The following is a 55031-nucleotide window of genomic DNA, read 5'->3' on the forward strand; positions in this document are numbered from 1 at the left end:
CCGACTGGACCATCGGCCACGTGCACTCCGGCGCGCTGGGCTGGGTGGGCTTCGTCTCGATGGGCTCGCTGTACTACCTGATCCCGCGCATGTTCGGCCGCAAGGCCATGTACAGCACCAAGGCGATCGAGGTGCACTTCTGGATCGCGACGCTGGGCGTGGTGCTCTACATCGCCGCGATGTGGATCGCCGGCGTGATGCAGGGCCTGATGTGGCGCGCGCTGAACCCCGACGGCACGCTGGTGTACAGCTTCGTCGAGAGCGTGAAGGCCACCTTCCCGTTCTACGTGGTGCGCCTGCTCGGTGGCCTGCTGTACCTGAGCGGCATGGGCGTGATGGCCTGGAACGTGGTGATGACGATGCGCGTGGGTTCGCCCAAGCCGGCCGCCATCCCGCTCGCCGCCGCACACGCCTAACGGAGAATCGACATGGCCAACCATGCACATGCCACTGGTCACGAGCGCATCGAGACCAGCAACTTCCTGATGATCGTGCTGATCCTCGTCACGGTCGCCATCGGCGGCCTGGTGGAGATCGTGCCGCTGTTCTTCCAGCGCTCGACGACGCAGCCGGTCCCGGGCCTGAAGCCCTACGAGCCGCTGCAGCTGGCCGGGCGCGACATCTACATCCGCGAGGGTTGCTACAACTGCCACTCGCAGATGATCCGCCCGCTGCAGGCCGAGACGCTGCGCTACGGCCACTACTCGGTGGCTGGCGAGTTCGTCTACGACCATCCGTTCCAGTGGGGCAGCAAGCGCACCGGCCCCGACCTGCAGCGCGTCGGCGGCAAGTACAGCGACGAATGGCACCGCGTGCACCTGAACAACCCGCGCGATGTGGTGCCCGAATCGAACATGCCGTCCTACCCGTGGCTCGCCAAGAACGCGGTCGACGCCGATGTGATGCCCGCCAAGCTCACCGCGCTGCGCCGCCTGGGCGTGCCGTACACCGAGGCGGACATCAGCGGCGCGGCCGCTGCCGTGAAGGACAAGACCGAGCTCGACGCGCTGGTGGCCTACCTGCAGGTGCTGGGCACCCACGTCAAGTGAATCCCGAGAACAGGACGCATCATGGACATCAATGATCTGCGCAGTGCCGTGACACTGGTCTCGCTGCTGCTGTTTGCCGGCATCGCCGCGTGGGCCTGGCGCCCGCGCAACCAGGCCGCCTTCGAGGACGCCGCCCGTCTGCCCTTCTCCGACGAGCAGGGGGGGCAGTCATGAGCGACTTCGTCAGCAGTGGCTGGTCGCTCTACGTCGCGATCGTCACGATCCTGGGCCTGCTGGCCTGCCTGGCGCTGCTGGTCATCGCCGCGCGCCGCAAGGTGATGGCCGGTGACAACACCACCGGCCACGTGTGGGACGAAGACCTGCGCGAGATGAACAACCCGCTGCCGCGCTGGTGGATGGGGCTGTTCGTCCTGACGGTGGTCTTCGCCTTCGGCTACCTGTACCTCTATCCCGGCCTGGGCAGCGCCAGCGGCTCGCTGGGCTGGAGCAGCACCGGCGCCCATGCGGCCGAGGTGCAGAAGGCGCGTGAAGCGACGGCTCCGCTGTACGCCCGCTTCGCCTCGCTGCCGGCCGACCAGCTCGCGGCCGACCCGCAGGCGATGGCGATCGGCGAGCGCCTGTTCGTCAACAACTGCGCGGCCTGCCACGGCTCGGATGCGCGTGGCAGCAAGGGCTTCCCCGACCTGACCGACAACGACTGGCTGCACGGCGGCACGCCCGAGAAGATCGAGGAGACGATCACCAAGGGCCGCGTCGGGCAGATGCCGCCGATGGTCGCGGCGGTGGGCAGCACGCAGGATGTGCACAATGTGGCCAACTATGTGCTCAGCCTCTCCGGCAGCCCGCACGACAACATCGCCGCCCAGCTGGGCAAGGCGAAGTTCGTGGCCTGCGCCGCCTGCCACGGCATGGACGGGAAGGGCAACCAGGCGCTGGGCGCACCGAACCTCACCGACAAGATCTGGCTGCACGGCTGGGGCGAGGAGGCCATCACGGCCATGGTGAACAACGGCAAGACCAACGTCATGCCCGCCCACGCCGACCGCCTGGCGCCCGAGCAGATCCACGTGCTCGCCGCCTACGTGTGGCACCTGTCGCAACCCCGTGGCGGCGCGCCTGGCGCCACAGCACAGGCCGCCGCGGCCTCGACCGCCAAGCCGTGAAACCCGTGATCCCCATCGTGCCGGTGCCCCCGGCACCGGCCGGTGCCGGTGCCGGCGCGGCCGGCGAGACCAGCGAGCAGCTGGTCTCGCTGTATGCCAAGCAGCAGAAGATCCACCCGCGCGCGGTCCATGGCTGGTTCGCCACCTGGCGCTGGGCGCTGGTGTGGTTCACGCAGCTGCTGTTCTACGGCCTGGCCTGGCTGCCCTGGAACGGGCGCCAGGCCCTGCTGTTCGACCTGGCCTCGCGGCGCTTCTACATCTTCGACCTGGTCCTGTATCCGCAGGACTTCATCTACCTGACCGGCCTGCTGGTCGTCAGCGCGTTCTCGCTGTTCTTCTTCACCGCGCTGGCCGGGCGGCTGTGGTGCGGCTATGCCTGCCCGCAGACGGTGTACACCGAGATCTTCCTGTGGGTGGAGCATCGCATCGAAGGCGACCGCATGCAGCGGCTGAAGCTCGATGCCGCCCCCTGGACCTTCAACAAGCTCTGGCGCAAGGGCGCCAAGCAGGCGGTGTGGCTGGCCATCGCGCTGTGGACCGGCTTCACCTTCGTCGGCTACTTCACGCCGATCCGCACGCTGGCCAGCGAGGCGCTGAGCCTCAGCTTCGGCCCGTGGGAATGGTTCTGGGTGCTGTTCTACGGCCTGGCCACCTATGGCAACGCCGGCTTCCTGCGCGAGCAGGTGTGCAAGTACATGTGCCCGTACGCGCGCTTCCAGGGCGCGATGGTGGACCGCGACACGATGGTCATCACCTACGACGCCGGCCGCGGCGACCCGCGCGGCACGCGGGCGCGCAGTGCCGACCTGAAGCAGCTCGGCCTGGGTGAATGCATCGACTGCGGCCTGTGCGTGCAGGTCTGCCCCACCGGCATCGACATCCGCAACGGCCAGCAGTACGAATGCATCGGCTGTGCCGCGTGCATCGACGTCTGCAACGGCGTGATGGACAAGATGCGCTACCCGCGCGGGCTGATCCGCTACGACACCGAGAACGGCGTCGACCAGAAGCTCACGCGCGCCCAGCAGCTGCGCCGGGTGATCCGGCCGCGCACGCTGGTGTATGCCTCGGTGCTGCTGGTGGTCACCACCGCGCTGGGCATCAGCCTCGCGCTGCGCGCGCCGTTCAAGGTGGACGTGGTGCGCGATCGCGCGTCGCTGGCCCGGGTGGTCGGCGAGGGCGAGATCGAGAACGTCTACCGCCTGCAGCTGATGAACGCCACCGAGCAGCCGCAGCGCTACCGCGTCGAGCCCAGCGGCCTGCCGGGCCTGCAGGTCAGCGGTGCCAGCGAGGTCGAGGTCGGACCGGCCGAATCACGCTGGTTCCCGGTGGCGCTGCGCATCCCGTATGCATCGGCCCGTCAGGCCGGCAGCGGCGTGCACAAGATCCACTTCCACATCGAACGCCTCGCGGCCGGGGCCGATCAGCCCAGCCAGCAGGTGAACGAGAAATCCACGTTCGTCGTGCCGCGCTGAAGCGCCATGACCAAGGAGACTGCCCCATGAACGACCGCAACGAGAACGCCAGGGCGCCGGCCGCCGAGCCATGGTGGCGCATCAAGATGGTGTGGCTGGTGATCGCCGGTCCGCTGATCGTGGTGGTGGCCGGCATCGCGACCAGCGTGGTCGCGATCCGCGGCGGTGACAAGGTGGTCGGCGCCGATGCCGAAGCAACCCCGGCGATGCAGGCGCGCAACCACGCCGCCTCGCCACGTCCTTGAGCCCGGGGTCCGGGATGTCGGCCCTGCCGCTGCAAGCGCCGCCCGAGCCACCGGTGCCGCCGCAACCGCCGGCCCCGGTGCACGAGGTGCCATTCGCCAGCCGCGTGCTGGCGGTGCTGTGGCCCGCCTTCGTGCTGGCGGGCGTGCAGGAGGCGCTGGTGTTCGTGGTGGTCGACCCGCATGCGCTGGAGTGGTTCGGCAGCACGCCGATCGACTGGAGCGTGCAGGCGATCTACACCGTCACCTTCCTGATCTTCTGGGTCACCACGGCCACCGCCGGCGCGCTCACGCAGCTGCTGCTGGCGCCGGAGAAGCCGCCCCGTCGCGGTCCGCGCGAGCTGCGGCCGCGCTGGCCGGCCTGACCGACCCGGCCCGCCCGGGCCGTTCAACAGCCCGCGCCGCTCAGCAGCCCGGGCCGTTCAGCAGCGCCTGCAGCGCATCGGCATCGAGGATGCGGATCTCGCGCTGCCGCACTTCCAGCATGCCGTCTTCCTGGAACTTCGAAAAGGTGCGGCTCACCGTCTCGAGCTTCAGGCCGAGGTAGCTGCCGATCTCTTCACGCGTCATGCGCAGCAGCAGCGCGCGCGGCGAGAAGCCCCGTGCCTGCAGGCGCTTGGCCAGGTTCAGCAGGAAGGCGGCCAGGCGCTGCTCGGCCCGCATGCTGCCCAGCAGCAGCATCACGCCATGGTCGCGCACGATCTCGCGGCTCATGATCTTGTGGAACTGGTGCTGCAGGCCGGTGAACTCGCGCGACAGCGATTCGAGCTGGGCATACGGAATCACGCACACCTGCGAGTCCTCCAGCGCCACCGCATCGCAGCTGTGGCGGTCGGAACTGATGCCGTCCAGGCCCAGCAGCTCGCCGGCCATCTGGAAGCCGGTGACCTGGTCGCGCCCGTCTTCGGAGCCCACCCGCGTCTTGAAGAAGCCGGTGCGCACCGCGTACAGCGACTGGAAGGCATCGCCCGAATGGAACAGGGTCTGCCCGCGCGGCACGGTGCGGCGCGCGCCCACCAGGGTGTCCAGCCGGTTCAGTTCGGGCTCGGACAAGCCGACCGGCAGGCACAGCTCGCGCAGGTTGCAGCTGGAGCAGGCCACGCGCAAGGCATGCGCGCCGGCAGGCTCGTCGGCACGCGGCGAGGTGCTGGCCGAAGCGGGATCGATCGGGTGGGATGTGAGCATGACGGACCTCAAGACTGCCGACATTCTTCGACAGGCCAAGGCCCGTGCAATTGAGGCAGGTCAAGCCGCGGGTTCCCTCGCCGCGCCACAGTGGCGCATGGACATCGCTCTTCCGGACCCGGTTCGCGACGAAGCGCCGCTGCTGACGCCCGACATGCTGCAGCAGCTGGACACCAGCGGGCCGCGCTACACCTCCTATCCCACCGCCGACCGGTTCGTCGAGGCCTTCGGGCCGGACGACTACCGCCAGGCGCTGCGCGCCCGCGCCGAAGGCGCCGGCATCGGTGGCCGGCCGCCCCTATCGGTGTACGTGCACATCCCGTTCTGCGAATCGGTGTGCTACTACTGCGCCTGCAACAAGGTCGTCACGCGCCACCACGAACGCGCGCTGGACTACCTGGCCGCGCTGGAACACGAGATGGCGCTGCACCACCAGGTGCTGGGCGCCAAGGAAGTGGTGTCGCAGTTGCACCTGGGCGGCGGCACGCCCACCTTCCTGAGCGACGACGAGCTGACGCGCCTGATGGCCGGGCTGCGCCAGCACTTCGCGTTGATGCCGGGCGCCGAACTGTCGATCGAGGTCGACCCGCGCACCGCGACGCCCGAGCGCCTGGCGCACCTGGCCGCACTGGGCTTCAACCGCCTGAGCTTCGGCGTGCAGGACATCGACCCCGCGGTGCAGAAAGCGGTGCACCGCGTGCAGCCCTTCGAGCAGATCCAGGCGCTCACCGCCAGCGCCCGCGCCCTGGGCTTCCAGTCGATCAACGTCGACCTGATCTACGGCCTGCCGAAGCAGACCGCCGAATCCTTCGTCCACACGATCCGCGAGATCAGCGGCCTGCGGCCCGACCGCATCGCGCTGTATGCCTATGCGCACCTGCCGCAGCGCTTCAAGCCGCAGCGGCGCATCGTCTCGGCCGACCTGCCGGCCGGCACCGAGCGCGTGCAGATGCTGGGCTCGGCCATCGCCGGCTTCCTCAGCCATGGCTACAGCTACATCGGCATGGACCACTTCGCGCTGGCCAACGATTCGCTGGCCATTGCCAAGCGCCAGGGCCGGCTGCACCGCAACTTCCAGGGCTACACCACGCAGCCGGACAACGACCTGGTGGCGCTGGGCGTCTCGGCCATCGGCCGCGTGGGCGCCACCTACAGCCAGAACGCCAAGACGCTGGACGCCTACTACGACGCGTTGCGCCAGGGCGAATTCCCCACCGTGCGCGGGCTGGCACTGAGCCGCGACGACCTGCTGCGCCGCGCGGTGATCATGGCGCTGATGTGCCAGGGCCGCGTCGAGTTCGAGTCGATCGAGCTGGCCCACCTGATCGACTTCGAGGACTACTTCCGCAGCGAGCTGCGCCAGCTGGCCCCGATGGTCGGCATGGGCCTGGTGACGCTGGAGCCTCAGGCCATCCAGCTCACCGCCCGCGGCTGGTACTTCGTGCGGGCGGTGGCCATGGTCTTCGACCGTTATCTGCAGGCCGACGAGAACCGCGGGCGCTTCTCGCGCATCCTGTAGGCCGGGGCGAGTTCAGGATGTCTTCGCGGCATCCTGCACCAGCTCGCGCGCCTTCAGCGTGCTCATCAGCGCGAGCAGCGTGCCGAAGGCATTGCCCTCTGCGCCACTGCCCAGCTGCACCTGCGGCACCAGCGGTACCCTGGCGGTCTCGAAGGCCTCGGCCAGGCGCAGCATCACGGTTTGCGTCAGCTGCTTGTCGGCGCCCTCGCCTTTCAAGGCCTCCGACTTGGCTTCGATCGCCGCGGCCTCGGCCTCGCCGATGGCCTTGATCGCCGCGGCACGGCCAGCGCCTTCGTTCTCCTGCTTGAAGCGCTCGGCCTGCGCCAGCAAGGCCACTTCCTCGCGCCGGCGTTCGGCGGACTTCACCGCGGCCGCGCCCTGGTTGTCCTTGATCGACACGTCCACCAGCGAGGCGGTGAGCTCGCTCTGCTTCTCGGCGCGCTTCTGCGCCTCGTTCAGTTCGCGCTGCTTGTCGGCCGCGATCTGCTTCTGCGCATAGGTCTCGACCTGCTCGCGCGCGATCTGCCGGTCGCGCAGCTGCGACATGATGTTCTCGATCTGCGTGTCGCCGGCCTGCGGCTTGGGCGTGCCGATCAGCACCTCCTGGAATTCGAGCGAGTACGCGAGGAAGCGCTCGCGCATGTCGATCGAGGCGTTGGCCTGCAGCTCGCTGCGCGACTGGATCAGCTCGATGAAAGTGTGCGTCTGCGACACGTTCTTGAAGTACGAGGACACCATCGGGTCCAGCGTCTGCTCCACCAGCTGGCGTACGTTGCCGAAGCGCTGCACCACCAGCGGCGCCTTCTTGTAGTCGATGTGCACCACCACGCTCAGCGGCAGCAGCGGCTCGAAGGCGTCCTTGGTGATCAGCGTGATCTCGCGCAGGTTCGAATCGAAGTTCGAGCCGCTGGCGCCTGACTGCCACATCAGCACGAAGTTGGTAGTGGGCACCAGCTCGATCTTGCCGGCGTAGGTGTTGAACGCGTACTTGCCCGGCATCAGCGGGTCGCGCCAGACGCCGCGGCAGCCGGTTTCCACCAGCTCGCCATGGGTGTAGTCCTGGCCCGAGACATCGGTGCCCTTGCCACCCGTGTACGACACCACCACGCCGACGAAGCCGACCGGGATCACCGTCTTGCGGATCAGCTCCACCGTGGCGAACAGGCGATTGATGAAGTAGGTGCCCTCCACCAGCACCCGCTCCTGCCGCCCGCGCAGGCCGCCGGCAGCGAGGAAGGCCTCGGGCTCCTGGAACGAATGCGGGTCGCCGACGTCGGGCGCCAGCAGCTCGTTGCGCGGCAGCGCGGGGCCGTCGTGCACGGTCACCACCGCCAGCAGGTCGGTGTCGCTGGCGTCGGCGCCACCGCGGATCACCACCGGCGTGAAGCCATGGCGCTGGTCCAGCAGCTCGCGCATCTTGTCGTAGTAGCCGCGCTCGTGCTCGTCGAGTTCCAGCGAATAGGTCGCCTCTTCCGTCATCACGACGAACAGCGCCGGGTTGATCACGTGCGTGCCTTCGCGCAGCACCTTGCGCTGCGGGCCCTTCTGGCCGCCGCCGGCAAGGAAGCCGCGGCAGTCCAGGAAGTCGGCGATGCGTGCGTTGTCGGCCAGGGTCTGGCCCGCCGGCAGGTCGCGCCCGTCACGGGCGAACACGTAGCCGATCTTGCCCTGCGTCACCGACACCATGCTGCGGATGTGCACGCGGTACTGGAAGGGTCGGAAGAAGTGGAAGCCGCCGCGCAGCAAGTCGGGCTGGAAGCCGGCCTCGCCATTCAGCGCGAGCAGGCCGCCGCGCACCGAGCCGCTGGAGCTCCACAGCTTCTCGACCACGCCGATGCGGTCGTTCGGGATGTAGCGCACCGCGCCGGAGCCGAAGGCCAGCAGCACCAGCGCGAACAGCAGCAGCAGGCTGCCGAACAGGAAACCAACACTGGGCAGCGCCCAGAGATCTGCAAGCATGATGAATCCTTGTCACGCCGACGCGTGCAGCACGAGCCGTGCTAACACGCAAAAGGCGCGTATTTGGGAACGAAGGCCCACGGCTGCGCGAACCGGCGCGCCGATGGGGTCAGAACAACAGGGAAAGGCAGGTTGCGGCCGCAGCCGTCAGGGCAGGCGCCGCCGTCGCGGCAGGCGCAGCATGGCAGGTGCCACGCGGAGGGCAGGCCGTTGCCGGCGGCCGGAGAAACTGGCGTTGGCGGCGCGGGTGGCGCCACCTTCACGAGCGATGTTCACGAAGGTCTCACTGGTCTGCGACCCACCAGGGGTGCGACGGGCGAGATCCTGCGCCTGCGTTGCTGGCGCGTCAAGGCGGGTCCTAACGACTTCCTGATGCGGCTTTGGCGCAGGCGTGGCGGTGTCTATCATCGTCGCCTCCCGTCTCTGCACTGCGTCGATGCTGATCTTCCACAACCCCGAGCATTCATTGCATGCCGGCCGGCACGAGATGTTCCGCGGCCGGCTGGTGCCCTGCCATGAAACACCGGCACGGCTGGACCATGTGCTGAACGAACTGCAGCGCCGCCCGCTCGGTGACCTGCGCACGCCGGGCGCGCCGGACCGCGCGCTGCTCGAACGCATCCACACGCCGCGCTACCTCGACTTCCTGGCCCGCGCGTGGCAGGACTGGATCGCGCTCGATCCGGCGCATGCGGAGCTCGACATCCTGCCCTCGGTGTGGCCCAACCCGGCGCTGCGGCACGACGTGGCGCCACTGAACTTCTCGGCCCAGGTGGGCCTGTTCACCTTCGACGCCGGCAGCCCCATCACCGCCGGCACCTGGTCCGCGGCGCAGGCCGGCGCGGCCTGTGCCATCGACGCGGCCCGCGCGGTGGCCGCAGGCAGCGGCAGCCCGCGCGCCGCGATGGCCCTGACGCGCCCGCCCGGCCACCATGCCGGCGCCGACTTCTACGGCGGCTACTGCTTCCTGAACAACAGCGCGCTGGCCGCGCAGGCGCTGCGCGACGCGGGCGCGGCGCGGGTGGCGGTGGTCGATGTCGACTACCACCACGGCAACGGCACGCAGAGCATCTTCTACGAACGCGCCGATGTGTTCACCACCTCGATCCACGGCGACCCGCGCACCGAATACCCGTTCTACCTGGGCTATGCCGACGAGCGCGGCCACGGCGCCGGCGAAGGCGGCAACCTGAACCTGCCGCTGCCGGCCGGCACCGGCTTCGACACCTGGTCCGCCGCGCTGCAGCAGGCGCTGGCAGCAGTGCAACGCCATGGCGCGCAGGCGCTGGTGGTGGCGCTCGGCGTCGACACCTTCGAAGGCGATCCGATCTCGCGCTTCACGCTGGGCAGCCCGGACTACCTGCGCATCGGCGCCGCGCTGGCCGCGCTGCGACTGCCCACCGTGTTCGTGATGGAAGGCGGCTATGCGGTGGCCGAGGTGGGCGTCAACGTGGCCAACGTGCTGCAGGGCTTTCTGGAGGCGGCATGACGACGGCGCTGCTGGCGGTGTGGACGACCGTGGCCACGCGCGAAGCGGCGCAGCGCGTCGCCGAGGCCTGCGTGCGCGAGAAGCTGGCCGCCTGCGTGCAGCTGTCGACCATCGACAGCGTGTACGAGTGGCAAGGCGCGCTGCAGCAGGAGGCCGAAGTGCGGCTGGTGTTGAAGACCACGGCCGAGCGCTACCCGGCGCTGGCCACGCGGCTGCGCGAATTGCACCCGTACGATCTGCCGGCGATCTTTGCGCTGCCGGTGGCCGAGGCCAGCGCGGACTACATCGCCTGGGTCGAGGCGCAGACGCGCGCTGCGCCTTGAGCGGCCGCCATGCCGCTTCAAGGGCCGCGCCGCTTGTGGAACACTCTCGTGGCCGCCAGGCAAGGGGTTGCCATGCAGACGTTCGAAGAGTTCGAGGCCGAGTTCCGCACCCAGGGTTTCGACCAGGTGATCGCGCGCGACTGGGCGCCCGACCAGGTGGTGGCCGAACACACCCACCCGTTTGCCGTGCAGGCGCTGGTGGTGCGCGGCGAGATGTGGCTCACGGTGGCCGGCGACACCCGCTACCTGCGCCCGGGCGACCGGTTTACCCTCGCCCGCGAAGCCCCGCATGCCGAGCGCTACGGTCCGGAAGGCGCCACCTACTGGGTCGCACGCAGGAATTGACATGACATCCCCCGTAGCGCCCTCGACGCCAGGGACCACCGAGATGGTGATGCCCCGACTGTCCCGACGCCGCTGGCTGGCGCTGCTGCTGGCTGTGGCGGCAGCGCCCGCACTGGCGGCCGAAGTCGACGACGAGGTGCAGCACATCCTCGCCGCGCAGGTGGCCGCCTGGAATGCCGGCGATGCGAAGGCGCTGGCGCAGGACTTCGCGCGCGATGGCGAGATGGTCAACCTGCTGGGCACGCATTTCCAGGGCAAGGACGACATCGAGCGCCGCCATGCCCAGCTGTTTGCCACGCTGTTCAAGGGCAGCCGGCTGGAGCTGCTGAAGTCCCATCTGCGTTCAGCCAGCCACGCCAGCGTGGTCGTCGAGACCGAACACCTGCTGATCGGCTTCAAGAGCCTGCCCGCGGACTTTCCGCCCGTCGATGCCCGGGACGGCCTGCGCACGACGCTGAAGTACGTGTTCATTCGCGAGCACGAGCACTGGAAGGTGATCTCCGCGCGCTTCACCTCGGCCAACGGCGTGGCGCTGCCGAACTGACGCACGCACACCGGCGGGACACACCCGCGCAACACGGCGGTGCCTAAGCTTGCTCCACGACCGGCGCCGCTGGCCGCCGCGCCTTTGCCGAGGGCCCCCACGATGCTGAACCGCCGCCTGCTGCTCACCGGCACCGCCGCCGCGGCGCTGGCCCTGCACCGCCTGCCGGTGCACGCCGCGCGCCACGACAGCCCGCTCAGCGCCGAAGCGCGCGCCGCGCACCTGCTGAACCGCCTGGGCTACGGCCCGCGGCCCGGCGACATCGCCACCGTCGCGCAGGACCCCGAGGCCTGGATCGCGCAGCAGCTGCAGCCCACGCGGCTGCCGCTGCCCGAGGCGCTGGCGCAGAAGCTGCGCGACGAGCCGATGCTGGCCGGGGGCGACCCGATCGCCGCGCTGCGCGACTACCTGGTGCTGCTGCAACGCAACCGCCAGGAAGCGCGAGCCGCGGCCAGCCCGGCGGCCATGGCCGCGTCCGCCACGGTGCCCGAGCCCGAGCGCGGCCCGATCGTCGAGTTGCTGCGCAACCACCAGGGACCGGCGCTTGCCTCGCGGCTGTACCGCGCGCTCGAAAGCCCGCGCCAGCTCGAAGAGGTGATGGTCGACTTCTGGTTCAACCACTTCAACGTCTACCAGAACAAGAACTGGATGCGTGTGCTGGTCGGCGCCTACGAGCACCAGGCCATCCGCCCGCACGCGCTGGGGCGCTTCCGCGACCTGCTGGGCGCCACCGCGCACCACCCGGCGATGCTGTACTACCTGGACAACTGGCAGAGCGCGGGCGGCCGCGCCGCCGGTGCCCGCGGCCTGAACGAGAACTACGCCCGCGAGCTGATGGAGCTGCACACGCTGGGCGTCGATGGCGGCTACACGCAGCAGGACGTGACACAGCTGGCACGCATGCTGACCGGCTGGACGATCGTGCCGCCGCGCGTGCGCGACGGCCTGGTCGAGCCGGGCGCCGCCAGCGGCACTGCGCCCGGCCGGGGCGACGCGATGCCCGGCTTCTGGTTCAATGCCCGCCTGCACGACCGCGGCGACAAGCTGTGGCTGGGCCGCAGCGTCAGCGGGGCCGGCCAGGCCGAAGGCGAACAGGCGCTGGATGTGCTGGCAGCGCACCCGGCCACCGCGCGCCACATCGCCACCAGGCTGGCCACCTACTTCGTCAGCGACCAGCCGCCGCCGGCGCTGGTGAATCAGCTCGCCCGCGTGTTCCAGGCCGAAGACGGGCAGATCGTGCCGGTGCTGCGCACGCTGTTCGCGAGCGACGCGTTCTGGTCCGCCGACGCGGTGGGCGCCAAGTTCAAGACGCCCTACCACTACGCGCTGTCGGCGCTGCGTGCCGGTGGCTACACGCTGACCGCGCTGCGCCCGCTGGCCGGCACGCTGGCCGCGCAGGGCATGCCGCTGTACGGCTGCCAGACGCCCGACGGCTACAAGAACACCGAGAGCGCGTGGCTCAACCCCGATGGCATGAGCAAGCGCATCAACTTCGCGACGCAGCTGGCGATGGGCCGGCTGGCCAACGAAACGCTGGGCGGCGGGCTCGAGGCGGAAGCGCTGCTGCAGCACCTCGGCCCGCTGGTGACACCGGCCACGCGCACGCTGGCCGATCGCCACCAGCAGGATCCGGTGCTGGCCGCGGCCCTCGTGCTCGCCGGCCCCGGCATGATGCGCCGCTGACCAGGCCGCGCTTTTCATAGGTTAGGAGATCGACGATGGACTCCCTGCTGCTCACCCGTCGTCGCCTGCTGGCCGGCGCTGGCGCGCTGCTGAACATCGGTGGCATCCAGATCGCCTGGGCGCAATCACCGGCCAAGGCGCCGCCGGCGCGGCTGGTGGTGGTGATGCTGCGCGGCGCGGTCGACGGGCTGTCGCTGCTGGCACCCCATGGCGAAGCCGCCTACTACGAGGCGCGCCCGACGATCGCGATCGGGCGACCCGGCGAGGCCGACGGGCTGCTGAAGCTCGACAGCCTGTGGGGCCTGCACCCGGCGCTGGCCCCGATGCTGCGGTACTGGCAGCGCGGGCAGCTGGGCTTCGTGCATGCCAGCGGCTCACCCGACGCCACACGCTCGCACTTCGACGCGCAGGACTACATGGAATCCGGCACGCCCGGCCGCAAGACCACGCCCGACGGCTGGCTCAACCGCCTGGCTGGCGTGCTGGTGGGCGACCATGCCACGCCGGCCGCGCAGCGCCTGCAGGCGCTGAACCTCGGCCCGGTGATGCCGCGCATCTTCAGCGGCGACGCCACCGTCGCGTCGCTGGCCAGCGGCCAGGCCGCGGTGACCAGGGGCGTGCTCGACCGGCCGCGCTTTGCCGGCGCCTTCGCCGAGCTGTACAGCGGCGATGACCGCATCAGCCAGGCGGTGCGCGAGGCCAGCGCCACGCGCGCCGAGATCATGGACCGGCTGGCCAGCGACGACCCGAAAGCCGACCAGGGCGCGCTCTCGCTGAACGGCCTGCCGCGCGACACCGCGCGCCTGGGCCAGCTGATGGCGCGCGACGCCCGCGTGCGCCTGGCCTTCGTGCCGGTGGGCGGCTGGGACACGCATGCCAACCAGGGCAACGGCCGCGGCCAGCTGGCCAACCGCCTGGCGCTGCTGGCGCAATCACTCGACGCGCTGGCGCAGGGCCTGGGCGACAGGCTGGACGAGACCAGCATCCTGGTGCTGTCCGAGTTCGGCCGCACGCTGAAGCAGAACGGCACCGGCGGCACCGACCATGGCCATGGCAACGTGGCCTGGCTGATGGGGGGCGGCGTTCGCGGCGGCCGGGTGCATGGCCGCTGGCCGGGCCTGGACGCGGCAGCGCTGTACGAGGGCCGCGACCTGGCCATCACGACCGACTTCCGCGACGTGGTGGCCGATGTGCTGGAGCAGCGCTTCCGCCTCGCCGATGCCGCGCTGGCGCGGGTGCTGCCCGGGATGGACCGGCGCCAGCCGGTGGGCCTGTTCGCCGAGCGATCGGCGGCCTGAAGCGCCGCGCCGATAGATCAGACCGACCCGGTCGCCCTGCTCGTCTCGATCCGCTACGCGCCGGCGGCCGCACGTACCTGCGCGGGGTCCACGCCCAGCGCGGCCGCCGCGGCCAGGATCTCCTGCCAGGTGGTGGCATCGACCGGCACGCCATCGGCCGCTCGCTTGGCGCGATAGGCGCGTTCCGGATCGCCCGCCACGCACACCGGGCCGAAGCCCTCGCGCGGCGGCGAGGCCTGGACCCAGTCCAGGAAGGCCAGCGCCTCCTGCTCGAAGGCGCCCCGCTCGGCCACCGCGGCCGGGTCGAGCAGCACGCTGAACATGCCGTTGAGCACGCGGCGCTTGCTGCTGTCGTGGTCGCGCTGCGTCATCCCGGCGGCCAGCGCGCCGCCGAGCAGCTCGCACATCAGCGCCATGCCATAGCCCTTGTGCGCGCCGAAGGTCAGCAGCGCGCCCCAGGGCGGGATCACGGTGTAGCGCGGGTTCGTGCTCGCGCGGCCCTGGTCGTCGATCAGGCAATCGGGCGGCACCGCCTCGCCCTTGTTGTGCGCGACGCGGGTCTTGCCCTGCGCGATCATGCTGGTGGCGAAGTCCAGGATCACCGGCTCGCGCCCGGGCAAGGGCACGCCGACGCAGAACGGGTTGGTGCCGAAGCGCGCGTCCGACCCGCCATGCGGCGCGACGATGGCACGCGAGATCACGTTGACGAAGTGGATCGAGATCAGCCCGGCCGCCGCCGCCTGCTCGGCCCAGGCGCCGATGCGGCCCAGGTGGTGCGCATTGCCCAGCGCGACGATGCAGCTGCCCTGGGCGCGCGCGCGCGCGATGCCCAGCGCCATCGCTTCCTGCCCGATCACCTGGCCGAAGCCGGCGTTGCCGTCCAGCCGCAGCAGCGCACCGCCGTCCATCACGGTGCTGACATGCGCGTTGGGCTTCAGCCCGCCTTCGCGGAAGGCATCGGCATAGCGCGGCAGCATGCCGATGCCATGCGAATCGTGGCCGCGCAGATTGGCTTCCAGCAGGTTGTCGACGACGGCGTCGACCTCCTCGGGCCGGCTGCCGAAGCCGCGCACGACGAGCTGCATGGCCTGGCGCAGCGAGGCCAGCGGGATCGTCAGGGTATCGACCTGGCTCATAGCTTCGGGATCCGGATGCGGCTGATCATCAAAGAGCCCGACAGTGCGAACAGCAGCACCAGCGGGTGCAGCGTGTAGCCGGCGAGCATCATGCTGCCCAGCCACAGGTTGGCGCCCAGCGCGTCCTGCGCCGCGGCGGCCGACATCAGCGCCACCAGCAGGATCGAGGTCGGGATCGGCGTGCCTTCGAAGAACTTGACCTTGCCGGTGCCTTCGCTCAGCGCCTCGGCGGTGACGTTGAAGCGCGCCAGGCGCGACACGCCGCAGGCCACGAAGTAGCCCAGCACGATGCGGTCGTACAGGCCCTGCATGCCGCAGCCGTAGGCGATCATCGCCGGCGCCACGCCGAAGGAGATCACGTCGGCCAGCGAGTCGAGCTCGCGGCCCAGCGCCGAGCTGGCCTGGCGCCAGCGCGCGATGCGGCCGTCCAGCACGTCGAACACCAGCGCGGCCAGCACCAGCGCGCAGGCGAAGTGGATGTGGTGCGGCGCCAGCGTCTGCAGGTAGGTCATCACCGAGAAGATGGCTCCGGTGCCGCAGATCGCATTGCCCAGCGTGAACCAGTCCGCGAGGTGGAACTCGCGGATCATCTGAAACGGCTTGCGCGTGGAGGACATCGCCGGAGTGTACGGTCCCCCTCGAAGCTCAATCCGGAGCGACCGGGTGATGCGCCATCAGCTCCAGCGCCTTCACCAGCGCCGAATGGTCGAGCTGGTCCCAACCCTGCGCGGCCGCAGCCTGCATCAGCTGCGCGGCACCGGCCGTCTGCGGCAGCGCCACGCCGATGGCCCTGGCCCCGGCCAGTGCCAGGCTCAGGTCCTTCTGGTGCAGCGCGATGCGGAAGCCCGGGTTGAACGTGCGCTTGATCATGCGCTCGCCATGCACCTCGAGGATGCGGCTGGCCGCGAAGCCGCCCATCAGCGCCTGGCGCACCTTGGCCGGGTCGGCCCCGGCCTTGCTGGCGAACAGCAGCGCCTCACCGACGGCCGCGATGTTGAGGGCCACGATGATCTGGTTCGCGACCTTGGTGGTCTGTCCGTCGCCATTGCCGCCGACCAGCGTGATGTTCTTGCCCATCTTCTCGAACAGGGGCTTCACGCGCTCGAACGCGGCCTCGGGCCCGCCGACCATGATCGTCAGGCTTGCGGCCTTGGCGCCCACTTCGCCACCCGACACCGGCGCGTCGAGGTAGTCGCAGCCGGCGGCCTTCACCGCCTGCGCGAAGCGCTTGGTCTCGATCGGCGAGATCGAGCTCATGTCGACCACCACCTTGCCGGCGCTGAGGCCCGCGACCACGCCGTTCTCGCCCAGCAGCACCTGTTCGACATCGGGCGTGTCCGGCAGCATCAGGATGATGATCTCGGCTGCCTGCGCCACCGCGGTGTTGTCGGCCACCACGGTGGCCGAGGCCAGCGCCTCGGGCAGCTTCTTGCGCCGCGGCACGATCAGTTCGTGGCCGGCGGCGAGCAGGTGGCCCGCCATCGGCGCGCCCATGATGCCCAGGCCGATGAAGCCGATCTTCATGTCCGATTCTCCAGGTTCTTCAAGCGTTAGCGATTCAATACGAGGACGCAGCTGCCGGCGGCGGCATCCCGGCCTTCATGCGCGAGACCACCTGCTGCGCGCCGGCGGCCATCAGCCGCGCGTCGGAACCGATGGTGGTGAACTGGAAGCCCTTGGCGATGCGCTTCAGGGCCGCCTCGGGGCTGCCGTTGTGGATGCCGGCCACCACGCCATGCGCCTTGGCCCGCGCCAGGATGTGGTCCACCGCCTGCGCGGCCGGCGGGTCGAGGTCGTCGAAGGTCGGCGTGCAGCCGAGCGCCAGGCTCAGGTCCGACGGGCCGATGTAGATCGCGTCCAGCCCTTCGACAGACAGGATGTCGTCGAGGTTGTCCAGTGCCTGCGCCGTCTCGATCATCGCGAAGGTCACGATCGTCTTGTTGGCATGCTGCGGATAGTCGGCGCCGCCGTACAGCAGCGCGCGGATCGGCCCGAAGCTGCGCGTGCCCTGCGGCGCGTAGTGGGTGTAGGCCACCAGCTTCTGCGCGTCTTCGCGCGTGTTGATCATCGGGCAGATCACCGCGTAGGCGCCGGCGTCCAGCGTCTTCATCAGGATGCCCGGTTCCAGCCAGGGCACGCGCACCACCGGCACGGTGGGCGTGGTGGAGATGGCCTGCAGCATGCCGACCATGGCCTGGTAGTCGATCAGGCCATGCTGCATGTCGATGGTCAGCGTGTCCCAGCCCTGGTGGGCCATGGTCTCGGCCGAGAAGGCATTCGGAATCGCCAGCCAGCCGTTGACGGCGGCGCCGCCGGCCTGCCACAGGGTGCGCAGCTTGTTCTCTCTCACGAGGGTCTCCTTGGGAAGGTGAACGGTCAACGGTCGAGCGCCGGCCGCTTGGGGTTGAAGGTCCAGCCGGGGATCAGGTACTGCATCGCCACCGCATCATCGCGCGCTCCCAGGCCATGCTGCCGGTACAGCTGGTGCGCCTTCTCGACCTCGACCATGTCCAGCTCGATGCCGAGACCCGGCGCGGCCGGCACCCGCACATGGCCGTCGACGATCTGCAGCGGCTCCTTCGTCAGGCGCTGGCCGTCCTGCCAGATCCAGTGCGTGTCGATCGCCGTCACGCGGCCCGGCGCCGCCGCGCCGACGTGCGTGAACATCGCCAGCGAGACGTCGAAGTGGTTGTTCGAATGCGAGCCCCAGGTCAGGCCCCAGTCGCGGCAGGTCTGCGCCACGCGCACCGAGCCTTCCAGCGTCCAGAAATGCGGGTCGGCCAGCGGAATGTCGACCGACTGCAGCGACAGCGCATGCTGCAGCTGGCGCCAGTCCGTCGCGATCATGTTGGTGGCCGTGGGCAGCCCGGTGGCGCGGCGGAACTCGGCCATCACCTCGCGGCCCGAGAAGCCCTCTTCGGCGCCGCAGGGGTCTTCGGCATAGGCCACCACGCCGTGCATGTCGCGCATCAGGCGGATCGCGTCCTTCAGCCGCCAGCCGCCGTTGGGGTCCAGCGTGACGCGCGCCTGCGGGAAGCGCTCGTGCAGCGCGCGGATGGCCTCGACCTCGGCCTCGCCGCGCAGCACGCCGCCCTTGAGCTTGAAGTCGTTGAAGCCGTAGCGGGCCTGCGCCGCCTCCGCCAGTCGGACGATGCTTTCGGGCGTTAGTGCCTGCTCGTGGCGCAGGCGGAACCAGTCGGCCTCGTGGGCGCGCGGGTCCTGTTGGGGCGTGAGGTACGGCAGGTCGGTGCGGCCGCGGTCGCCGATGAAGAAGAGGTAGCCCAGCATCTCCACCGCGTCGCGCTGCTGGCCTTCGCCGAGCAGAGCCGCCACCGGCACGCCCAGGTGCTGGCCCAGCAGGTCGAGCATGGCCGATTCGATCGCCGCCTGCGCATGGATGGTGGTGCGCAGGTCGAAGGTCTGCAGGCCGCGGCCGCCGGCATCGCGGTCGCCGAAGCGCTGCTGCACCTGCTGCAGCACCCGCTTGTAGCCGCCCACCGGCTGGCCGACGACCAGCGCGCGCGCGTCGTCCAGCGTCTGGCGGATCTTCTCGCCGCCCGGCACCTCGCCGACACCGGTGTGGCCGGCGCTGTCACGCAGCAGGAGCAGGTTGCGCGTGAAGAACGGACCGTGCGCGCCGCTCAGGTTCAGCAGCATGCTGTCGCGCCCGGCGACGGGAATCACCTGCAATTCGGTGATGCACGGGGTGTCGTGCGAGGCCATCGTGCGTGCCCTCTCAATCCGCGGTGATCTTGCCGACTTCGATCACCTTTTTCCAGCGGGCGAACTCCTGCTGCTGGAACGCGGCGAACTGCTCCGGCGTGTTGGCGACGATCTCGAAGCCCTGCTCCACCAGCTTGGGCTTGAGCTGCGGGTCGTTCAGCGCAGCCACCAGCGCGGCATGCAGCTTGGCCTTGATGTCGGCGGGCAGCCCGCGCGGCGCGGCCACGGCCTGCCACGAGTAGACGTCGGCGCCCTTGACGCCTGCTTCGGCCAAGGTGGGCACGCCGGGCAGCAGGCTCGAGCGCTTGTCGCCGGTGACGGCCAGCGCGCGCAGCTTGCCGGCCAGAATGTGCGGCACCACCGCGTTGATGTTCTGGAACGAGGCATCGACCACGCCGCCCAGCAGGTCGGTGATGGCCGGCGCACCGCCCTTGTACGGCACGTGCAGGCCGCTGGTGCCGGTCTGCTGCCAGAAGAGTTCGGCCGTCAGGTGGTCGGACGAGCCGTTGCCGGAAGACGCGAAGCTCAGCTTGCCCGGCGTCTTCTTCAGCGCCGCCAGCACGTCGGCCACGCTCTTGTGCGCCGAGCCGGCCGGCACCACCAGCACGTTGGGCGCCTGCACGGCCACGGTGAGCAGGTCGAAGTCCTTCAGCGCGTCGTACTGGACGTTCTTGATCAGGTGCGGCGCGATCACGAACGGCCCGAGCGAGGAAACGAACAGCGTGGTGCCATCGGCCGGCGCGCGCTTGACCGCCGCGGCGCCGATGGTGCCGGTGGCGCCGGGCTTGTTGTCGACGAGGAAGGTGCCGCCCAGCCGTTGCTGCAGCTGGGGTGCCAGCGCGCGAGCGATGGTGTCGGTGGAACCGCCGGGCGGGAACGGCACCACCAGGGTGACGGGCTTGTCGGGCCAGGCCTGGGCAGGCAGCGCGAACAGCGCGCTCAGGCCCAGGGCGAACGCGGGTAGCAGGGACTTCAACACGTCGTGTCTCCGGTCGAGGTTGATCTGGTGTGGGTCGCAATGGTAGCGCTACCGTATCGAAGGCGCCAAGCATCTCCTTGGCTCGAGGTGGGAATTGCGTGGCCCGGCCAACGCGCCGGGCGCCGCGTTCAGGCGCTGTCGCGCTCGACGATCGAAAAACCGATGTCGACGATGCGCTGCTTCACCGGCCGGCCTTCGGCGCGGTCGACGATGAACTGCGCCGCCTGGCGGCCGATGGCGTCGCCGTCGATGTGCACGCTGGTGAGCGCCGGGTGCAGGTCGGCGGCGAAGTCGAGGTCGCCGAAGCCGACCACCGCCAGCCGGCGCGGCACCGCCAGTCCGCGCGACTGCGCCTCGGTCAGCACGCCCAGCGCCAGCAGGTCGGAGCTGCAGAACACGGCATCGGTCTGCGGCGCGCCGCTCAGCAGCTCGGCCAGCGCGCGGCGACCCGACGCCAGCGTGGTCGGCGCCGGCACCTGGATCAGCACCGGCCGCGGCAGGCCCAGGCGTTCGACCTCGGCGACGAAGGCCTGCATGCGGCGGCTGGCACGCTCGTCGTCGCCGGACACGGCCGCCAGGCGGCTGCGGCCGCGGCCGTGCAGGTAGGCGGCCACCGCGCGGCCGACATCGGCATGCGAGAAGCCCACCAGCATGTCCAGCGGCGTCGGTGTCAGGTCCCAGGTCTCGACCACCGGAATGCCGGCCGCCAGCAGGCGGCGCCGGCCCTGGTCGGAATGCAGGATGCCGGTCAGCACGATGCCGTCGGGCCGCCGGCCGATGATGGCTTCCAGCAGCGCGTCCTCGCGCTCCAGCGCGTAGCCGGACTGGCCCAGCATCAGCTGGTAGCCGCGCTCGGCCAGTGCCGCGGTGAGCGCCTGCACCGTCTGCAGGAACACCGGGCCGGAGATCGTCGGCACCACCGCGGCCACCAGGCGGCTGCGCAAGGAAGCCAGACCGCCGGCCAGCCGGTTCGGCACGTAGCCGGTGCGGCTGACCGCCTCGGTCACCCGCTGCAGCACGTCCGGCGACACCTGCGTGGGCGTGTTCAGCGCGCGCGACGCGGTGATGGGCGCCACGCCGGCCAGCCGCGCCACATCGTGCAGGGTGACGGCGCCGCTGCCACGGCGACGGCGCGCGGGGCGGGTGTCGGACGGATCCATCGGCAGGATTCTAGGGCTCACGGGAGCTGGACATGACAGCGCTACCGTTCGCCATACCATGGCCCAAAGCCCCGCTCGCGGCGACAAGCCGCGATGCCGGCCGACAATGTCGCATGGCCTTCAGCTACACCTTCGCGCAGCCCGAACCCACCCGCGCCGAGATCGACGCCCTGCCCGGCCCAGTGCTGCTGGAATTCGGCACCGACTGGTGCGGCCACTGCCGTGCCGCACAGGCGCCCCTGGCCGAGGTGCTGGCCGCCCATGGCGAGCTGCGCCACATCAAGGTGGAAGACGGCAGCGGCCGACGCCTGGGCCGCAGCTTCGGCGTGAAGCTGTGGCCGACGCTGATCTTCCTGCGCGACGGCCAGGAGCAGGCCCGCGTGGTGCGCCCGCGCGAGGCCGCCCCGATCGCGCAGGCGCTCGCGACGATCGCCCCGCCGGCCTGATCAGACCGGCGTTGGCGCCGGCGGCGGTGGCGAGTTCTTGCGGACCAGCGCCACCACCAGGCTCAGCAGCGCGGCAAAGCCCAGCAGCAGCACCGCGCCGACGGCCCACACCACCCACACCAGCACCGGCGCGGCGCCGCCAAGCCAGCCCAGCAGCGACTGCATCAGGTCCAGTGCCAGGCGGATCGCGTCCTGCCAGCCCGGCACCCAGCGCTCGATCCAGACCGAGAACGGAATGCGCTCCAGCAGGGGCTTCAGGTCACCGACCCATTGCACGCCGCCCAGCAGCAGCGCATGCAGGCCCCAGCCGGCCAGCGACCACAGCGCCAGCAGCAGCAACGCGACGATCCAGATGGCGACGATCATGGTGCCGCCATCGTGCCACAGGGCACCGCGCGCGGGCTAGCGTGCACCGCCGCTCGGCCCGGTGCCCTGGTTCTGGCAGCTCGGCAGGATCGGCGGCTGCACCACGCCACGTTCGCAGGACCAGCCCACCGAGCCCACCGTGGGGTACATCGTGTCGCGGTGGACGATGCTGGTGCCCGAGGCGATCGTGGTCTCTTCGCCCGGGTCGGGCGTGCAGGTGTTGCCGCCCACGGTCCACGAGGTCGGCGCCTGGCAGGTGATGGGCTGGATCACGGTCGCCCCGCTGGCGTCGGTGGTGACGACAATGTTGTCGAGCACCTGGTCGTACCCGGTGCCGTCGGCCCGGAACGGCATGCCCAGCGGGTCGAAGGTGGACGGGTTCAGGCCGGCATTGACGATCAGCTCGTGCAGCGTGCCGTCGTTGCGGATCGCGTTGATCGACGCGGCTATCGCGTTCGGGTTGGCCGCCACCATCTGCGGCGTCAGGCTGGCCGCGCCCGGGAAGCCGGCGGCGTTGGCCACGTCGGAGGCGATCTTGTCGGTCAGGCCGGTGACGGCCATGAATATGTAGGCGTTGGGCTTGGGCGACAGCGTGGTCAGCGACCGCCGTACCTTGCCATCGGGCCGGGTGACCGTGATGACCATCGGCGACACGAAGCCGGTGAGCTTGACGCGGAAGTAGCCGATGCTGTTGGTGGTGGCGCTCACCGACTTGCCGTTCATGTCGGTGATCTGCACCAGCGCATTGGCGATCGGCGCGCCGTCGCCCGCGGTGCCGTCGCCGCTGGCGCTGCCGTCGGCCCCGCCGCCGTCACCGCCGAAGCTGTCCTGCACATGCGGAATGCCCAGGCACTGGGCCGATCCCGGCACCAGCACCAGGCCGCCACCGGTGCAGGAGAAGGTGGCAACGCCCGTGGGCACGCCCTGCGAATCGAGGAAGTTGAAGGTGCCGCCGCCGTTGATCTGCGCCGGCACCTCGTCGGCCACGCAGGTGTTGCCGTCCATGGTCCAGGAGACGGTGGTGGGCTTGCAGACCACCGGTGCCGGCAGGTCGCACACCGGCACCGCGGTGGTGGTCAGCGCGCCATCGTTGCAGGCATAGCTGATCGAGCCCACCCTGTCCCCCGAGGCCAGGAAGGTATGCACGCTGCCCGAGGCCAGCTGGGTCGGCTCGCCCGGGTTCGCGACGCAGCTGTTGCTGGCCACCGTCCAGCGCAGGTTGCTGGTGTCGCAGGCCAGGGGCGCGCGCTTGTCGCAGATGGCCGCGCCCTTGGGGCTCAGCGTGCCGTCGCTGCAGCTGTAGGTGGCGCTGCCGCGGGTGTCACCGACGGAGTCGACGAAGGTGAAGCTGCCGCCCGAGGGAATCTGCGCGGTCTGGTCGGGGTTCGGCGTGCAGGTGTTGCCGCTGGCGGCCCAGCTGGCGACCGGGTCGCAGGGCTTGGGCGCGGGTCCGCAGCTCTCCGGGAACACCAGGCACGCGAACGCGCTGATCTCGCCCACGTAGAGCAGGCTGCCGTCGCTGATCGGTCCCTGCACATAGACCTTGGTCCCGTCGACGGCCGTGTGATTCTGCGTCTCCGGGTAGTAGCGGTAGGTGTAGGGCGTGAGCGTGCGGTTGGCCTGGTGCGACGGAAAGTACTGCGGGTAGGCCTTCTCGGCCCAGTCGAACAGTTCGGTCACCGTGGGGAGGCGCGGGGTCAGCGCGGCCGCCTGGACGCGGCGGCGCAGGTCGGCCGTCACCAGCTGCTTGTCGAAGCCGGTGAAGCTGCGCAGGCACTCGCCATCGACCATGCGGTGCGTCACCAGGCTGGGCTGGTTGCTGGTGCCCAGCTGGCAGGCCGTGACCGGGACCACCGCGGTGCGCGGTGCCTGCAGCGTCTGGCGCGGCGCGGCCCCCGGCGCGGGCGTGCCGGCATCGCGGCCGCCACCGCAGGACGCCAGCAACACCGCCGAGAGGGCCAGCAGTCGAACGAGTTGTCGTGCAAACATCGAAATCCCCACTCCGCGAGCTTCGGGTCGCCCGCCATCCATCACCGCACTGTGCCCAGCCCCTGCGCCGGCAGCGCCGTAACCGATGTAAAGGCTGGTGCGTCCGGGCCGCACGGTGCACACCCTACACTGTCTCCCAGCCCGGCCCGGCACGGCGATGCCTTTAGTCATCCGGCCCCCTTCCCTTGTTGATGCAGCTCGATCACCTCCGCCAACGCCTGCGCGCCCTGGGCGCCAAGCCCGCCCACGAGCAGCGCGTGCTGCGCCTGTGGTGCCAGGCACTGCCCCAGGACAGCGGCCGCCGCAAGCCGGAGGACACGCTGCCCGCCCGCCTGCGCGACGGCCTGCCCGCGCTGATGGCCGAGCTGGACGCGCTGGCCGTGGTGCATTCCCAGCACCCGGGCGAAGACGGCTCGGCGCGGCTGCTGGTGCGCCTGGCCGACGGCCAGACGGTGGAAAGCGTGCTGCTGCCGCGCGAGGGGCTGTGCGTCTCGTCGCAGGTGGGCTGCGCGGTCGGCTGCGTGTTCTGCATGACCGGGCGCGAAGGCCTGCTGCGCCAGCTGGGCAGTGCCGAGATCGTGGCCCAGGTGGTGCTCGCGCGGCGCCAGCGGCCGGTGAAGAAGGTGGTGTTCATGGGCATGGGCGAGCCGGCCCACAACCTGGACAACGTGCTCGAGGCCATCGCGCTGCTGGGCACGCTGGGCAACATCGGCCACAAGAACCTGGTGTTCTCGACCGTCGGTGACCTGCGGGTGTTCGAACGCCTGCCGCAGGGGCCGGTCAAGCCGGCGCTGGCGCTGTCGCTGCACAGCACGCGCGCGGCCCTGCGCGAGCAATTGCTGCCCCGCGCCCCGCGCATTGCGCCGGACGAGCTGGTGGCCCGGGCCGAGGACTACGCGCGCAGCACCGGCTATCCCATCCAGTACCAGTGGACCTTGCTCGAAGGCATCAACGACGGTGCCGAGGAACTCGACGGCATCGTCCGCCTGCTGGCCGGCAAGTACGCGGTGCTGAACATGATCCCGTACAACAGCGTCGAAGGGCTGGATTTCCGCCGCCCGAGCTGGGACCGCGCGGCCGAGCTGGCGCGCCACCTGCACCGCCGTGGCGTGCTGACCAAGCTGCGCCATTCGGCCGGGCAGGACGTGGAGGGCGGCTGCGGCCAGCTGCGCGCCCGCGCACTGGCCGATGGCGCCGCGCCGGTGCGCGTGCACCGGGCCCGGCCCGCCGCCATTCATCCGCCGGCCTGACGCTTCGTCCGCGGCGCGCCGCGCTTCATCGCAAGCCGCTACCGCCGGCCCGGCTCGATCCCTAGAGTTCGCTTCATCGCAACCGTGGTTGCCCGGATTCACAGGAGATCGAGATGAACGCAAAGCACAGCTTCACCACCCGTTTCAACGCCGTTGCGCTGGGCCTGGCGCTGGTCGCCACGCTGGCGACGATGGGCGGCCTGCAGCAACTGGCCAGCACCGAGTACAGCCGCACGGACAACGCGCAGATGGCGCACGCCAGCACCGTCTCGCAGCCGGCCGTGCAGCAGGTGGTGGTGGTGGGCAAGCGCCTCAACCGCGCCTGATGCCGCTCATCGCGAGACAGCCATGAGCCTCAACTGACAGGCGGGCACAGCAGGCCCAGCATGCCCGGGCGCAGGTAGAGCGACACCACGTTGTCGACCCGCGCCGAAGGCACCCAGCGCTGCAGTTCCGACGCGGCGTTGATCTGCGCAAACACCACCTGCGCAGCAATGGCCGGATCGAGCGGCCGCACCGATCCATCCATCATCCCATCGACCAGCACGCTGCCGATGCGCTCGGTCAGCCGCTGCATCGTGCGCCGCACCTGCTCGCGGTGCGCCTGGTCGGGCAGCGCGCTGGTCGCGGTGTTGCGCAGCAGCGGCCCGCGTTCGGAAAGCTGGAAGCGCAGCACCTCGGCCGCCGCCGCGCAGGCGCGCTGCCAGCCGGGGCCGCTGGCACTCTCGGCCGCGCGCAAGGTGCCGCGCAGCAGCGTGAAGCTGCGTTCGAAGCAGGCCGCGATCAGGTCGTCCTTGGTCTCGTGGTGGTGATAGAACGAGCCCTTGGTGACGTTCAGCCGCGCCGAGATCTTGTCGACCGATGCGCCGCGGTAGCCCTGCTCGTTGACGAGCTCCGTGGCGGCCCGCAGGAACGCTTCCTCCGGACCTTCCGGCGCCACCAGCGCTGACGCATCGGCCGGCGGCACCGACCACACCGCCCCCGGGCCGGCCAGGCCACGCAGCAGGATGTCGGCCACGCGCGCCGCCACGCGCGGGTAGTCGTCCAGCTCGAAACGCTGGATCCACGAACGTACCCAGTGCGCCACCGACACCACCTGGTGCGCGCGGGCATTGAGGTCCTCGCGTGACCAGCCCGCACTCTCCGGCCCCTTGAGCAGGGCGCGCACGCTGCGGAAGAAGTTGGTGTAGGCCGCGAACACCTCGCTCTGCTGCGGCTCGGGCAGCGCGCGGATGTCGTTGAACGAAATGAGCGGCGGTCGCGCACCGGATTCAATGGCCGCCAGCGCTTCGGCATGGCAGCGAAAGAACGCGGCCACGCGCGCCGCGACATCCGGCGCCCGCGCGGCTTCGGCCACCACCGCCTCGTGCGCCTCGATCGCGCGCAGGAAACAGGCGGTCGCCAGGTCTTCCTTCTTGCGGTAGTAGTAGGTCACGCTGGTCGTCACCAGCCCGACGCTGGCGGCGATGTCGGCCAGCGTGGCGCCCTTCACCCCCTGCTGGTTGAACAGCCGCGCGGCGGCGGCCAGCAGCGCCTCGCGCTTTTCCTGGAAGCGCGCGGTGGGCGGCGGCGACGTGATGGGGGCGGAAGCCATGGTGTGGTCAGTCCGCTGGGCGACAGCGCCGGGCGGGTGGCGCATCATCGGCAAAATCGAATCTTCGGTACGTCATGGTTAACCCTAGTCGCCTATGTGACGACACCTGATCTTGCGGTGTTTTCGAAGTTTTAGTTTGCCATTCGCGGGGGCTCTCTGCTATCTTTGCGGCGCTGGGGCGGAAGCGCCCCATCCACCATCCGCCGCCACAGGCCGAGGAGACAAGATGAACTTCACGATGTCCGAGAAGCAGGCCTACTGGCGCCAGCGTGTCATCGACTTCATGAACGAGCACGTCTACCCGAACGTGCCGGTCTACAACCACCAGATGAAGGACTTCGGCGAGAACCGCTGGCAGGTGGTGCCCGTGCTCGAGGAGTTGAAGAAGAAGGCCAAGGCCGCCGGCCTGTGGAACCTGTTCCTGCCGCGCGATTCGCTGCCCGAGGACAGCCCCTACCGGGGCGCCGGCCTCACCAACCTCGAATACGCGCTGTGCGCCGAGGAAATGGGCAAGGTCTCCTGGGCCTCCGAGGTGTTCAACTGCTCGGCGCCCGACACCGGCAACATGGAGGTGCTGTGCCGCTACGGCAGTGACGAGCACAAGGCGCGCTGGCTGCAGCCGCTGCTGGCCGGCGAGATCCGCTCGGCGTTCCTGATGACCGAGCCCGACGTCGCCTCGTCGGACGCCACCAACATTGCCACCTCCATCGTGCGCGACGGCGACGAGTACGTGATCAACGGCACCAAGTGGTGGTCCTCCGGCGTCGGCGACCCGCGCTGCAAGCTCGCCATCCTGATGGGCAAGACCGATCCGAACGCGCCCAAGCACTCGGCGCAATCGCAGATCCTGGTGCCGCTGGACAGCCCCGGCATCGAGGTGGTGCGCATGCTGCCGGTGTTCGGCTTCGACGACGCGCCGCACGGCCATGCCGAGGTGATATTGCGCAATGTACGCGTCCCCGCCAGCAACCTGCTGCTGGGCGAAGGGCGCGGCTTCGAGATTGCGCAGGGCCGCCTGGGTCCGGGCCGCATCCACCACTGCATGCGTTCCATCGGCTCGGCCGAGGTGGCGCTGGAGCAGATGGTCAAGCGCCTGCAGTCGCGCACCGCCTTCGGCAAGCGCATCATCGAGCAGTCGGTGTGGGAACAGCGCATCGCCGAGGCGCGCATCGACATCGAGATGACACGGCTGCTGTGCCTGAAGGCCGCCGACATGATGGACAAGGTCGGCAACAAGGTCGCACAGCTCGAGATCGCGATGATCAAGGTCGCCGCGCCGCGCGCCGCGCTGAAGGTCATCGACATGGCGATCCAGGCCTTTGGCGCCGCCGGCGTCTCCAGCGACGCGGGCCTGGCCAAGCGCTACGCCAGCATGCGCACGATGCGCCTGGCCGACGGGCCCGATGAAGTGCACAACCGCACCATCGCCCGCCTCGAGATCGGCCGCTACAAGGCCCACGCCTGAACCGGAGCTGCTGCGATGAACCTCTTCGATCTGAGCGGCAAGGTCGCGATCATCACCGGCTCGTCGCGCGGCATCGGCCGGGCGATCGCCGAGCGCATGGCCGAGCACGGCGCGCAGGTGGTGATCTCCTCGCGCAAGGCCGAGCCCTGCCAGGTGGTGGCCGATGAGCTCAACACGCGCTACCCCGGTCCGAACGGCCAGCCGCGCGCCATCGTCGTGCCGGCCAACATCTCGTCGAAGGAAGCGCTGCAGCACCTGGTCGACGAGACCCAACGGCAGCTCGGCCGCGTCGACATCCTGGTCTGCAATGCCGCCAGCAACCCGTACTACGGGCCGCAGGCCGGCATCTCGGACGACCAGTTCCGCAAGATCCTGGACAACAACATCGTCGCCAACCACTGGCTGATCAGCATGGTGGTGCCGCAGATGATCGAGCGGCGCGAGGGCTCGATCATCATCGTCTCGTCGATCGGCGGGCTGCGCGGCTCGCCGATCATCGGCGCCTACTGCATCAGCAAGGCGGCCGACATGCAGCTGGCGCGCAACCTGGCGGTCGAGTACGGCCAGCACAACATCCGCGTCAACTGCATCGCGCCGGGCCTGATCAAGACCGATTTCGCGAAGGCGCTGTGGGAAGACGAGGCCGCGCTGGCGCAACGCAACCAGCACACGCCGCTGCGCCGCATCGGCGAGCCCGACGAAATCGCCGGCGCCGCCGTGTACCTGGCCTCGAAGGCCGGCTCGTTCATGACCGGGCAGAGCCTGGTCATCGACGGCGGTGTGACGATCTGATTTCCTAGGCGGCAAGATGAGCGACACCACCACCCTCGACAGTTTCCGCGTCGAAACCCGCGCCTGGCTCGAAGCCCACTGCCCGCCCGAGATGCGCCAGCCGGTGCGCAACGAGGACGACATCTGCTGGGGCGGCCGGCAGTTCACCTTCCAGTCCGAGGCGCAGCGCCTGTGGCTGCAGCGCATGGGCGAGCGTGGCTGGACCGTGCCGACCTGGCCCAAGGCCTACGGCGGCGGCGGCCTGTCGGGCGACGAGGCCAAGGTGCTGGCGCAGGAGATGAAGCGCCTGAACTGCCGCGTGCCGCTGCAGAGCTTCGGCATCTGGATGCTGGGGCCGGCACTGCTGAAGTTCGGCAACGAGGAGCAGAAGCGCGAGCACCTGCCGAAGATCGCCCGCGGCGAGATCCGCTGGTGCCAGGGCTACAGCGAGCCGAACGCCGGCTCCGACCTCGCCGCGCTGGCCACGCGGGCCGAGGACCGCGGCGATCACTTCATCGTCAACGGCCAGAAGATCTGGACCTCGTACGCCGACAAGGCCGACTGGATCTTCTGCCTGGTGCGCACCGACACCGCGAAGAAGCACACCGGCATCAGCTTCGTGCTGTTCGACATGGCCACGCCCGGCGTCAGCACCAAGCCCATCCTGCTGATCTCGGGCAAGAGCCCGTTCTGCGAAACCTTCTTCGACAACGTGCGGGTGGACAAGCGCAACCTCGTCGGCGAACTCAACGCCGGCTGGGACGTGGCCAAGTACCTGCTGACGCACGAGCGCGAGATGATCGGCGCGATCGGCGACCGCGCGCAGCCCAAGCCGATGGGGCAGCTCGCGGCCGCGCAGATCGGGCTCGATGCCACCGGCCGGCTGGCCGACCACGGCCTGCGCGCGCAGATCGCCGAGTTCGAGGCCGACGAAGCCGCGTTCCGCCTGGCGCTCGAACGCGCCGGCGACCTGCACCGCGCGAGGCAGGCCCATCCCGCCATGTCGTCGATGCTGAAGTTCTACGGCGCCGAGCTGAACAAGCGCCGCCTCGAGCTGGTGATGGCCGCCGGCGGCAGCGACGCGCTGGAATGGGACAGCGAGCGCTCGCAGCACGGCGCCGCCGCGCGCAACTGGCTGCGCAGCAAGGCCAACTCGATCGAGGGCGGGACCAGCGAGGTGCAGCTGAACATCATCGCCAAGCGCATCCTAGAACTCCCGGGAGCCTGAGATGCCTCTGGTGCTGACCGAAGAACAAGCGATGCTGCGCGACAGCGCACGCGATTTCCTGGCCGAGCAGTCGCCGATCACGGCGCTGCGTCATTTGCGTGATAGCGCCGATGCCGACGGCTTCTCGCGCCCGCTGTGGGCCCGGTTCGCCGAGATGGGCTTCACCGGCGTGCTGGTGCCCGAAAGCCATGGCGGGCTCGGCCTGGGCCATGTCGAGGCCGGCGTGGTGATGGAGCAGATCGGCCACCAGCTCTGCGCGTCGCCGCTGCTGGCCTCGGGCATCGTTGCGCTCACCGCGCTGAAGGCGGGCGGCAACGCCGCGCAGCAGGATGCCTGGCTGCGCCGCATCGGCAGCGGCGAGGTCATCGCGACGTTGGCGGTCGACGAAGCGGCCAAGCACCGGCCGCTGCAGATCAGCACCACGGCCACGCCGGTGGCCGGCGGCCTGCTGCTGGACGGCGCGAAGACCTTCGTGCTCGACGGCCATGTCGCCGACCTGCTCATCGTCGCCGCGCGCTCGGCGGGGCAGCCCGGCGAGGCCGAAGGCATCACGCTGTGCCTGGTGCCGCGCACGGCCGCCGGCGTCTCGGTCGAGCGCACCGTGATGGCCGATGCGCACAACGCCGCCCGCGTGCGCTTCGACCGCGTGCAGGTAGCCGCCGACGCCGTGCTGGGCGAAGTCGGCCGCGGCGCGCTGGTGCTCGAAGCCGCGCTGAACGCCGGCCGCTGCGCGGCGGCCGCCGAGCTCCTGGGCCTGGCCGACGAGGTGTTCGAGCGCACCGTGAACTACCTGAAGGAGCGCAAGCAGTTCGGCCGCCTGATCGGCGAGTTCCAGGCGCTGCAGCACCGCGCCGCGCTGCTGTACTGCGAGTTGGAGATCACCCGCGCCGCCGTCGTCAAGGCCCAGCAGGCGCTGGATGCCGATGCCGCGAAGGCCGGGCCGGCGGTGGCGGTGGCCAAGGCCCGCGCCGGCCGCACGGCGACGCTGGCGGTGCAGGAAGGCGTGCAGATGCACGGCGGCATGGGCATGACCGACGAGTTCGACATCGGCCTGTTCATGAAGCGCGCCCGTGTGCTGCAGGAGCTGTTCGGCGACGCGAACTTCCACCAGGACCAGCTGGCCCTCGGCCGCGGCTACTGAGCGCCGCGATCCCGCCGGCGCTGGCCACGTACTTTGACTGTCATTGAAGAAAGACGCACCATGAGCGAACCCGTCAGCTACGAAGTCCGCGGTCCGGTGGCCGTGATCACGATGGACCGGCCGCCGGTCAACAGCCTGGGCGCCGCGCTGCGCACCGGCATTGCCAATGCCTTCGACCGCGCCAGCGCCGATGCCAACGTCAAGGCCATCGTGCTGGCGGGCAGCGCGCGCGCCTTCTCGGCCGGCGCCGACGTCACCGAGTTCGGCACCCCGCTGGCCGCGCGCGAGCCGAACCTGCGCGTGCTGATCGACCTGGTCGAGAAGACCGCCAAGCCGGTGGTCGCGGCCATCGCCGGGCAATGCCTGGGCGGCGGCTTCGAGCTGGCGATGGGCTGCCACTACCGCGTGGCGCTGGCCGATGCGCAGCTGGGTCTGCCCGAGGTGAAGATCGGCCTGTTGCCCGGCGCCACCGGCACGCAGCGCCTGCCGCGCTTGATCGGCCTGGAGGCGGCGCTGAACATGTGCGTCAGCGGCAACCCGGTGAAGGCCGAGGCCTTTGCCGGCACGCCGCTGATCGACCAGATCATCAGCGGCAACCTGGTCGACGGCGCGGTGCTGTTCGCCACCGGCGTGGCCGACAAGCCGATCCAGCGCGTGCGCGACCGCAAGGTGAAGGACCCGCAGGGCGAGGCCTTCCTGCAGTTCGCGCGCAACACCGTCGGCGCGATGGCCGGCCCCTTCCCGGCGCCGATGAAGTGCCTGGAAGCGGTGGCCCACGCGCTGACCAAGCCCTTCGACGAAGGCGTCAAGCTCGAGCGCGAAGGCTTCATGGCGCTGATGCAGAGCCCCGAGTCGCGTGCACTGCGCCATGTGTTCGCGGCCGAGCGCGCCGCAGCCAAGATCCCCGGCCTGCCCGAGGGCACCGCGCTGCGCGAGATCAAGCGCGTGGGCGTCATCGGTGCCGGCACCATGGGCGGCGGCATCACGATGAACTTCCTGAATGCCGGCATCCCGGTGGTGCTGCTGGAGATGAAGCAGGAAGCGCTGGACAAGGGCCTCGGCACCATCCGCAGGAACTACGAGAACTCGGCCAAGAAGGGCAAGCTGAAGGCCGAGCAGGTCGAGCAGCGCATGGGCCTGATCACGCCGACGCTGACCTACGACGCCTTCAAGGACGTCGACCTGGTGATCGAGGCGGTGTTCGAGAACATGGACGTGAAGGAGCAGGTGTTCCGCACGCTCGACGAGGTGTGCAAGCCCGGCGCGATCCTGGCCTCCAACACCTCGTACCTGAACATCGACAGGATCGCCACGTTCACCAAGCGCCCGGCGGACGTGATCGGCCTGCACTTCTTCAGCCCGGCCAACGTGATGCGGCTGCTGGAAGTGGTGCGCGGCGCGCAGACCGCGCCCGACGTGCTGGCCACCGGCATGGCGCTGGCCAAGACCATCAAGAAGATCGCGGTGGTCTCCGGCGTGTGCGACGGCTTCATCGGCAACCGCATGCTGGCGCGCTACGGCGCCGCGGCACAGGGGCTGATCAACGCCGGCGCGCTGCCGCAGCAGGTGGACGGCGCGCTGCAGAAGTTCGGCCTGGCGATGGGTCCGTTCCGCATGGGCGACCTGGCCGGCCTGGACATCGGCTGGGCCACGCGCAAGCGCAAGGCGGCCGAGGCCGGCGTCGAGATGAAGCCGATCATCGCCGACAAGCTGTGCGAAGCCGGCCGCTTCGGCCAGAAGACCGGTGCCGGCTGGTACCGCTACGAGGCCGGCAAGCGCGACCCGATCCCCGATCCGGTGACCGAGCAGCTGATCGCCGACTACCGCGCCGCCGCCGGCATCACGCCACGCAAGATCAGCGACGAGGAAGTGGTCGAGCGCTGCATCTACGCGCTGGTGAACGAAGGCGCGCGCATCCTCGACGAAGGCATTGCCGCGCGGGCCTCGGACATCGACATCGTCTACCTCAACGGCTACGGCTTCCCGCTGCACCGCGGCGGCCCGATGCTCTATGCCGACATGGTGGGCCTGCCCAACGTCGTGCGCGCGCTGCGCCGCTTCGCCGCAGAGCCCGGCGCCGACGCCTCGTGGGCGCCCGCGCCGCTGCTCGTGAAGCTGGCCGAAGAAGGCAAGACCTTCAACTGATCACCTCTTCCGGAACCACCACCATGACCGAAGCCGTCATCGTCTCCACCGCCCGCACCGGCCTGGCCAAGAGCTGGAAGGGCGCGTTCAACATGACCTATGGCGCCACGCTCGGCGGCCATGTGATCGCCGAAGCCGTCAAGCGCGCCGGCGTCGCGCCCGACGAGGTCGAGGACGTGATCCTCGGCGCCAGCCTGCTCGAAGGCACCACCGGCGGCAACATCGCGCGCGTGGCCGCATTGCGCGCCGGGCTGCCGGTGTCCACCGCCGGCGTGTCGATCAACCGCTTCTGCTCGTCGGGCCTGCAGGCCATCGCGATGGCCGCGCAGCGCATCATCGTCGACCAGGCGCCTGTGATGATCGGCGGCGGCCTCGAATCCATCTCCTGCGTGCAGAACGAGGTCAACCGCCACATGCGCGTCGACCCCGCGATGATGGAGCTGAAGCCCGAGATCTACTGGAGCATGCTGCAGACCGCCGAGCAGGTGGCCAAGCGCTACAACATCTCGAAGGACGCGCAGGACGAATACGGCGTGCGCAGCCAGCTGCGTGCGGCCGCGGCCGCCGCAGCCGGCAAGTTCGACGCCGAGATCGTGCCGATGACCACCGTGATGGGCGTGGCCGACAAGGCCACCGGCCGCCTCACCCGCAAGGAGGTGACCATCGCCGCCGACGAGGGCATCCGCCCCGACACCACGCTCGAAGGCGTGCAGAAGATCCGCCCGGCGATGCCCGGCGGCGTGGTCACCGCCGGCAATGCCAGCCAGTTCTCCGACGGCGCCTCGGTGTGCCTGCTGATGAACGCCAAGCTGGCCGAGCGCCGCAACATCGAGCCGCTGGGCATCTTTCGCGGCTTCGCGGTGGCTGGCTGCGAGCCCGACGAGATGGGCATCGGCCCGGTCTACGCCGTGCCGCGGCTGCTGGAGCGCAACGGCCTGAAGGTGTCGGACATCGGGCTGTGGGAACTCAATGAGGCTTTTGCGGTCCAGGTGCTGTACTGCCGCGATAAGCTCGGCATTCCCGACGAGCTGCTGAACGTGAACGGCGGCGCCATCGCTGTGGGTCACCCCTACGGCGTGTCGGGCTCGCGCCTGACCGGCCACGCCCTGATCGAGGGCAAGCGCCGCGGCGCCAAATACGTCGTGGTGACGATGTGCATCGGCGGCGGCCAGGGGGCTGCCGGCCTGTTCGAGGTCTGCTGACGCCGAAGCCTTCGCCTGCCACGCCCCTGATTCGACCCTGACCCGGTATTGGAGCGGCCATCGCCATGACTGCACTGCTCTCGACGATTCCGGCCCGGCCTGCCGCCGCGGCCTACACCGTACCGGCCGCGCCGGACACCGGCGTGCTGCACCCCGACCTGCGCCCGGCCGAGAACCACAGCCTGAAGCAGGGCGCGTGGTTCTCCAGCCTCTCGCTGGAGCTGCGCCGCGCGATCCTGGCGCGGGCGCGGGTGCGCCATGTCAGCCGCGGCACGCTGCTGGTGCGGCGCGGCAACCATGCCAGCGACTGGGTGGGCGTGGCCAGCGGGGCCCTGCGCCTGGGCACCGACCTGTCCGACGGCCGCAGCTTCACGCTCGACCTGCTGGGTCCGGGCGACTGGTACGGCGACATCGAGCTGGTGGACGGCGGCCATTGCAGCCTGGAGATGCGCGCGCATGTCAACAGCACGCTGCTGCTGGTGTGCAAGCACGACCTGCACTGCCTGATCCAGGGCTCGCCTGAACTGCATCAGGCGCTGCTGCAGCTGGACTGCCGCCGCCTGCGCCACATGCTGCGCCGCATGGAAGAGCTGCAGACCGCGCCGCTGGCGCAGCGCGTGGCGATGCAACTGCAGCGCCTGCTGCGCCAGTTCGGCCGCAGCACCGCCTTGGGCGAACGCATCGACGTGGCGCTGCCGCAAAGCGACCTGGCCAGCCTGCTGTGCGCCAGCCGCCAGCGCATCAACGGCGTGCTGCGGGCGATGCAGGCGCTGGGCATCGTCAGCACCAGCCACGCATGGCCAGGAAGTGCTGGCCATGCCGGCCGGCGCCTGAAGCGCCCGCGATCGGCCGCTAACGCGTATGTGACTCGGCTGCGCGCTGGCAGCTCATGCAGCGCGCCGCGGTAGCCTGCACCTGCAACCGGGCCGCCTCGATCGGTTCGCCGCACTCGGTGCACAGGCCGTAGCGGCCGGCCGCGAGTCGCGCCAGCGCGGCGTCGATCTCGCGCAGCTCGGCCAGGTCGCGTTCGGTCTCGGCCGCCGCCACTTCGTCCTGCTCGCGCGCCTGGGCCTCTTCCTTGCGGTCGCGCACTTCGTGGCTCAGGTCGTCCGAGTGCTGCTGCTCGCGGGCCACTTCGCCGGCCAGTTCTTCGCGGCGGGCCAGCAAGCGGGTCCGTACGTCCTGCAGCGCGCTCGAGGTGTTCGTCATGTTGGCTTGCTCCTGCGGGGCCTCAGCGCGACATCAGCACCGGCACGGTCATGGTTTCGAGGATGCCGCGCGTGGCACCGCCCAGCATGCGCTGGGTCCAGCGCGCATGGCCGTAGGCGCCCATCACGATCATCTCGGCATCCANAGGCCGCAGCACCGCCTTGGGCGAACGCATCGACGTGGCGCTGCCGCAAAGCGACCTGGCCAGCCTGCTGTGCGCCAGCCGCCAGCGCATCAACGGCGTGCTGCGGGCGATGCAGGCGCTGGGCATCGTCAGCACCAGCCACGCCCGCATCACGGTGCTGAACCCGCACCGGCTGGAAGCGCTGGCGCATGGCCAGGAAGTGCTGGCCATGCCGGCCGGCGCCTGAAGCGCCGTCGGCCTGCCGCTAACGCGTGGGTGACTCGGCTGCGCGCTGGCAGCCCATGCAGCGCGCCGCGGTGGCCTGCACCTGCAGGCGGGCCGCCTCGATCGGTTCGCCGCACTCGGTGCACAGGCCGTAGCGGCCGGCCGCCAGCCGCGCCAGCGCGGCGTCGATCTCGCGCAGCTCGGCCACGTCGCGTTCGGTCTCGGCCGCCGCCACTTCGTCCTGCTCGCGCGCCTGGGCCTCTTCCTTGCGGTCGCGCACTTCGTGGCTCAGGTCGTCCGGGTGCTGCTGCTCCCGGGCCACTTCGCCGGCCAGTTCTTCGCGGCGGGCCAGCAAGCGGGCCTGCAGGTCCTGCAGCGCGCTCGAGGTATTCGTCATGTTGCTTGCTCCTGCGGGGCCTCAGCGCGACATCAGCACCGGCACGGTCATGGTTTCGAGGATGCCGCGCGTGGCACCGCCCAGCATGCGCTGGGTCCAGCGCGCATGGCCGTAGGCGCCCATCACGATCATCTCGGCATCCACGTCGGAGGCGCGCGACAGCAGCGCGTCGGCATAGCCGATGGCCGTGACCTCGACGCTGGCCTCGGCCTTCACGCCGTGCCAGGCCAGCCAGCGCACCAGCGATTCGATGCGCTCGTGCAGCACCGGCTTGTCGTCGCCGTCGCGGATGAAGCGCACGACCCGCACCTGCTCGGCGCGCACCAGCAGCGGCATCGCATCGGCCACGGCGCGCGCGCCCTCGCGGCTTTCGTCCCAGCCCACCAGCACGCGCCGCGCCGGGGCCTGGAAGCTGCCGGCATAGGGCAGGATCAGCGTCGGCCGCGGACTGGTCTGCACCACCTGGTCGAGCGCGGCCCGCGCCTGCGAATAGCCCGACTGCGCCGGGTCCGGCTGGCTCACGACGGCCAGGTCGCAATAGGGCACGTGCCGGGCCAGTGCCATCGCCGGGTCGTCCGGCGTGGTGACGGCTTCCACCGCATGCGCGCCGGCCTGGTCGCAGCTGGTCTTGAACTTCTGCGCCAGATGCGCGCCCTGGTCCTGCAACGCGGCCTCGGCCTTGGCGAGGTAGGCCGACAGGGCCGCCGCCGTGGTCGGCGTGAGCGGCAGGTCGGGCAGGCCGGTCGGCACCAGGCCCACCAGGTGCGCATCGAGCGAGCGCGCCAGCTGGATCGCATACTCGGTACGCGATTGGCAGGTGGCTTCGCTGTCCAGCAGGACCAGCAGGCTGCGGAAGTTCATGGTCGGGGCTCCGGGTGGCGATGCCGCACTATCGCGCCGGCCGCGCGGCCACGGCTTGACGACCATCAAATGCGCCGCCGCAACGTTTTACCGTTCGCCGACACACGCGCGCTGCGATTCTTTACCTCGTGTGCCGGAACCGCGGATGCATGATCAGGTCGTTCACCGAACCGTTCCCCAAGCCATCGAGGTCCTGCCCATGCACGACATCGCTTCACCCCACGGCGCCGGGCCGCATTCGCCCGCGCGCCTGCTGGTCCGGCTGTACACGCGCGCCGACGAAGCACGCCGCAGCCGCATGCTGGCCCGCCTGCTGCAGCCGCTGGGCCTGCTGAGCCTGACGGCCGTGGCCGCCGGCGCCTTCCGCCCGCTGCTGGGCCCGCAGGGCCTGGCCCTCGATGCCCTCACGCCGGCCAGCGTGGCCGGCTTCAGCACCGGCCAGGTGTTCGAGCTGGCCAGCTTCGTGCACGACATGGACCCGCAGCTGCTGTGGCAGGCGGCGATGGTGCTGGTGGACACGCCGTGGGCGCTGCCCAGCTTCACGCTCGCGGTGCTGGTGCTGCTGCGCCGGCGCGTGCTGCCGCGCGCCAGCGTCGTCGACCGCCTGGCGCTGGAGGCGCGCGTCAGCCCGGCAGCGTGAGCATCGGCAGCGTGCGCTGCGCCGCCAGGCACACCTGCTGCCAGGGTGCCGCGGATTCGGGCAACAACCATTGCAGGCCGTAGCGCATGCGCTCGGTCTTGGCTGCGGCCCACGCGGCGTCGCTGTCCTCGCGCGCGGCGCGGGCGCTGGCCGCAAAGGCCCAGGCCTGCAGCAGGTGGGTCAGGCCCAGCAGGTAGGCATCGGCCACGCGCAGCGGCGCTTCGGCATCGGTGGCCACCGCGGCCTGCACCGCGGCGGTGGCCTCGCGGGCGCGGCCGCACTGCGCCCGCAACGCGGCACCGAAGTCGGCCAGTGCGGGCTCGGCCTCACAGCGCGCGGCCTCGGCCTGCAGGTCGTCGAGCAGCAGGCCCAGCGCGCTGCCACCGTCGGCGAGCACCTTGCGCGTCAGCAGGTCGATGGCCTGGATCTCGTTCGTGCCTTCGTAGACCATCGCGATGCGCGCATCCCGCACGGTCTGCTCGATGCCGTAGTCGTGCGTGTAGCCATAGCCGCCGAAGACCTGCAGCGCGGCGCTGGCGGCCTCGAAGCCCTGGCGCGTCAGGCTGGCCTTGACCAGCGGCGTCAGCAGCGCAGCCAGCGCCGCGGCACGCTGGCGCCGGGCGTCGTCGGCCTGGTGGTGGGCTTCGTCGATGCACTGCGCGGCGCGGTAGGCGATCACCCGGTGGGCCTCGGTCAGCGCCTGCAGGCGCAGCAGCGTGTGGCGCATCGCCGGGTGCCAGGCAATCGGGTCGGCCGCGGCCGGCGCCGCGCCCTCGGGCCGACGCGCGGCGCGCATCTGCAAGCGCTCGTACGCGTAGCGCAGCGCGTTCTGCGTCGCCATCTCCTGGTGGCCCAGGCCCTGCAGCCCGACGTGCAGGCGAGCCGAGTTCATCATCAGGAACATCGCGGCCAGCCCGCGGTGCGGCGCGCCGATCAGCCAGCCGGTGGCGGCCTCGTAGCGCATCGCGCAGGTGGCGCTGCCCTTGATGCCCATCTTCTTCTCGATGCCGTCGCAGACCATTGCGTTGCGCGTGCCATCGGGCAGCAGCTTCGGCACCAGCGCCAGCGAAATCCCCTTGGTGCCAGGCGGCGCATCGGGCAGGCGGCACAGCACCAGGTGCACGATGTTGTCGGTGAGGTCGTGCTCGCCGCCGGAGATGAAGATCTTGCTGCCGCTCACGCGCAGGCTGCCATCGGGCTGCGGCTCGGCACGGGTGCGCAGCAGGCCCAGGTCGCTGCCGGCCTGCGGCTCGGTCAGCGCCATCGCGGCCAGCCATTCGCCGCTGGCGATCTTCGGCAGATAACGCGCTTTCAGAGCGTCATCGGCATGGGCCTTGATCGTCTCGTAGGCGCCGTGCAGCAGATCGGGGTACATGGTCCAGCCATGGTTGCTGGCGCTGAGCATCTCGCGCATCGCCGCGTCCACCAGCAGCGGCAGGCCCTGGCCGCCCCAGGCGGGGTCGCAGGGCAGCGCCGGCCAGCCGCCCTCGACGAAGGCCTGGTACGCCGCGCGGTAGCCGTCCGGCGTGCGCACGCTGCCGTCGGCCGCCAGCGTGCAGCCCTGCAGGTCAGCCGGACCGTTCAAGGGCTGCAGTATTTCAGACGCAAAACGACCGGCTTCCGCCAGCACCGCATCGGCCGTGTCGAGGTCCAGCTCGGCGAAGGCCAGGCAGCGTGACCACGATTGATCCGCCTGCAGCACACGCTGCAGCACGAAGCGCATGTCGCGCAGGGGAGCCTGGTAGTGCCACATCGCGGGTGCCCTTGCCGGTCGATCGAATTTATTTATTGTATTGAACTATTCGACAGGTCGCTGACGATCTTTCAGCCGGTCGCCGCGTATGCTGGCCCTCGTCTTCAGCCGCCCCCCGCTGGTGCACCATGCCCGACGACACCGGATCACCGCTCGCCGCCCTGCCCCGCGCCGCCGCGCAGGCCGAGGCGTTCCGCCGCCGCATCGACGAAGGCCCGCAGCGCGCCGAGGACGACTACCACGCCTCGCTCGCGCGCTTCGACGAGCCCTTGCCCGAAGGCGGCCGCCCGGCCACCGAGGTCATCGACCAGCTCGTCGCCCGCGCCACGCCAGGCCTGCAGAAGTCCGCCGGCCGACGCTTCTTCGGCTGGGTGATCGGCAACTCGCACCCGGTGGGCGTGGCCGCCGACTGGCTGGCCTCGGCCTGGGGCCAGAACGCCGGCAATCCGGTGGCCAGCCCGGCCGCCGCGGCCTGCGAGGCGGTGGCCGCGCAATGGCTGCTCGAATTGCTGGACCTGCCACGCGAAGCCTCGGTGGGCTTCGTCACCGGCGCGACGATGGCCAACTTCGTCGGCCTGGCGGCGGCGCGCAGCGCAGTGCTCGCGCGCGTGGGCTGGGACGTGCAGGCGCAAGGCCTGTTCGGCGCGCCGCCGATCCAGGTGCTGATCGGCGACGACGCCCACGCCACCGTGTACTCGGCGCTGCAGTACCTGGGCCTGGGCCATGCGCGCGTGACGCGCATCGCCACCGATGCTCGGGGCGCGATCGACCCCGCGGCCTTCGCACAGGCGGTGACCCACATCACCGGCCCGGCCATCGTCATCCTGCAGGCCGGCCAGATCAACACCGGCGCCTGCGACGACTTCGCCCGCCTGGTACCGCTGGCGCAGGCCCGTGGCGCCTGGGTGCATGTGGACGGCGCCTTCGGCCTGTGGGCCCGCACGAGCCGCGAACACGCGGCCTGCGTGGCCGGCATCGAGCAGGCCGACTCCTGGGCCACCGATGGCCACAAGTGGCTGCAGACGCCCTACGACTGCGGCTACGCCATCGTGCGCGATGCGCGCGCGCACTGGGATGCGATGAGCATCAACGCCAGCTACCTGCCGGTGGGCCAGGGCGAGCGCGATCCGTCGCACTATGTGCCAGAGCTGTCGCGCCGCGCACGCGGCTTCGCCACCTGGGCCATGATCGCGCACCTCGGCCGCCGCGGCATCGGCGCGCTGGTCGAACAGCATGTGCGCGTGGCAAGGCTGATGGCGGCCCGGCTGGCGCAGGCGCCAGGCGTCGAGGTGGTCAACACCGTGGTGCTGAACCAGCTGATCGTCCGCTTCGGCACCGACCGCCCGGCGGATGAAGCCGACCGCCTGACCCGCGCCACCATCGCCCGCCTGCAGGCCGATGGCGAAGCCTTTGCCGGTGGCGCGCAATGGCGCGGGCGCTGGGTGATGCGGATCTCGGTGATCGGCTCGGAGACCCACGAGGCCGAGGGCGAACGCAGCGCCCAGGCCATCCTCGCCGCGTGGCGCCAGGTGCGCGCGCAGCCCTCCGCGTAAGTCCCGAGGCCAGCCCGCGGCCGAGTCCGTACGCTGAATGCAGCAGGCGCGGGTCCGCGCCCGGACCATCCACTGCCCGCCGCGGAGCCGACGACCATGCAACTCACCGCAGCCCAGCGCGCGCAGTTCGAGCGCGACGGGTACCTGTTCTTCCCCGGGCTGTTCTCGCCCGACGAGGTACGCCAGCTGACCGACGCCGTGCCCGCGCTGTACGCGCGGCGCGAGGCCTTCAACGTGCGCGAGCGTGGCAGCGACGCGGTGCGCACGAACTTCGCCGCGCACCTGTACAGCGAGCCCTTCGCACGCCTGGCGCGCCACCCGCGCATGGTGAAGCCGGTGATGCAGCTGTTCGACGAGCCGGTGTACATGCACCAGTTCAAGATCAACGGCAAGATGGCCTTCGAGGGCGACGTGTGGCAATGGCACCAGGACTACGGCACCTGGAAGAACGACGACCTGATGCCCACCGAGCGCGCGATGAACGTGGCGATCTTCCTCGACGAGGTGAATGCCTTCAACGGCCCGCTGATGTTCATCCCGGGCAGCCACAGGAAGGGCGTGCTCGATGCGCAGCACGACCTGACGACCACCAGCTACCCGCTGTGGACCCTCGACCACGCGCTGATCGCGCAGCTGGTGGAGCGGGCGGGCGGGCGCCACGGCGGCATCGTCTCGCCGCAGGGCCCGGCCGGCTCGATGATCCTGTTCCACTCCTGCCTGGTGCATGCCAGCAGCAGCAACCTCTCGCCGTGGAACCGCGTCAGCGTGTACCTGAGCTTGTGCGCCGTCAGCAACCACATCCGGCGCTTCAAGCGGCCCGAGTACATCGCGCACCGCGACTTCACGCCGATCGACTGCCTGCCCGACGACTGCCTGCTGCGTGAAGCGCCGGTGGCGCTGCCCTGGAAAAACGGGCTGCCGGCCTCGGCGCTCGATACCTCGCTGGAGGTGTTGCCATGAGTCTTCATCGCCAGCTGCAGCAGCGCGCCGCCGAAGGGCGGCCGATCCGCGTCGGCCTGATCGGTGCCGGCAAGTTCGGCGCGATGTTCCTGGCCCAGGTGCCGCGCACGCCGGGCATGCAGGTGGTGGCCATCGCCGACCTCTCGCCAGCCGGTGCGCGCCGCAACCTGGCCCGCGTCGGCTGGACCGAGGACCGCATGGCCGCCGCGTCGATCGACGAGGCGGTGCGCCAGGGCAGCACCCACGTCGGCGAGGACTGGCAGGCGCTGGTGCGCCACCCGGCCGTCGACGTGGTGGTCGAATGCACCGGCCATCCGCCCGCGGCGGTGGACCATTGCCTGGCCGCGTTCGCGCAGCGCAAGCATGTGGTCAACGTCACCGTCGAGGCCGATGCCTTCTGCGGCCCGCTGCTGGCGCGCAAGGCGCAGGAGGCCGGCGTGATCTATTCGCTGGCCTTCGGCGACCAGCCGGCGCTGATCTGCGACCTGGTCGACTGGGCCCGCAGCTGCGGCTTCCCGGTGGTGGCCGCCGGCCGCGGCCACAAGTGGTTGCCGCACTTCAGCGCCTCCACGCCCGAAACGGTGTGGGGCTACTACGGCCTGACCCCCGAGCAGGCCGACCGCGGCGGGCTGAACCCGAAGATGTTCAACAGCTTCCTCGACGGCTCCAAGCCCTCGATCGAATCGACCGCGGTGGCCAACGCCACCGGCCTGGGCGTGCCCAGCGACGGCCTGAAGTACCCGCCGGCCAGCATTGCCGATATACCCTATGTGACGCGGCCAAGATCGGAAGGCGGCGTGCTCGAACGCAAGGGCATGGTCGAGGTGATCTCCTCGCTCGAGGCCGACGGCCGCGTGATCCCCTACGACATCCGCATGGGCGTTTGGGTCACCGTCGAGGCGGAGACCGACTACATCAAGCACTGCTTCGAGGAGTACAACGCCCACACCGACCCCAGCGGCCGCTACTTCACGCTGTACAAGCGCTGGCACTTGATCGGCCTGGAAGTCGGCTATTCGGTGGCCAGCGTGGCGCTGCGCGGCGAAGCCACCGGCGTGGCGCTGGCCTGGGGTGCCGACGTGGTGGCCACCGCCAAGCGCGACCTGCAGGCCGGCGAGCTGCTCGACGGCGAAGGCGGCTATACCGTGTGGGGCAAGCTGCTGCCGGCCGCGCGCTCGGCCGGGATGGGCGGCCTGCCGCTGGGCCTGGCGCATGACGTCAAACTGGTGCGGCCGGTGAAGGCCGGCCAGAGCCTCTGCTGGGACGACGTGATGATGGACACCGGCAGCCTGGCCTACCGCTGCCGGCGCGAGATGGAAGCGCTGTTCCCGCCGGTTCAATCGATGTAGGACAGCGGCAGCGCGGTGGTGAACTTGATCTCCTCCATCGCGAAGCTCGAGCTCACGTCGAACAGCTGCGTGCCGGCGATCAGGCGCTTGTAGACCTGGTCGTAGGCGGCGATGTCGGGCACCACCACGCGCAGCAGGTAGTCCACCTCGCCGCTCATGCGGTAGAACTCCACCACTTCGGGAATGGCCTCCACCGCGGCGCGGAAGCGGTCGAACCAGGCCTGCGTGTGCACGTTGGTGCGGATCGACACGAACACCGTGACGCCGACGTTGACCTTCTCGCGGTTCACCAGCATCACGCTGCGTGTCAGCACGCCGGCCTCCTTCAGCCGCTGCACGCGGCGCCAGCACGGCGTGGCCGACAGGCCGACCTGCGCGGCCAGCTCGGCCACCTGGATGGCCGCGTCTTCCTGCAGCAGCGCGATGAGCTTGCGATCGATGGCATCCAGTTTCACGGCTCGCTCCCATTGGAGAATTTGATTCTCCATCGAAGCGATTTTGCAGTCGAATTTGGACGCAATTTCTCCAAGGCCGGGCAGAAAATGCGCGCCATGGAGCTCTACCTCGACGCCAATGCCACGACGCCGGTGCTGCCGCAAGCCCGCGCCGCCGCCCTCGCCGCGATGGCCGAGGAGTACGGCAACCCGAGCAGCACGCACGGCAGCGGGCTGCGGGCACGCGCGCTGCTGGACCGCGTGCGCGACACCGCACGGCGCGTGCTGGCCGTGCCCACCGGCGAGCTGCTGTTCACCAGCGGCGCGACCGAAGGCATCCAGACCGCCGTGCTGTCGGCACTGGTGGCGTTGCGGCAGCGCGAAGCCGCGGGCCAGGCGCTGCCGCGCCGCCTGCTGTACGGCGCCACCGAGCACAAGGCCGTGCCCTCGGCGCTGCGGCACTGGAACGCGCTGCTCGGCCTGGACCTCGACGTGCAGGCCATTCCGGTCGACCGCGAAGGGCGGCACGACTTGGCCTGGCTGCGCACGCAGGCACAGGACGCCGGCCTGGTCTGCACGATGGCCGCGAACAACGAGACCGGTGTGGTCTCCGACCTGGACGGCATCGCCGCCGCGCTGGCCGGCAGCCCGGCGCTGTGGCTGGTGGACGGCGTGCAGGCGCTGGGCAAGCTGCCGCTGAAGCTGGTCGAGCGCCGCATCGACTACGCGCCCTTCTCGGGCCACAAGCTCTACGCGCCCAAGGGCATCGGCCTGCTCTACGTGCGTGAAGGCGCGCCGCTGACCCCGCTGCAGGCCGGCGGCGGCCAGGAAGGCGGCCTGCGCGCCGGCACCGAGAACATGGCCGGCATCGCCGCGCTTGGCGCGGTGCTCGAAGCGCTGGCGTCCGGCACGGTGTTCGCGCCGGCGCCGGTGCTCGAGGCCCGGCGCCAGCAGCTGGTCGCGGCGCTGCGCGAGGCCTTTCCCGGCATCGTGTTCAACACGCCGCTGGGCAACAGCCTGCCGACCACGCTGAACTTCTCGGTGCCCGGCGTGGCCACCGCGCGGCTGCTCGAACTGTTCGATGCCGAAGGCCTGCGGCTGAGCGGCGGCTCGGCCTGCGGTGCGGCGCAGGCACAGCCCAGCCCGGTGCTGCAGGCCATGGGGCTGCCGGCGGCGCAGACCACCTCGGCGATCCGGCTGTCCTTCGGCGCGGCCGACGACGCCGCGCTGACCGACGAGGCCTGCGCGCGCCTGCGCGCCTGCGGCGCCCGGCTGCGCGAGGAGCCCGAGCCCGTCGAAGTGGACCTGCCGATCGAAAGTCTGGGCGGGCTGCTGCGTGCGATGCCGCAGGCCCGGCTGATCGATGTGCGCGACGCCGACGAGCGCGCGGCCGAGCCCGTGCCGGCCGGCTTCGCGGCCGAATGGCCGGCGATGCGCGCGGTGCCGCTGCCGAGCCTGCCCGCGCTGCTGGCGGAACTGCGGGCCCTGCCAGCCGACACGCCGGTGGTCTTCGTCTGCCGCAGCGGCGCACGCAGCGCCCGCGCCGCCCGCGCGCTGCGCCAGCAGGGCCACGCGGCCGCGTGGAGCCTGGCGGGCGGGCTGGACCGGGTCGCCGCGGCCGAGGCCGCGGCCAGCGCCTAACGCACTAAGCGCGCGTCACTTGGCGGCCAGGCCCAGGCGCTCGATCAGCGCCTTGTCCTTCGCAAAGGTGTCGATGGCCCACTTGCGGTAGTCCTCGCCGCTGCGGTACCACATGTCCTGGTTCAGCTGCGCCAGCACTTCCTGGTGCTTGGGGTCGTCCATCGCCTTCTTGAACGCGTCGTGCAGCGTCTTCACGATGGCCGGGTCCATGCCCTTGGGGCCCACCAGGCCATAGGGCGAATTGCCGACCACGTTGTAGCCCAGCTCCTTGGCGGTGGGCACCTGTGGCCAGCGCTTGGTACGCTGCTCGCCGAAGGTGACCAGCAGCCGCATCTGTCCGTTGTCGACGAACTTGTCCCAGCCGCTGGCGTCGCTGCCGGCCATCACGTGGCCGCCCAGCAGCGCCTGCATCAGGTCGGCATTGCCCTTGAACGGCACATGCGTCAGTTCGACCTTGGCGTTGTCGGCCAGCTCTTCCAGCAGCAGGTGCGGGCTGGTGCCCACGCCGGTGGAACCGTAGTCGATCTTGCCGGGCTGCTTGCGCGCGGCGGCGATGTAGTCCTGGAAGCTCTTGTACGGCGAATCGCTCTTGACGACGAAGCCGAAGGTGTAGCCCGAGACGCCGATGATGAAGCTGAAATCGTTGATCGGGTGCCAGGCCGTCTTCTGCATGTGCGGCACGCGCAGCATGCCCATCGGGAACTGCGCGATGGTGTAGCCGTCGGGCTTGGCGGTCAGTGCCATCGTGCCGGGGCCGGTGGTGCCACCGCCGCCGGGCTTGTTCTCGACGATGATGTTCTGGCCCAGGATCTTGCTGGCGATCTCGGCCAGCGCCCGGTGGTGGCGGTCGGTCGAGCCGCCGGCGGGCCAGGGCACGATCAGCGTGATGGGCCGGCTCGGGTAGGCCTGGGCCTGCACGCCAAAAGGCGCGGCCATCGCGGCGGCCAGCGTCGCGCCCAGCAGCAGGCGGCGGGTGGCGGATCGGGTCATGGTGTCTCCGGTGTGAGGGGTGGGTGGCTGAAGGAATCGGATCCGGCGCGGCTCAGCCGGCCGCGCGCTGTGCGTCGCGGGCGTCCTGCTCGGCCTGCAGTTCGCGCCACTGCACCTTGCCGGAGCCGGACTTGGGCAGCGACGGGACGAACTCGACGATGCGCGGGCTCTTGTACGCGGCCATCTGGCCGTGCGCCCAGTCGATGATCTGCTGCTCGGTGACCTGGCCGGCCTGGCCGGCCTTCAGCACCACCAGCGCCTTCACGGTCTCGCCGCGGCGAGGGTCGCGGGCGGCGATGATGCAGGCCTCCTGGATCGCCGGGTGCTGGTACATCAGGGCCTCCACTTCGGCCGGCCAGACCTTGAAGCCCGAGGCATTGATCATGCGCTTGAGCCGATCGACCATGAAGAAGTAGCCGTCCTCGTCGATGCGCGCGAGGTCGCCGGTGCGCAGGAAGCGCTTGCCGTCGCGTTCGATGAAGGCCTCGGCGGTGGCCGCCGGGTTGTGCCAGTAGCCCTGCATCACCTGCGGGCCGTGCACGATGATCTCGCCGCTCTGGCCCGGGCCCACCTCGGCCAGCGTGGCCGGGTCGATCAGGCGCGCGTCGACATCGAACACCGGCACGCCCAGGCATTGCGGCTTGGCCCGCTGCGGCGGGTTGATGTGCGTGGCGGCCATGGTCTCGGACATGCCGTAGCCCTCGGCATACGACAGCCCGGTCAGCGCCTTGAGCTTCAGCGCGATGGCCTCGGGCATGGCCGCGCCGCCGCCGCGGATGCTGGTCAGGCTGGACAGGTCGACGTCCTCGATGCCCGGCTTCGAGAGGAAGTCGATCATCATCGTCGAGATCACCTGCCACAGCGTGATGCGATAACGTGCGATGCACGTGGCCGCGACATCTCGGTCCCAGCGCGACAGCAGCACGATGGTGGCGCCGACGAAGATCGGCCCGTTCATGCTGCCCGACATGGCGGTGACGTGGAAGAAGGGCAGCACCGAAAGGTAGGTGGTGTCCTGCGTGCAGCCGAACCACTGCACGCCGCCGACCAGCGTGCTCATCACGCTGCGGTGGGTGTGCATGCAGCCCTTGGGCGCGCCGGTGGTGCCGCTGGTGTAGGGCATCACCGCCAGGTCGTCGGGGCCGGCCTGCATCGGCCCGGGCGGGCACTGCAGCGCCAGCGCATCGGCCCACGCCACGAGGCCCTCGCCCTCGACCGCACGGCGCGGTTCGGCGACGAAATCGGGCAGGCGCAGGTCGGTGGGCCGGGGCAGGTAGTCGCGGTAGCAGGCCACGATCAGCCGCTGCAGGCCGCTGGGCCCCAGGGTCTGCTGCATCAAGGGCTGCATCTGCGCCAGCAGGTCCTGCGGCACGACGGCCACGCGGGCACCGGTGTCCTGCACGTAGTGGCGCAGCTCCTCGGTGCGGTTCATCGGGTTCACCGGCACCACCACGGCGTCGGCCCGCAGGATGGCGTAGTACGCGATGACCCACTGCGGGCTGTTCTGCAGGTACAGCAGCACGCGGTCGCCGCGCTGCACGCCGCAGTGCTGCTGAAGATAACCGGCCAAGTGCTCGGCCTGGGTGCGGAACGCGCGGTACGACAGCGGGTTGTCGTAGTACTGGATGAAGGGCTTGTCCGGGTAGCGCGCTGCGGAGACCTCGACGTTGTGGAACAGGTGGGTCTGCGGCAGCGTCAGGTGCTTGCTCAGGCCGGGCGGCCAGTGCGGGAAGTGGGGGGCGGGGGCGTCGTCGGGCTGCATGCTGTTTTCTGCAAAGCGGAATTCAGCCCTGCAGCGATGCGGCATGCTAGCCAGCGCAGCTCCCCGTGTAAACCGAAGCCGTCAGGGCACAGGGTCATCCCCGCGCTTTTTTCCGGTATTCGGAAAACAACGGCGCTCAGCGCTGTGGCCGGATCTTCAGCACCGCGTTGTTGCGGTCGGCACTGACGAACACCGTGCCATCGTCGGCCACCGCCACGCCGGTCACGATGTAGGGCGGCGGCAGGCCGGGGCCGGGTGCCAGGCCGATCGGCAGGTTCTCGGCCACCGTGCGCCGCGTGCCGTCGGCCGGATTGATCTCGACCAGCCGACGCGCCGCCGATTCGGCGACGATGAAGCTGCCCCAGGGCGTCTGCGCCAGGCCCTCGGGCAGTGCCAGCTGGCCGGCCACCACGGTCTTCGCGCCGGTGGCGAGGTCGATGCGCAGCAGGTTGCCGGCCGCTTCGGTCAGGTACACCGCGCCGTCTCGGCCCAGCACCATCTGCACCGGGCCGGCCAGGCCGCCGGCCACGAGTTGGCGGTCCTTGAAGTCGGCCCCGCTGGCGCGCAGCAGGCTGCCGGTGGCGATCTCGGCCACCAGCACGCTGCCGTCGTCCAGCGGGATCGCGTCGTAGGGCGCCTTGAAGCTGTGGAGCATCGTCGCGGTCTTCAGGCTGGCGCGGTCGACCAGCTGCACCGTGCCGGTGAACCAGGACACCAGCGCCAGCTGCTTCGTGCCCAGGCCCACCGTCATCGGGTACTCCAGGTCGGAGGCCTGCATGCGCGCGATGTCGGTCACCGCGCCGCTCTGCGGATCGATGCGGCGGAAGCTGAAGGTGTCGGCGATCCACAGGGCGCCGCCGACGTACTTCATGCCGCCGGCCACCGCGAGCCTGCCGCTGATCAGCGGCTTCGAGCGGCCGGTGGCCGGGTCGACCTCGATGATCGCGTTGTCGGCCATGTTGGACACGTACACCGTGCCCTCGGGCGCGATGGCCAGGTTGTCCAGCGAGGTGGCCAGCGTGGTCACCACCGTCTTGCGGCCGTCGGCCAGCGCGACCTTCGCAACCTCGCCGGTGCGCGTGTCCACTGCCCACAGGTTGCCCTTGCCGTCGAGGTTGGCCGCCGCCGGGATCTTGAACTCGCGGTTCAGCACGGTGATGGCGCCATCGGCCGGATTGATGCGCACCAGCTGGCCCTTGAACCACAGCGGGCCGTAGAGCTGGCCGTCGGGCCCGACCTCGAAGCCGTTGAAGCCGCCCATGTCCTTGACGATCAGCCGCGGCGGCTTGCCGCCCGCGAGATCGATCTCCCACAGCGCGTCGCCGAGGAACACCTGGCTGGCGTACAGCTTGCCGTTCTTCATGTCGAAGGCCAGCGAGTTGATGCCCGGCAGGTCCTTGGCGACGATGCGGATCGGCGCCGCATCGCTCTCGCGCAGCCGTACGATGCCCTGCAGGTACGAGGTCCAGGCCAGCTCGCCCTTGGGGCCGACCGCGATGTCGTCGGCCTGGCCTTCGGGTGAGGCGATGAAGACCTTGGCTGCGCCGGTCTTGCGGTCGACTTCCCACATGTCGTTGCCGACCACGGTGCCGGCCAGCAGGCGGCCCTTGGCGTCGACGGCCAGGCCGTGCACCCCGTGGAAGGCCGAGGGCGGCACCAGGGTCTCGGGTGCGGCCCAGCCGGCGGGCCGGGTGGGCGCCGTGCCCATCGAGCTGCAGGCGGCGAGGGAAACCAGCAGGCCGATCACGGCCAGCGCGGACAGCGCGCGAAGGGGCTTCATCATGGGTCTCCTGAGGTGGCCGCTCCAATCAGGCGTTGGGCGGCTCTGGAGACCATGCTAGGCGCAGCGCGAGGCGTGCGGCGTCGCGCAGGCGACAGGCCCGGGTTCCCCCGGCACCCGCCGTGGCAGGCGCGTCAGGCCTCGTCGCTGCGCGTGTCGCCGCCGCGGCCGGCCGGGCCCCGTGCCGAGGCGAGGTCGCGCACGTTCTTCTGGATCGTCACCGCGGCAAACAGGCTCAGCACGAAGGACATCGCGTAGAAGCCCTTCTCGGCGGTGCTCAGCTCGGCATTCCACAGCCCGACCAGCAGCAGCACCAGCACCAGCGCCACCGAGAACCAGCACAGCCCGAAGTACATCGCCGAGACCACGATGCCCTCCAGCCGGTCGCGCACCGATTTCTGCAGCGACACGGCCGAGAACAGCCCGTACATCAGGATCACGAAGTAGTAGCCCTTCTCGTTGAGCTGCATCTTCGCGTCCCACAGGCCCGCCATGTAGGTGATGACGCCGGCCAGCAAGGCCACCCAGGAGGCGGCGACGAAGGCGCCGGTCGGTGCTTGAACGCTTGACTTCACTGTGCAGCCCTTTGCGCAATATCCATGGCGCCGGCATGTTAACCAGCCCGCGCACCGGACCCGCAAAGGCGCCGGCGCTGCGACTCACCCGGTGCTGTCGAGCATGTCCGATTCGAGGGCCGGCACGAGGCGCCTGCGCAGCGTCTGCACGGCCTGCCAGGCCAGCCAGGCCAGGCCCAAGGCGGCCAGCACCGTGAGCGCCCAGTCGTCGCCCGACAGGGTCTCGTAGCGGCGGTAGCGCACACCGCTGAAGATCGACGCGCCGCGCCATGCCAGCGCAGTGCCGAGCATGTTGACCGCCAGCACCAGTGCGCTGCCCAGCACGACCCAGGCCAGGTACCGGACGAACCACACCGTCGCGATCGCGAAGCACATCAGCAGCAGCGGCAGGAACAGGCCGTGGCCATACACCGGTGCCAGCAGGAACAGCGGCAGGCAGGCCAGCACCACCAGCGCGGTGCGCACGAGGTAGCCTGCCATGGGCGACGGGCCCGCGGCGCGCGCGGCCGTGCCGTGCGCTGCCATGCACTCGGCCACCCGCCGCTGCACGGCCTCGAAATTCTGCGGCGTGCAGTACACCCGCAGCAGCGTGCGCCAGCGGTTGCGCAGCACGATGCTGCGGCCGGTGGCATCGACCTCGGCCCGGAACGCGCCGCTCCATTTCAGGGTCTGGCTTTCCTGCCTCATCGCCAGCAGGCCGCTGCCCGCAGCGGCAGGCCGGCCCAGCATCAGGCCGAGCAGCAGTGCGCCCCGGTTGCCGGCCTGGGCGGCGCGGTCGCGGGTTGCGGCATGCACGCCCTCGGCGTCGATGACGAAGCGCGCACGAAAGCGGTTGCCCAGCATCAGCAGCATGACGCCGAGCGCCAGCAGGAACAAGCCCAGCCCGCCGGCCGCCGCCAGCAGCAGCAGCCGCGGAACGAGGTCCCAGGCGCCCTGCACCAGCAGCATCCATGCGACGAGCGCACCGACCAGCCCGGCGGCGCCGAAGCTCACCCCCAGGATGCTGCGCAGCAAGGCCCCGTTGGTCACCAGCGGGATGTCGATGTCCCAGGCCAGCGGGGTGTCGGCCGGTGCGTTCATGCCGCCTGCTCCTCAACGTGGGGTGGCCGGTGCCAGCTGCTGCAGGACCTCGGCCAGTTCGAAGCCCGACAGCAGGCGCACCTCGGTGACGGCCTGGCCCGGGTTGCTGGCGCCGCGCTCAAGCGCCGCCTTCAGCCGAGCCAGGTACGCCGCCTCGGCGCTGCCCGGCCGTGCCGCCTGGATCTGCGCGGCCACCTGGCTCGACGCCACGCGGCAGCGTTCAGCCACCCCCGGCAACGGCAGCACCGGCAGCGGCTGCGCCGCATGGCGGGCCAGGGCCTGGCGGTCGCGCGTCAGTTCCTCGTTCAACCAGCCGAAGCCCCGGCTGCTGGCCGGCGGCATGGTGCGGCGCGCAAGCACCGCGGCCACCGTGGCGGGGTCGCGGTTGGCAATCGTCTGCAGCGTGATCTCGTTGGAGATGCGGTAGCGCGCCAGCGTCTCGCGGATCTGCTGCGCGCGGGCCGTGTCGCGCCGGCCCTCGGCATCGGTCAGCTGCTGCTTCAACTGCGCGGCCGAGGCGTCCGACTTCTCGCCGGCCGCATGCAGGCTGTCGGCGAAGGCCGCCTTGCTGCGGGCGAGGAACTGGGCCAGCTCGCGCGCCTGGGTCTCGGGCGGCGCACCGAAGGTGGTGATGCCGGCCTCGGCGTCGGTCAGATGGGCTCGCGCCTTCTGCGCCTGCGACACCAGGCGCGGATCGGCATCGATGCCCGCCAGCTGCAAGGCCTTGTCCAGGCTCTTGCTCACGACATGCGTGTCGACGACCCCTTCCCCGCCGATGCCGCCTTCCTGCGCCTTCTTGAGGTTGGCGATCACGGCACCATAGGCATCGGCGGTGATGCCATGCTGGGTGGTGTACTCGACGCCGCCCTGGGTCGGGAACTTGTCGCTGCCGCCGAGCGCGTCGTGGATGATCGCCGCCTCGTACGAGAGACTGCCGGGCTTGTCGGGGTTCGTGCCAGGCCGCCAGATCGTCATGTCGATGCCCGGGGCGATCCAGCGGTCGGGAAACTCCTGCACCTCGTGCCCGGCCTTGCGCAGCGCCTGCACGTACTTGCGCGCGGACACCAGCTCTCGCGGCGTGACATCGACGTCGCTCATCACCGACTTCGGCTCGCCGCCGGACAGCGGAATGTCGCCCGGCACGAGAAAGGCCTCGGCCAATGCCTCGCGGTGCAGCGCCATGCGGTTTTCCACCTGGGCGTACTTGGCACGCACCTTGGCCATGTCGCGCTGCCAGGCCACCTGGGCCTGCTGGTAGGCCTGGGTCCCGGTATCGACGCTGCCGTCCGCACGATGCGCGGTGATCGGCAGGGCCTTCTCGTGGCGACGCGTGGTCTCGGCCAGCTCCACGCGCATCGCGTCGCGGGCGACGATGATGCGGTACTGCGCCGCCACGGCCTCCTGCTGCGCCGGCGTCCTGGCCGCGCGCAGGGCATCGCCGTAGCGCTGCCGGTTGTCCTTGAAGGCCTCGGGCTTGGGCGGCTCGCCGCCGCCGCTGCCTGGCGTCCCGCCCCGGGCCTTGTTGGTGCCGCCCTGGATCAGGCCGGTGGCCTTGCCGGCGCTGTAGTTCATCAGCTTGTTCAGCACCGCGGTGCTGAGGCCGGCCTGCACCGCGGCGCCCAGGCCCTTGCGCTGCCCGGACTCGTCGCGCTCGAGTCCGCCGCGCAGTGCCGCGAGGCCGATGTCCACGCTGTTGCTGTAGGCGCGCGCTGCGTTCTCGGCAGCCTGCTGCACGCCGCCTTCGGCATAGCCGACGCCGGCCCCGTAGGCCAGCGACACCGTGCCGCCACCGGGCACCAGCCAGGTCGCGGCCCAGAAGGCCGCGTCGGCCCCGGCCTTGATGCCTTCGGCGGTGGCGAGGTTGGCGTCGGCCTGGGCGACTTTCGCCTGCTGCCGCGCGATGTCAGCGGCCCCTTGCGCAGCGACGATGCGCTTGAGCTGCGCGTGCAACTGGTCGAGCCGCGCGCCGCGGTCGGGCGCGCTGATGGCCTCGCGGATGCGCTGGTGGATCTCGGCCTGCAGGCGCACCCCGTCCGGGCCGCTGACCATCGCCGCCAGCTTCGGGATCACCTGGACGCGCTGATGGTCCTTGTCGAAGTCGGCCAGTTCGGCCTGCATGCCGACGATGAGCCGGGTAGCCTGCTGGTTCTGCCAATCGCTTCGGGTGTGCACCATCACGCCGGTGCGCAGGCTCTCGGCCAGGTCGCGCTCGGTCTGTGCCATGTCGCGATCGAACTCGGCGCGGTCCTGCAGCTCGCGCTGGCGCAGCGGGTCCTTCTCGCGCTGGGCGTCGGCCGCCCAGCGGCGCGCACTGTCCTCACGCTGCTGGGCCAGCGCCAGGTGGTGGCCGATGGCCTCGGCCACGGCAGCCGCGTTGCTGCCGGCCGCAGGGGCCGCCGACGGCGGTGGCGGCGTCGACGGACCCCCGACCACGCGGGTGTTCGACGGGTCGGCATCCTTCAGCAACGGGTTGATGGCGGCCTTGGGCTGGTTGCCGATGTTGACGTGCGGCACCTGACGGACCTCGCAATCGCCGTAGGGGCCGCCGCACGGCCCTGCGCTGCTGGCCGCCGGCGCCGGCGGCACCGCGGGCCTGGCGGGCAAGGCGGCCCGGTGCAGGGCTCGCGCCGCGAGCTTGGCGGCCAGCGGGTTCTGCGGGTTGCCCAGCTGGCGGATGCGCTGCAGTGCGGCCTGCTGCCGGCGGCGGCTGTCCTCGAGCGCGGCGGCCTGCGCCTGCGCCGCGCTCAACGCAAGGCTTGTCGCAAGGTCGTTGCCGGAGGCGGCGGCCTCCGCCAGGTCGACCAGGCTGCTGCGGTAGGCCGGGGCCAGCGCCTCGGTCTCGACGCCGGCGCTGATGTAGTCCTCCAG

53 protein-coding genes and 1 pseudogene (2 of these 54 cut by a window edge) are annotated in these 55031 nt (G+C 70.5%); 30 read left to right on the top strand and 24 right to left on the bottom strand.

The genetic code is table 11. From position 1 onward, the window contains the following. The 7 genes in view from ccoN to ACILR4_RS06255 are tightly spaced (at most 26 nt apart) and all read left to right on the top strand, a layout consistent with a single transcriptional unit that may run on beyond the window. Window positions 1–416: the end of a cytochrome-c oxidase, cbb3-type subunit I gene (gene ccoN / locus ACILR4_RS06225; RefSeq protein WP_395699973.1), read on the top strand. 1030 nt of this gene lie to the left of the window's left edge; the window shows 416 of its 1446 coding nt (coding positions 1031–1446); its start codon lies off the left edge, out of view; its stop codon occupies window positions 414–416. A 12-nt stretch (window positions 417–428) separates the two neighbouring features. Then, window positions 429–1049, top strand: coding sequence for a cytochrome-c oxidase, cbb3-type subunit II (ccoO, locus tag ACILR4_RS06230; RefSeq protein ID WP_395699974.1), 621 nt, complete (start codon window positions 429–431; stop codon window positions 1047–1049). Window positions 1050–1070: 21 nt separating this feature from the next. Further along, complete coding sequence (locus tag ACILR4_RS06235) at window positions 1071–1223, top strand: cbb3-type cytochrome oxidase subunit 3 (RefSeq protein WP_395699975.1); 153 nt, start codon at window positions 1071–1073, stop codon at window positions 1221–1223. After that, window positions 1220–2173, top strand: a complete 954-nt coding sequence (gene ccoP, locus ACILR4_RS06240) for a cytochrome-c oxidase, cbb3-type subunit III (RefSeq protein WP_395699976.1) — start codon at window positions 1220–1222, stop codon at window positions 2171–2173. Before ACILR4_RS06235 ends, ccoP begins: the two co-directional genes overlap by 4 nt. Then, complete coding sequence (gene ccoG, locus ACILR4_RS06245) at window positions 2170–3648, top strand: cytochrome c oxidase accessory protein CcoG (protein ID WP_395699977.1); 1479 nt, start codon at window positions 2170–2172, stop codon at window positions 3646–3648. The genes ccoP and ccoG overlap by 4 nt, the downstream gene beginning before the upstream one ends. 26 nt (window positions 3649–3674) lie before the next feature. After that, window positions 3675–3893: a hypothetical protein gene (locus tag ACILR4_RS06250; protein WP_395699978.1), complete on the top strand. Its 219-nt coding sequence runs from the start codon at window positions 3675–3677 to the stop codon at window positions 3891–3893. A gap of 14 nt (window positions 3894–3907) precedes the next feature. Beyond that, window positions 3908–4255: a hypothetical protein gene (locus tag ACILR4_RS06255; RefSeq protein WP_395699979.1), complete on the top strand. Its 348-nt coding sequence runs from the start codon at window positions 3908–3910 to the stop codon at window positions 4253–4255. Between the two features lie 40 nt (window positions 4256–4295). On the opposite strand, the gene fnr is transcribed toward ACILR4_RS06255, so the two are convergent. Continuing rightward, the gene (fnr, locus tag ACILR4_RS06260) at window positions 4296–5075 is read right to left on the bottom strand and encodes a fumarate/nitrate reduction transcriptional regulator Fnr (protein WP_395699980.1); all 780 of its coding nucleotides are present in this window, start codon (window positions 5073–5075) and stop codon (window positions 4296–4298) included. A 97-nt stretch (window positions 5076–5172) separates the two neighbouring features. Here fnr and hemN point away from each other — a divergent pair, with 97 nt between their 5' ends. Beyond that, window positions 5173–6594 (top strand): oxygen-independent coproporphyrinogen III oxidase, encoded by a 1422-nt coding sequence (gene hemN, locus ACILR4_RS06265; protein ID WP_395699981.1) that lies wholly within the window; start codon window positions 5173–5175, stop codon window positions 6592–6594. Window positions 6595–6606: 12 nt separating this feature from the next. Here hemN and ACILR4_RS06270 read toward each other — a convergent pair whose 3' ends face one another. Next, on the bottom strand, window positions 6607–8553 hold the full coding sequence (locus ACILR4_RS06270) for an SPFH domain-containing protein (protein ID WP_395699982.1): 1947 nt from the start codon (window positions 8551–8553) through the stop codon (window positions 6607–6609). A 436-nt stretch (window positions 8554–8989) separates the two neighbouring features. On the opposite strand from ACILR4_RS06270, the gene ACILR4_RS06275 reads away from it, so the two are divergent. The 6 genes from ACILR4_RS06275 (at window position 8990) to ACILR4_RS06300 (ending at window position 14235) form a co-directional block, all read left to right on the top strand. Further along, a complete protein-coding gene (locus ACILR4_RS06275) occupies window positions 8990–10042 on the top strand; it encodes a histone deacetylase family protein (RefSeq protein ID WP_395699983.1) in 1053 nt (350 codons plus the stop codon). Beyond that, window positions 10039–10365: a divalent-cation tolerance protein CutA gene (cutA, locus tag ACILR4_RS06280; RefSeq protein WP_395699984.1), complete on the top strand. Its 327-nt coding sequence runs from the start codon at window positions 10039–10041 to the stop codon at window positions 10363–10365. The genes ACILR4_RS06275 and cutA overlap by 4 nt, the downstream gene beginning before the upstream one ends. A gap of 72 nt (window positions 10366–10437) precedes the next feature. After that, the gene (locus ACILR4_RS06285; RefSeq protein ID WP_395699985.1) at window positions 10438–10710 is read left to right on the top strand and encodes a cupin domain-containing protein; all 273 of its coding nucleotides are present in this window, start codon (window positions 10438–10440) and stop codon (window positions 10708–10710) included. A gap of 43 nt (window positions 10711–10753) precedes the next feature. Continuing rightward, window positions 10754–11254, top strand: coding sequence for an SgcJ/EcaC family oxidoreductase (locus ACILR4_RS06290; protein ID WP_395699986.1), 501 nt, complete (start codon window positions 10754–10756; stop codon window positions 11252–11254). Window positions 11255–11356: 102 nt separating this feature from the next. Next, window positions 11357–12937, top strand: coding sequence for a DUF1800 family protein (locus ACILR4_RS06295; RefSeq protein WP_395699987.1), 1581 nt, complete (start codon window positions 11357–11359; stop codon window positions 12935–12937). A gap of 35 nt (window positions 12938–12972) precedes the next feature. Continuing rightward, window positions 12973–14235: a DUF1501 domain-containing protein gene (locus ACILR4_RS06300; RefSeq protein WP_395699988.1), complete on the top strand. Its 1263-nt coding sequence runs from the start codon at window positions 12973–12975 to the stop codon at window positions 14233–14235. Between the two features lie 53 nt (window positions 14236–14288). Here the strand turns inward: ACILR4_RS06300 and ACILR4_RS06305 are convergent, their stop codons facing one another. The 7 genes from ACILR4_RS06305 to ACILR4_RS06335 all read right to left on the bottom strand — a co-directional run bounded on the left by ACILR4_RS06305 (window position 14289) and on the right by ACILR4_RS06335 (window position 21233). After that, a complete protein-coding gene (locus ACILR4_RS06305) occupies window positions 14289–15371 on the bottom strand; it encodes a malate/lactate/ureidoglycolate dehydrogenase (RefSeq protein ID WP_395699989.1) in 1083 nt (360 codons plus the stop codon). Continuing rightward, window positions 15368–15988 carry a CDP-diacylglycerol--serine O-phosphatidyltransferase gene (gene pssA / locus ACILR4_RS06310; RefSeq protein ID WP_395699990.1) on the bottom strand — a complete coding sequence of 207 codons (621 nt, stop codon included), beginning with the start codon at window positions 15986–15988 and terminating at the stop codon, window positions 15368–15370. The genes ACILR4_RS06305 and pssA overlap by 4 nt, the downstream gene beginning before the upstream one ends. Before the next feature lie 28 nt (window positions 15989–16016). Then, window positions 16017–16895 carry a 2-hydroxy-3-oxopropionate reductase gene (locus tag ACILR4_RS06315; RefSeq protein ID WP_395699991.1) on the bottom strand — a complete coding sequence of 293 codons (879 nt, stop codon included), beginning with the start codon at window positions 16893–16895 and terminating at the stop codon, window positions 16017–16019. Window positions 16896–16929: 34 nt separating this feature from the next. Beyond that, the gene (locus ACILR4_RS06320) at window positions 16930–17721 is read right to left on the bottom strand and encodes an HpcH/HpaI aldolase/citrate lyase family protein (protein ID WP_395699992.1); all 792 of its coding nucleotides are present in this window, start codon (window positions 17719–17721) and stop codon (window positions 16930–16932) included. Window positions 17722–17747: 26 nt separating this feature from the next. Continuing rightward, the gene (gudD, locus tag ACILR4_RS06325) at window positions 17748–19094 is read right to left on the bottom strand and encodes a glucarate dehydratase (protein WP_395699993.1); all 1347 of its coding nucleotides are present in this window, start codon (window positions 19092–19094) and stop codon (window positions 17748–17750) included. 13 nt (window positions 19095–19107) lie between these two features. After that, on the bottom strand, window positions 19108–20070 hold the full coding sequence (locus ACILR4_RS06330; RefSeq protein ID WP_395700031.1) for a Bug family tripartite tricarboxylate transporter substrate binding protein: 963 nt from the start codon (window positions 20068–20070) through the stop codon (window positions 19108–19110). A 131-nt stretch (window positions 20071–20201) separates the two neighbouring features. Further along, window positions 20202–21233 carry a LacI family DNA-binding transcriptional regulator gene (locus ACILR4_RS06335; RefSeq protein WP_395699994.1) on the bottom strand — a complete coding sequence of 344 codons (1032 nt, stop codon included), beginning with the start codon at window positions 21231–21233 and terminating at the stop codon, window positions 20202–20204. A gap of 113 nt (window positions 21234–21346) precedes the next feature. On the opposite strand from ACILR4_RS06335, the gene ACILR4_RS06340 reads away from it, so the two are divergent. After that, entirely contained in the window at window positions 21347–21679 is a 333-nt protein-coding gene (locus ACILR4_RS06340; protein ID WP_395699995.1) for a thioredoxin family protein, read from the top strand. On the opposite strand, the gene ACILR4_RS06345 is transcribed toward ACILR4_RS06340, so the two are convergent. Both ACILR4_RS06345 and ACILR4_RS06350 read right to left on the bottom strand, forming a co-directional pair. Next, window positions 21680–22045, bottom strand: coding sequence for a hypothetical protein (locus tag ACILR4_RS06345; RefSeq protein WP_395699996.1), 366 nt, complete (start codon window positions 22043–22045; stop codon window positions 21680–21682). 36 nt (window positions 22046–22081) lie between these two features. Beyond that, complete coding sequence (locus ACILR4_RS06350; protein WP_395699997.1) at window positions 22082–24034, bottom strand: hypothetical protein; 1953 nt, start codon at window positions 24032–24034, stop codon at window positions 22082–22084. 191 nt (window positions 24035–24225) lie between these two features. Here ACILR4_RS06350 and ACILR4_RS06355 point away from each other — a divergent pair, with 191 nt between their 5' ends. Then, window positions 24226–25284, top strand: a complete 1059-nt coding sequence (locus tag ACILR4_RS06355) for an RNA methyltransferase (protein WP_395699998.1) — start codon at window positions 24226–24228, stop codon at window positions 25282–25284. A gap of 113 nt (window positions 25285–25397) precedes the next feature. After that, a complete protein-coding gene (locus ACILR4_RS06360; RefSeq protein WP_395699999.1) occupies window positions 25398–25610 on the top strand; it encodes a hypothetical protein in 213 nt (70 codons plus the stop codon). Window positions 25611–25639: 29 nt separating this feature from the next. Here the strand turns inward: ACILR4_RS06360 and ACILR4_RS06365 are convergent, their stop codons facing one another. Continuing rightward, entirely contained in the window at window positions 25640–26878 is a 1239-nt protein-coding gene (locus ACILR4_RS06365) for a TetR/AcrR family transcriptional regulator (RefSeq protein WP_395700000.1), read from the bottom strand. A gap of 226 nt (window positions 26879–27104) precedes the next feature. Here ACILR4_RS06365 and ACILR4_RS06370 point away from each other — a divergent pair, with 226 nt between their 5' ends. The 7 genes from ACILR4_RS06370 (at window position 27105) to ACILR4_RS06400 (ending at window position 35738) form a co-directional block, all read left to right on the top strand. Then, window positions 27105–28343, top strand: coding sequence for an acyl-CoA dehydrogenase family protein (locus ACILR4_RS06370; protein ID WP_395700001.1), 1239 nt, complete (start codon window positions 27105–27107; stop codon window positions 28341–28343). A 15-nt stretch (window positions 28344–28358) separates the two neighbouring features. Continuing rightward, window positions 28359–29135: an SDR family NAD(P)-dependent oxidoreductase gene (locus ACILR4_RS06375; protein WP_395700002.1), complete on the top strand. Its 777-nt coding sequence runs from the start codon at window positions 28359–28361 to the stop codon at window positions 29133–29135. Window positions 29136–29151: 16 nt separating this feature from the next. Then, window positions 29152–30342: an acyl-CoA dehydrogenase family protein gene (locus ACILR4_RS06380; protein WP_395700003.1), complete on the top strand. Its 1191-nt coding sequence runs from the start codon at window positions 29152–29154 to the stop codon at window positions 30340–30342. 1 nt (window position 30343) lies between these two features. Beyond that, entirely contained in the window at window positions 30344–31483 is a 1140-nt protein-coding gene (locus tag ACILR4_RS06385; protein ID WP_395700004.1) for an acyl-CoA dehydrogenase family protein, read from the top strand. A gap of 60 nt (window positions 31484–31543) precedes the next feature. Beyond that, window positions 31544–33628, top strand: a complete 2085-nt coding sequence (locus ACILR4_RS06390; protein ID WP_395700005.1) for a 3-hydroxyacyl-CoA dehydrogenase NAD-binding domain-containing protein — start codon at window positions 31544–31546, stop codon at window positions 33626–33628. Between the two features lie 23 nt (window positions 33629–33651). Continuing rightward, on the top strand, window positions 33652–34830 hold the full coding sequence (locus tag ACILR4_RS06395; protein WP_395700006.1) for an acetyl-CoA C-acyltransferase: 1179 nt from the start codon (window positions 33652–33654) through the stop codon (window positions 34828–34830). A gap of 65 nt (window positions 34831–34895) precedes the next feature. Continuing rightward, window positions 34896–35738, top strand: a complete 843-nt coding sequence (locus tag ACILR4_RS06400) for a Crp/Fnr family transcriptional regulator (protein ID WP_395700007.1) — start codon at window positions 34896–34898, stop codon at window positions 35736–35738. Here ACILR4_RS06400 and ACILR4_RS06405 read toward each other — a convergent pair. After that, complete coding sequence (locus ACILR4_RS06405) at window positions 35683–36039, bottom strand: TraR/DksA family transcriptional regulator (protein WP_395700008.1); 357 nt, start codon at window positions 36037–36039, stop codon at window positions 35683–35685. The two genes, ACILR4_RS06400 and ACILR4_RS06405, sit on opposite strands and share 56 nt — an antisense overlap. Window positions 36040–36061: 22 nt before the next feature. Continuing rightward, window positions 36062–36178 (bottom strand): annotated as a pseudogene (locus ACILR4_RS06410) (universal stress protein); the annotation flags it as partial. 22 nt (window positions 36179–36200) lie between these two features. Here ACILR4_RS06410 and ACILR4_RS06415 point away from each other — a divergent pair. Next, window positions 36201–36410 (top strand): helix-turn-helix domain-containing protein, encoded by a 210-nt coding sequence (locus ACILR4_RS06415; RefSeq protein ID WP_395700009.1) that lies wholly within the window; start codon window positions 36201–36203, stop codon window positions 36408–36410. 18 nt (window positions 36411–36428) lie between these two features. On the opposite strand, the gene ACILR4_RS06420 is transcribed toward ACILR4_RS06415, so the two are convergent. After that, window positions 36429–36785 (bottom strand): TraR/DksA family transcriptional regulator, encoded by a 357-nt coding sequence (locus tag ACILR4_RS06420; protein WP_395700010.1) that lies wholly within the window; start codon window positions 36783–36785, stop codon window positions 36429–36431. Between the two features lie 21 nt (window positions 36786–36806). Continuing rightward, on the bottom strand, window positions 36807–37646 hold the full coding sequence (locus tag ACILR4_RS06425; protein ID WP_395700011.1) for a universal stress protein: 840 nt from the start codon (window positions 37644–37646) through the stop codon (window positions 36807–36809). Window positions 37647–37845: 199 nt separating this feature from the next. On the opposite strand from ACILR4_RS06425, the gene ACILR4_RS06430 reads away from it, so the two are divergent. Then, the gene (locus tag ACILR4_RS06430) at window positions 37846–38286 is read left to right on the top strand and encodes a hypothetical protein (protein ID WP_395700012.1); all 441 of its coding nucleotides are present in this window, start codon (window positions 37846–37848) and stop codon (window positions 38284–38286) included. On the opposite strand, the gene ACILR4_RS06435 is transcribed toward ACILR4_RS06430, so the two are convergent. Then, on the bottom strand, window positions 38270–40039 hold the full coding sequence (locus ACILR4_RS06435) for an acyl-CoA dehydrogenase family protein (RefSeq protein WP_395700013.1): 1770 nt from the start codon (window positions 40037–40039) through the stop codon (window positions 38270–38272). The genes ACILR4_RS06430 and ACILR4_RS06435 overlap by 17 nt on opposite strands. A 128-nt stretch (window positions 40040–40167) precedes the next feature. Here ACILR4_RS06435 and ACILR4_RS06440 point away from each other — a divergent pair, with 128 nt between their 5' ends. From ACILR4_RS06440 to ACILR4_RS06450, 3 genes are all read left to right on the top strand, one after another. After that, entirely contained in the window at window positions 40168–41592 is a 1425-nt protein-coding gene (locus tag ACILR4_RS06440; protein WP_395700014.1) for a pyridoxal phosphate-dependent decarboxylase family protein, read from the top strand. Window positions 41593–41688: 96 nt separating this feature from the next. Then, complete coding sequence (locus ACILR4_RS06445) at window positions 41689–42552, top strand: phytanoyl-CoA dioxygenase family protein (protein ID WP_395700015.1); 864 nt, start codon at window positions 41689–41691, stop codon at window positions 42550–42552. Then, window positions 42549–43901: an NAD(P)H-dependent oxidoreductase gene (locus tag ACILR4_RS06450; protein WP_395700016.1), complete on the top strand. Its 1353-nt coding sequence runs from the start codon at window positions 42549–42551 to the stop codon at window positions 43899–43901. The genes ACILR4_RS06445 and ACILR4_RS06450 overlap by 4 nt, the downstream gene beginning before the upstream one ends. Here the strand turns inward: ACILR4_RS06450 and ACILR4_RS06455 are convergent. Further along, entirely contained in the window at window positions 43889–44350 is a 462-nt protein-coding gene (locus ACILR4_RS06455; RefSeq protein ID WP_395700032.1) for an Lrp/AsnC family transcriptional regulator, read from the bottom strand. The two genes, ACILR4_RS06450 and ACILR4_RS06455, sit on opposite strands and share 13 nt — an antisense overlap. A gap of 102 nt (window positions 44351–44452) precedes the next feature. Between ACILR4_RS06455 and ACILR4_RS06460 the strand changes: the two genes are divergently transcribed. After that, window positions 44453–45976: an aminotransferase class V-fold PLP-dependent enzyme gene (locus tag ACILR4_RS06460; protein ID WP_395700017.1), complete on the top strand. Its 1524-nt coding sequence runs from the start codon at window positions 44453–44455 to the stop codon at window positions 45974–45976. A gap of 15 nt (window positions 45977–45991) precedes the next feature. On the opposite strand, the gene ACILR4_RS06465 is transcribed toward ACILR4_RS06460, so the two are convergent. The 6 genes from ACILR4_RS06465 to ACILR4_RS06490 all read right to left on the bottom strand — a co-directional run. After that, entirely contained in the window at window positions 45992–46966 is a 975-nt protein-coding gene (locus ACILR4_RS06465) for a tripartite tricarboxylate transporter substrate binding protein (protein ID WP_395700018.1), read from the bottom strand. A 52-nt stretch (window positions 46967–47018) separates the two neighbouring features. Next, entirely contained in the window at window positions 47019–48728 is a 1710-nt protein-coding gene (locus ACILR4_RS06470) for a long-chain fatty acid--CoA ligase (RefSeq protein ID WP_395700019.1), read from the bottom strand. 136 nt (window positions 48729–48864) lie between these two features. Beyond that, the gene (locus tag ACILR4_RS06475) at window positions 48865–50508 is read right to left on the bottom strand and encodes a DUF6923 family protein (RefSeq protein ID WP_395700020.1); all 1644 of its coding nucleotides are present in this window, start codon (window positions 50506–50508) and stop codon (window positions 48865–48867) included. Window positions 50509–50642: 134 nt separating this feature from the next. Further along, window positions 50643–51083: an inner membrane protein YiaA gene (gene yiaA / locus ACILR4_RS06480; protein WP_395700021.1), complete on the bottom strand. Its 441-nt coding sequence runs from the start codon at window positions 51081–51083 to the stop codon at window positions 50643–50645. An 84-nt stretch (window positions 51084–51167) separates the two neighbouring features. After that, the gene (locus tag ACILR4_RS06485) at window positions 51168–52163 is read right to left on the bottom strand and encodes a hypothetical protein (RefSeq protein WP_395700022.1); all 996 of its coding nucleotides are present in this window, start codon (window positions 52161–52163) and stop codon (window positions 51168–51170) included. A 12-nt stretch (window positions 52164–52175) separates the two neighbouring features. Beyond that, window positions 52176–55031: the 3' portion of a hypothetical protein gene (locus ACILR4_RS06490; protein WP_395700023.1), read on the bottom strand. 414 nt of this gene lie beyond the right edge of the window; the window shows 2856 of its 3270 coding nt (coding positions 415–3270); its start codon lies beyond the right edge, outside the window; the stop codon is at window positions 52176–52178.

The sequence above is a fragment of the Aquabacterium sp. genome (assembly GCF_044226965.1).
Taxonomy (GTDB): domain Bacteria; phylum Pseudomonadota; class Gammaproteobacteria; order Burkholderiales; family Burkholderiaceae_C; genus Pseudaquabacterium.

What these genes read in the sequence shown, in the direction of transcription:
- ACILR4_RS06275 (WP_395699983.1), top strand. Translation starts at nt 8,990, where the DNA reads ATGCTGATCTTCCACAACCCCGAGCATTCATTGCATGCCGGCCGGCAC.
- ACILR4_RS06390 (WP_395700005.1), top strand. Translation starts at nt 31,544, where the DNA reads ATGAGCGAACCCGTCAGCTACGAAGTCCGCGGTCCGGTGGCCGTGATC.
- ccoP (WP_395699976.1), top strand. Translation starts at nt 1,220, where the DNA reads ATGAGCGACTTCGTCAGCAGTGGCTGGTCGCTCTACGTCGCGATCGTC.
- ACILR4_RS06295 (WP_395699987.1), top strand. Translation starts at nt 11,357, where the DNA reads ATGCTGAACCGCCGCCTGCTGCTCACCGGCACCGCCGCCGCGGCGCTG.
- ACILR4_RS06315 (WP_395699991.1), bottom strand. Translation starts at nt 16,895, where the DNA reads ATGAAGATCGGCTTCATCGGCCTGGGCATCATGGGCGCGCCGATGGCG.
- ACILR4_RS06485 (WP_395700022.1), bottom strand. Translation starts at nt 52,163, where the DNA reads ATGAACGCACCGGCCGACACCCCGCTGGCCTGGGACATCGACATCCCG.
- ACILR4_RS06450 (WP_395700016.1), top strand. Translation starts at nt 42,549, where the DNA reads ATGAGTCTTCATCGCCAGCTGCAGCAGCGCGCCGCCGAAGGGCGGCCG.
- ACILR4_RS06430 (WP_395700012.1), top strand. Translation starts at nt 37,846, where the DNA reads ATGCACGACATCGCTTCACCCCACGGCGCCGGGCCGCATTCGCCCGCG.
- ACILR4_RS06370 (WP_395700001.1), top strand. Translation starts at nt 27,105, where the DNA reads ATGAACTTCACGATGTCCGAGAAGCAGGCCTACTGGCGCCAGCGTGTC.
- ACILR4_RS06255 (WP_395699979.1), top strand. Translation starts at nt 3,908, where the DNA reads ATGTCGGCCCTGCCGCTGCAAGCGCCGCCCGAGCCACCGGTGCCGCCG.
- ACILR4_RS06350 (WP_395699997.1), bottom strand. Translation starts at nt 24,034, where the DNA reads ATGTTTGCACGACAACTCGTTCGACTGCTGGCCCTCTCGGCGGTGTTG.
- pssA (WP_395699990.1), bottom strand. Translation starts at nt 15,988, where the DNA reads ATGTCCTCCACGCGCAAGCCGTTTCAGATGATCCGCGAGTTCCACCTC.
- ACILR4_RS06345 (WP_395699996.1), bottom strand. Translation starts at nt 22,045, where the DNA reads ATGATCGTCGCCATCTGGATCGTCGCGTTGCTGCTGCTGGCGCTGTGG.
- ACILR4_RS06365 (WP_395700000.1), bottom strand. Translation starts at nt 26,878, where the DNA reads ATGGCTTCCGCCCCCATCACGTCGCCGCCGCCCACCGCGCGCTTCCAG.
- ACILR4_RS06385 (WP_395700004.1), top strand. Translation starts at nt 30,344, where the DNA reads ATGCCTCTGGTGCTGACCGAAGAACAAGCGATGCTGCGCGACAGCGCA.
- ACILR4_RS06235 (WP_395699975.1), top strand. Translation starts at nt 1,071, where the DNA reads ATGGACATCAATGATCTGCGCAGTGCCGTGACACTGGTCTCGCTGCTG.
- ACILR4_RS06465 (WP_395700018.1), bottom strand. Translation starts at nt 46,966, where the DNA reads ATGACCCGATCCGCCACCCGCCGCCTGCTGCTGGGCGCGACGCTGGCC.
- gudD (WP_395699993.1), bottom strand. Translation starts at nt 19,094, where the DNA reads ATGGCCTCGCACGACACCCCGTGCATCACCGAATTGCAGGTGATTCCC.
- ACILR4_RS06395 (WP_395700006.1), top strand. Translation starts at nt 33,652, where the DNA reads ATGACCGAAGCCGTCATCGTCTCCACCGCCCGCACCGGCCTGGCCAAG.
- ACILR4_RS06375 (WP_395700002.1), top strand. Translation starts at nt 28,359, where the DNA reads ATGAACCTCTTCGATCTGAGCGGCAAGGTCGCGATCATCACCGGCTCG.
- ACILR4_RS06460 (WP_395700017.1), top strand. Translation starts at nt 44,453, where the DNA reads ATGGAGCTCTACCTCGACGCCAATGCCACGACGCCGGTGCTGCCGCAA.
- ACILR4_RS06445 (WP_395700015.1), top strand. Translation starts at nt 41,689, where the DNA reads ATGCAACTCACCGCAGCCCAGCGCGCGCAGTTCGAGCGCGACGGGTAC.
- hemN (WP_395699981.1), top strand. Translation starts at nt 5,173, where the DNA reads ATGGACATCGCTCTTCCGGACCCGGTTCGCGACGAAGCGCCGCTGCTG.
- ACILR4_RS06425 (WP_395700011.1), bottom strand. Translation starts at nt 37,646, where the DNA reads ATGAACTTCCGCAGCCTGCTGGTCCTGCTGGACAGCGAAGCCACCTGC.
- ACILR4_RS06250 (WP_395699978.1), top strand. Translation starts at nt 3,675, where the DNA reads ATGAACGACCGCAACGAGAACGCCAGGGCGCCGGCCGCCGAGCCATGG.
- ACILR4_RS06400 (WP_395700007.1), top strand. Translation starts at nt 34,896, where the DNA reads ATGACTGCACTGCTCTCGACGATTCCGGCCCGGCCTGCCGCCGCGGCC.
- ACILR4_RS06405 (WP_395700008.1), bottom strand. Translation starts at nt 36,039, where the DNA reads ATGACGAACACCTCGAGCGCGCTGCAGGACGTACGGACCCGCTTGCTG.
- ACILR4_RS06380 (WP_395700003.1), top strand. Translation starts at nt 29,152, where the DNA reads ATGAGCGACACCACCACCCTCGACAGTTTCCGCGTCGAAACCCGCGCC.
- ACILR4_RS06270 (WP_395699982.1), bottom strand. Translation starts at nt 8,553, where the DNA reads ATGCTTGCAGATCTCTGGGCGCTGCCCAGTGTTGGTTTCCTGTTCGGC.
- ACILR4_RS06300 (WP_395699988.1), top strand. Translation starts at nt 12,973, where the DNA reads ATGGACTCCCTGCTGCTCACCCGTCGTCGCCTGCTGGCCGGCGCTGGC.
- ACILR4_RS06340 (WP_395699995.1), top strand. Translation starts at nt 21,347, where the DNA reads ATGGCCTTCAGCTACACCTTCGCGCAGCCCGAACCCACCCGCGCCGAG.
- ACILR4_RS06475 (WP_395700020.1), bottom strand. Translation starts at nt 50,508, where the DNA reads ATGAAGCCCCTTCGCGCGCTGTCCGCGCTGGCCGTGATCGGCCTGCTG.
- ACILR4_RS06440 (WP_395700014.1), top strand. Translation starts at nt 40,168, where the DNA reads ATGCCCGACGACACCGGATCACCGCTCGCCGCCCTGCCCCGCGCCGCC.
- ACILR4_RS06335 (WP_395699994.1), bottom strand. Translation starts at nt 21,233, where the DNA reads ATGGATCCGTCCGACACCCGCCCCGCGCGCCGTCGCCGTGGCAGCGGC.
- ACILR4_RS06290 (WP_395699986.1), top strand. Translation starts at nt 10,754, where the DNA reads ATGGTGATGCCCCGACTGTCCCGACGCCGCTGGCTGGCGCTGCTGCTG.
- ACILR4_RS06355 (WP_395699998.1), top strand. Translation starts at nt 24,226, where the DNA reads ATGCAGCTCGATCACCTCCGCCAACGCCTGCGCGCCCTGGGCGCCAAG.
- cutA (WP_395699984.1), top strand. Translation starts at nt 10,039, where the DNA reads ATGACGACGGCGCTGCTGGCGGTGTGGACGACCGTGGCCACGCGCGAA.
- ACILR4_RS06470 (WP_395700019.1), bottom strand. Translation starts at nt 48,728, where the DNA reads ATGCAGCCCGACGACGCCCCCGCCCCCCACTTCCCGCACTGGCCGCCC.
- fnr (WP_395699980.1), bottom strand. Translation starts at nt 5,075, where the DNA reads ATGCTCACATCCCACCCGATCGATCCCGCTTCGGCCAGCACCTCGCCG.
- ACILR4_RS06360 (WP_395699999.1), top strand. Translation starts at nt 25,398, where the DNA reads ATGAACGCAAAGCACAGCTTCACCACCCGTTTCAACGCCGTTGCGCTG.
- ACILR4_RS06305 (WP_395699989.1), bottom strand. Translation starts at nt 15,371, where the DNA reads ATGAGCCAGGTCGATACCCTGACGATCCCGCTGGCCTCGCTGCGCCAG.
- ACILR4_RS06420 (WP_395700010.1), bottom strand. Translation starts at nt 36,785, where the DNA reads ATGACGAATACCTCGAGCGCGCTGCAGGACCTGCAGGCCCGCTTGCTG.
- ccoO (WP_395699974.1), top strand. Translation starts at nt 429, where the DNA reads ATGGCCAACCATGCACATGCCACTGGTCACGAGCGCATCGAGACCAGC.
- ACILR4_RS06435 (WP_395700013.1), bottom strand. Translation starts at nt 40,039, where the DNA reads ATGTGGCACTACCAGGCTCCCCTGCGCGACATGCGCTTCGTGCTGCAG.
- ACILR4_RS06285 (WP_395699985.1), top strand. Translation starts at nt 10,438, where the DNA reads ATGCAGACGTTCGAAGAGTTCGAGGCCGAGTTCCGCACCCAGGGTTTC.